Below are 56,093 nucleotides of genomic sequence, written 5' to 3'. Positions count from 1 at the left end.
GATCTGGCTGGCGCATCCCTTAAGGGGCGACGTCTGGCGGTGGTGGAAACGGTGTTCATGCAAGATGTACGGGACGCACCGCTGGCTGCGTTTGAACGTGCGCTGGAGCGGATGCAGGCCGCGGGGGTCATCATCGAGCGGATCGAAGTGGAGGCGGTGCAACAGGCATTGGATTGTGCGGGGCCGCTGATCCCGACCGAGGCATATGGCCTGTGGCGCGATGTGATCGAGGCGAATCCAGAGGCGATGTTCTTAGAGGTGCTGAAACGTTTCCGGTTGGGGGCGGATGTCAGCGGGCCGGACTATGTGGCGGCGTGGGCTGCTTTGGAGGGGGCGCGGTTCGGCTATGATGCGGCGGTGGCGGGCTACGACGCGGTGATCGTGCCGACGGGGGCGAACCTGCCGCCGAATTTGGATCGGCTGAACACAGAAGATGATTACTATCGCACTGAAAACCTGATGACTTTGCGCAACACACGCATTGGCAATCTGTTGGGTCTGAGTGCGCTGACCCTGCCCACGGGCGTGCCAAGCTGTGGCGTGATGCTGATGATGCCACCGGATTGCGAGGAGGCGCTGTTGCGATTGGGTGCTGCGGCAGAGGCAGCATTGGCGTGATGCGGCAGGGCTGATTTTGGGGGCTTTGCCCCCGCCCTGCGGGCACCCCCAGGATATTTAAAGCCAAAAGAAACCAGCGCAGTGCGCGAATGCCACAAGTTGCGGCTTTGGCGTGGTTTTGGTGGACGAGTTGGGGCGGCTTGCGCTATCCTTGGAGAAACGGGGCGATAACGATCCCGATCCGAGGCAGTTGTATGAATTTTCCCGAGCGGTTCTCGAACCTTCCGGCCTATGCGTTTCCGCGTTTGCGGGCGTTATTGGACCATCATACCCCCGGCGGGGACGTGGTGCACATGACCATTGGCGAGCCGAAACATGTGTTTCCGGCTTGGGTTACGGATGTGGTTTCGAAGAACGCTGCGGGGTTCAACTCATATCCGCCGAACGAAGGCACGCCGGAATTGCGCAAGGCATTTTGTGATTGGGTGGCGCGGCGCTATGACGTGACGCTGGACCCCGAGACCAATGTTCTGCCGCTGAACGGCAGCCGCGAAGGGCTGTATAACGTTGCGATGGCGCTGTGCCCCGAGCAGAAGGGCGGACGGCAACCTGTCGTGTTGATGCCGAACCCATTTTATCAGGTCTATATGCTGGCGGCGACATCTGTCGGGGCCGAGCCTGTGTTCGTGAATGCCACTGCAGCTTCGGGACACTTGCCGGATTACACCGGTCTTTCCGTGGATGTGCTGGACCGGACCGTTGCATGTTACATCTGCTCGCCTGCGAACCCGCAGGGGGCGGTTGCGGATCATACCTATTGGTCGGATCTGATCGCACTGGCCGAAAAGCATGATTTCCAGATTTTTGCGGATGAATGTTATTCCGAGATTTACCGCGATGTGCCCCCTGTAGGGGTCATGCAAGCGGCGCGCGATGCGGGCGCAGACCCCGAGCGGGTTGTGGCATTTCATTCGCTGTCAAAGCGGTCGAACCTGCCCGGTTTGCGTTCGGGTTTTGTTGCCGGTGGTCCGGACAGCATTGCACGGATGCGCCAGTTGCGCATGTATACGGGCGCGCCACTGCCTTTGCCGTTGCAGGCTGCGGCAACGGCTGTTTGGGCGGACGAGGCGCATGTGGAAGAGAACCGTGCGCTTTACCGCGAGAAATACGATTTGGCGGACCGTATTCTGGGCAATGTTGCAGGATACAAAAGCCCCGAGGCGGGCTTTTTCCTGTGGCTGCCGGTTGAAGACGGCGAAGCCGCTGCGCTGAGCCTGTGGCAGGCCACGGGCGTTCGGGTTCTGCCGGGCGCGTATCTCAGTCAGGATGACGCCGCGGGTGTGAATCCCGGAAAAGGATATATTCGGGTCGCTCTGGTGGCCCCAAAGCCGGATGTGGAGCGGGGCCTGACGGCCATTCGTGACCACCTTTACGGCGTGCAATAACGAGGGACGAGAGCAATGGCATATCACACACGCGGGCGCGATCCACTGTTGGACACCAACATGGCCGAGGCTATCGAGAAACGGGGCAAAGAACTGATCGGTATTGCTCTGCTCGTGGCCGGTCTGCTGGCCGCGTCGATGATCGCCTCCTATACGCCGGATGATCCCAACTGGATGGTGTCGACCGATGCGCCGGTGCAGAACTGGTTGGGGCGCACGGGTGCGTCGATTGCAGCACCCTTGTTCATGATCGCAGGTTGGGGCGCATGGGGCATTGCTGCTGTATTGCTGGTGTGGGGCGCGCGGTTTGCGCTGCACGCGGGCGACGAGCGGGCCGTGGGCCGGTTGATCTTTGCCCCGATCGTAGTGGCCTGTGGTGCGATCTATGCTGCGACGCTGGAGCCGGATGCGCAATGGCTGCGCACCCATTCGTTCGGTCTGGGCGGGCTTTTTGGCGACACTGTGATGGGCGCGATCCTGACCATCCTGCCGTTGGGGTCCACCTTTGCGATCAAGACGATGTCGTTCGTGATGGGCGTGGGTATCGTGGTGCTGTCGGCCTTTGTTCTGGGCTTTACAGCGACCGAACTGAAGCGGATCGGGCGTTTTATGATGATCGGCCTGATCATGGTTTACGCCTGGATGATGACGTTGTTGGGGCGTGGCGCCAGCGGTGCGGTAAAGGGGGCCCGCCTGATGCAGGCCAAGACCGCCGAGCGGCGCGCGCAAAAGCGGATTGAGGCGGAAGAGAACGCAGCCTTTGAGGCGCAGCAATCCTTTGCCGAGCCGATCGCCCCCCAAGCACCTGCGCATGGGATGTTCCACACTGAAGCCGCGCCCAAAAGCGGGTTGCTGGCGCGGATGCCCGGTCTGGTCAAGCGCCCCGACGCGCAGCCCGACGTCGAGATGCCCGAGCCTGAACTGGTCGAGACATGTAGCACCGCCGATGTGGGCGAAGGCCCCGGAGATGACCGTATCAAGGCCAAGATCGCAGACGTGATCAAAAACCGTGTGCGTCAGGTGCCCGTCCTGCAGGCCGAGAAATCCGCGCCGGTGACGCGCGGCTTTAGTCTGGGACGCCGTCCTGCGCCGCTGGTTCTGAACACCACCCGCACGGCCGTTTTGCCGTCGGAACCACCGCTGACAGCTGCCGCGGCCACAACCCCCGCGCTTCGGGCGGAGCCGCCGTTGACGGCCTCGCGTGCGGTGCCCGACTATTTCGCGAAGCCGGTGACAGCGCCCGTGCGGACGCCTGCTTCGGTCGAGGCACCCGCGCCGCGATCCTATGCCGAACCTGAAGATCTTGGAGATCAGGTGATCGAGCCGGAGGAGGACGACGATGACGGGCTGTCTTTGTACCAGTCCGCACCCCAGCCCCATGCACCGACGATCCCCGTGGCCGAGCCGCGCAAGGTTGTGCAGCAGCCTGTGCGCAAATCCGTGCAGCCCAGCAAGCAGGCACAAGCCGAAGCCCAACCCGCGCTGTCGTTCGAAGACACGCATCCCGGATTTGAACTGCCGCCGCTGAGCCTGCTGGAAAGCCCCGAAACCGTGCAGCGCCTGCACCTGTCTGACGAAGCGCTGGAAGAAAACGCGCGGATGCTGGAAAGCGTGCTGGATGATTACGGCGTCAAAGGCGAGATCGTCAGCGTACGTCCGGGCCCTGTGGTCACCATGTACGAATTGGAACCCGCGCCGGGTCTTAAGGCCAGCCGCGTCATCGGTCTGGCTGATGACATTGCCCGTTCGATGGCGGCGCTGTCGGCGCGTGTGTCGACTGTTCCGGGTCGTTCGGTGATTGGTATCGAATTGCCCAACGAGCACCGCGAAAAGGTGGTGTTGCGTGAAATTCTGGCCAGCCGCGATTTTGGCGACAGCAACATGCGCCTGCCGCTGGCCTTGGGCAAGGACATTGGCGGTGACAGTGTTGTGGCAAACCTTGCCAAGATGCCCCACTTGCTGATCGCTGGGACCACGGGTTCGGGTAAATCGGTGGCGATCAACACGATGATCCTGTCGCTGCTGTACAAGCTGACCCCGCAGGAATGTCGCCTGATCATGATCGACCCCAAGATGCTGGAATTGTCTGTCTATGACGGCATTCCGCACCTTTTGTCCCCTGTTGTGACCGACCCGAAAAAGGCTGTTGTCGCGCTGAAATGGACCGTCGGCGAGATGGAAGAGCGCTATCGCAAGATGTCCAAGATGGGTGTGCGCAACATCGAAGGCTATAACGGGCGCGTCCGCGAGGCGCTGGCCAAAGGCGAGATGTTCAGCCGCACGGTTCAGACGGGTTTTGACGACGACACCGGCGAGCCGATGTTCGAGACAGAAGAGTTCCAGCCTGTCGCGCTGCCCTATATCGTGGTGGTCGTGGACGAGATGGCCGATCTGATGATGGTCGCGGGCAAAGAGATCGAGGCCTGTATCCAGCGTCTGGCGCAGATGGCGCGGGCGTCGGGGATTCACCTGATCATGGCGACGCAGCGGCCTTCGGTCGATGTGATTACCGGCACGATCAAGGCGAACTTTCCCACGCGGATCTCGTTTCAGGTGACGTCGAAGATCGACAGCCGCACAATCCTTGGTGAAATGGGTGCCGAACAACTGCTGGGCATGGGTGACATGCTGTATATGGCAGGCGGTGCCAAGATCACCCGTTGCCACGGTCCATTTGTCAGCGACGAAGAGGTCGAGGAAATCGTCAATCACCTCAAAGCATATGGCGCGCCCGATTACGTCAGCGGCGTGGTCGAAGGTGTCGATGAGGACAAAGAGGGCAGCATCGACGCGGTGCTGGGTCTGGGTGGAAACACCGACGGCGAGGACGCGCTTTATGACACTGCCGTGGCGATTGTCGTTAAGGATCGCAAGTGTTCAACCAGCTATATCCAGCGCAAACTGGCCATCGGATACAACAAGGCTGCGCGTCTGGTCGAGCAGATGGAAGATCAGGGCGTGGTCAGTTCGGCCAACCATGTGGGCAAACGCGAAATTCTGGTGCCGGAGCAATAACCGGAACCCGAGCCGTTCGCGCGGGGTTTGATGGGTAACATCAACCCCGAAGGGCTTGCGACATGAGCGACGAAGTCACGACCATCGTATCTGACCTGCGTGATTTGGCGGGAGCCGAAGACGGCGTAACCGTGGGCGATGTGTCCGATTTTTTCGGCGCACGGGGCGTGGGTCCGCTTATCCTGATTCCCGCTTTGCTAGGGGCTTCGCCCTTGGGCGGTATTCCGACCTTCCCCACGCTTATGGCATTGATTATCGCGATATTCGCGGTGCAGATTTTGATGGGCTATCAAAGCCTTTGGTTGCCGCAAATGGCGAGATCACGCAGCGTTGATGGTCGGGTCAAGCGCGCGGCGGACAAGCTGAAGCCGGCAGCGGGGTGGATCGATTCGCATTTCGGCCATCGCCTTGAACGGTTGGCAGGTGACATTCCGGTCCGTATTGCTGCGGGGGTCATCGTGGGGCTGTGTCTGTTGGTGCCCCCGGCAGAACTGGTGCCCTTTGCCGCATTTGTCCCGCTGGCAGCGATTACCTGTCTTGCGTTGGCCATCATCCTGCGTGACGGCATTCTGATGTTGGTGGGCGGCGCTGCGGCCTGTGCTGCGGCGTGGTTCAGCCTGTCGTTGATCGGCTGAAGGGTCTTGTTATCGCATATCATCCCGCGCGTCCCTATATCGTCTGCAATGAACACTAGAAAATACGAGGCACACCATTATGCTGAGCTTGAAAACTTTCATTCCCGCCTGCGTCATCGCGCTGAGCGTTGCGGGTGCTGCGGCGGCAGACAAACTGTCGCTGAACGAGATTTCGCAGTACCTGAACACACTGCGAACAGCACAGGGCGATTTCACCCAGATTAACGACGACGGGTCGATCAGCACAGGCGAGATTTTTATCAAACGTCCCGGCCGCGTGCGGTTTGAATACAACGCGCCCGAAACTGCACTGGTCGTGGCGGGCGCGGGGGCCGTGGTGATCTACGATTCGAAATCCAACGCCCCGCCCGAGACCTATCCGCTGGCGAAAACGCCGCTCTCGATCATTCTGGCGGACAACGTCAATCTGGGACGGGCGCGGATGGTCACCGGTCATGACTATGACGGCACGGCAACCACAGTAACGGCGCAAGACCCCGAGAATCCCGACTATGGCAATATTCAGCTGAAGTTCACCGGCGATCCGGTGCAATTGCGTCAATGGGTGATCAACGACAGCAGCGGATCCAGCACCACTGTGGTCTTGGGTGACCTGAAGGTGGGGGGGCAACTGGCCAACCGCATGTTCGACACCGGCAGCCCGGGCAAGGCACCGGGCCGCTAAGCCCGGCGCGTCACTTTAGCGGCGCGTGCGGCATCCCGACAGCTGTGTGGCGTACATATTGGCGCGGGCATCCACGTTGCCCGCGACCTGTACCAGCCATGATTTGCTGTTGTAGGAGCCCCGCGCAAAGCCGGTCTGACCCTCGTGATAGGCCAGATACTGGTTGCGCGCATCAGTCAGCGCCACCCTGTTACGCTGGTTGGTCGTGTTCATATACCAACCCATGAAATCGGTCGCATCCTTGATGCGATCGCGGCGGGCACGGTGGCGGCCTGTTTCACGCTGGTATTCTTCCCACGTCGCATCCAGCGCCTGTGCATAGCCATAAGCGCTGCTTTGACGGCCCATGGGAATCACCCCTGCCGCATAGCGAAAGGGCGTGCGGGCGTTGGCGACGAATTTGCTTTCCTGATGGATTGTGGCCATCTGCACATGCACCGGAACGCCCCAACGGCGCTCAGTGGCGCGGAAGGCGCGCAGGTATTCGGGTCGCTGTTGCACGATGACACAGGCATCGTCCAATCCACGTGGTGGTGTTGATTGCCCGCCCCCGCAAGAGGCCAACACCAACAGCACGATCATAGCTCGTAGTGTTCTGCTCATTTTTGTTACTCTGCCTATAGGTTCCACCACATTTAGCGGGCGGATTGTTTTGCAGGTATCCTATCCGATTTTGCCGCGCGGGGAAATCATCTTTGCACATATGGGCGGGGCGCCGCGTTCTGATGCTGTCGCGCCACGCTCGTGATGCAGTTTCGCCACTGTCATAGGTGATGGCACAAACTGTTTCCGCCCTTAATCCGCTGTTTCATGGACAAAACCTGCTTGAAAAAGCTACATTCCCCCGATAGGGGCTGAAACTTATGTTGAGATTACGCGCTAAATATCATCTCGGGCAGGTTGTCCGTCACAAGAAACATCCCTTTCGCGGGGTGGTCTTTGACGTGGACCCACAGTTTTCCAACACTGATGAGTGGTACGAAGCGATTCCCGAAGACAGCCGCCCGCGTAAGGAACAGCCGTTCTATCATCTGCTGGCTGAAAACGATCAAAGCTATTACGTGGCTTATGTGTCCGAACAAAACCTTGTAGCGGACTATTCAGGCGAGCCGGTGGATCACCCCGACATCCCTGATCTGTTCGGTCCGTTCCAGGACGGTGCCTATCCTCTGCACTTCCAATTGAACTAGGGCGTTTTTGTTTTCGGTCGGGCGCGCGGTTTAATCCGTGCACCCGGCCCGTGTCAGTACCCCAATGCGCAGCCGTCTTTGCGCGGGTCGCTTGCTCCTTCCAGAACGCCAGTGTCATGCACTTTGATCGCCTGTGCGCCACCAAGCGCCGAGTCGGGGATTTCTACAGTGTGGCCCATGTCAGCCAATTCCTGACGCACTGCTTCGGAATATCCGCGCTCGACCTGCAAAACGCCCCTGTCCGAGAAGCACCGTGGCGCGTCGATGGCCGCCTGCGGATCCATCCCGAAATCGGTCTGGTTGGTCACAAATCGTGCGTGGCCGGTGGGCTGATATTGTCCGCCCATCACACCAAAGGGCATGACAGGTTTGCCGTTCGACCGGATGATACCCGGAATGATCGTGTGCATCGGGCGTTTGCCGCCTTTTAGCTCGTTCGGGTGTCCTTGGGTCAGTGAAAATCCTGCGCCACGGTTCTGGAACAGAATGCCGAATTTGTCCGAGGCGATGCCCGACCCGAAACCGTGAAAGATTGAATAGATCAGCGACACGATCATGCCGTCGCCATCAACCACAGTGATATAGATGGTGTCTTTGTGAACGGCTTCCGACAGGTGCGTGGCGTTTGCCATCGCACGTTTGGGGTTGATCAGGGCGGCCAGCTTGGCGGCTGTGTCTTCGGACAGCAGGTGGTCGATCCTGGTCATGTGATCGGCGTCCGCCAGAAACCGGTTGCGCGCATCATAGGCCAGCTTGGCGGCTTCGGCTTCGATATGGGCGCGCTGCGCACCAAAGGGGTCCATCGACGCGATGTCAAAATGCTTGAGGATATTCAGCAGCAAAAGGGCCACGGCACCCTGACCGTTTGGCGGATGCTCGACCACTTCGATGTCTTTGTAAGCACCGGCGACCGGTGTGGTGTCGGTGCAGGCCGCATTGGCGAAATCCTGTGCAGTGTGCGCACCGCCCAGTGCTGTCAGCGTGGTAATCATGTCCTCGGCAACCTCGCCGGTATAAAACGCGTCACGCCCGTCTTTGGCGATGCGGCGCAGCACTTCGGCCTGCTTGGGCGCGCGAAAAATCTCGCCGGTTTTGGGAACCTTGCCGTTAACCATATAGGTGTCGCGGGCTGACCCTTGCAGCGCGGTTGCACAGGGGATCCAGTCGGACGCGACGCGCGGGGCGACGGGCACACCGGCTTCGGCATAGTGGATGGTCGGGGCCAGCAGCGTATCAAGGCCCAGTTTGCCGACACGTTCTGACAGGGTGCAGAACGCATCTACGGCACCGGGTATGGTGACCGCATGAGGGCTGCCCAGCGGCACGGTGTCGTGGCCTGCATCACGCAGCATTGCGGCGTCCAGTCCTGCGGGTGCGCGGCCCGATCCATTCAGGGCGTGAACCTTGGTCTCGCCTGGCATTGACCACAGCACGAAACAATCGCCGCCAATGCCTGTCATTTGCGGTTCACAAATACCCAACAGCACCGCGCCCGCAATTGCGGCGTCCATCGCGTTGCCGCCGCGTTTCAGAATGTCGATGGCGGTGGCTGCGGCAAGGGGATGCGACGTTGCGCACATTCCGTTTGTGGCCAGAACGGGCGAACGGCCCGGAAAGTGAAAGTCGCGCATGGATCATCCTTCTAAGTGTCAGTTGTCTGATACCTAGCGGGGCAATGGCCAAAGGCCAAGTCTGTAGAAATATGTGGAATGAAATCCTCGGTGCCGTGCACTGGGTGGGGGCTGTTACACACGACACCGAGGGAAGCTATATGCAGCTACAAGTACATGTTTGCTTGTGGATCAAGGCGAGAATATGGAGCCAATCGGGCGGTTTTAGGGTTTGCGTCAACAGTGGTGTTTTGCGGGCGGGATCGGCCACGCCCGCAAAACGGAATTACCCGATAGCGACGGCCATGCGCAGCGACAAATGATTTACGGACCCGTGCCGCTGGTACGAGACATCCTTTGCCAGATCGCGGATCAGAAACCAGCCAAAGCCGCCCTCGGGTGTATCCATCAGGTCAACGGCCACATTCACGGCCAGCCCAAGCGGGGTACATTCGCCAGGCATTGGCATCCCTTCGTCCGCAATACTGAAGTGCAGCCCGTCGCGCCGGTGTTGGCAGCGCAACCTGATCGGTCCGCTGCGGGCACCCGCCGCATAGGCGTGTTCGCAAATATTGTTCATCGCCTCGGCCAGTACCAGTTCGACCGCCCCAAACTCTTCGATATCAAGCGACAGTGGCGCAAGATTGCGCTTAAGCTGGTCCAGCGCTTGCCGCGCGGCTTGTGGCCCGCTGTCGACGTTTATCCGAACCTCGGGCAGCGAAGCGTGGACGGGGGGGATCGGGCTTTCAGCCAACATTGCCACCTCAGGTCGCCAGCGCGCTGCGCGCATCGTCCAGTGTGGGGTAAAGACTGAACACCGAATCCATGCGTGTTAGCCTGAACACCTTGTCCACGGGAGGTGTCAGCCCCGCCAGCGCCAGCTTGCGTTGTGGGGCCAGATGTTTCATCGCGGCGACAATCGCGCCCAACCCGCTGGAGTCGATAAAGCCAACCGCAGCCAGATCCAGCACGACCAGATCGGGGCCATCGTCAGTTGCGGCCCGCATCGCGTCCTTGAATTCGATCGCCACGGCGGCGTCGATCCGCGTGTCCTTGACCGTTACAATGCGTACTTGGTCTTCTGTTTTACTCGAGAGTTCCATAATAATCCCTCATGTCCTAGGCTCGCGACCATGATTAGGCCGCAAATCTTACCAACCCGTAACCACGGGTAGAACAATCAGAAGGTGAACTATGACTGAAGTGATCATTTCCGGCGCCTCGCGCACACCGATGGGCGGCTTTCAGGGCGCGCTTTCCGGTTTGACGGCCTCCGAACTGGGCGGAGCGGCCATCCGCGCTGCACTGGCCGGTGCAGGCGCGGATACGGTGGACGAAGTTTTGATGGGCTGCGTATTGCCTGCCGGTCAGGGGCAGGCCCCCGCGCGCCAAGCGGGTTTTGCCGCCGGTCTGGGCAAAGAAGTGCCTGCCACCACGCTGAACAAGATGTGCGGATCAGGCATGAAAGCAGCGATGATCGCCTTTGACCAGATCGCGTTGGGTCACACCGGTCTGATGGTTGCGGGCGGCATGGAAAGCATGAGTCAGGCGCCCTATCTGCTGCCGCAAATGCGCGCAGGCGCTCGTCTGGGTCACGGCAAGACAGTTGATCATATGTTTCTGGATGGGCTTGAAGACGCCTATGACAAGGGGCGCCTGATGGGCACCTTTGCCGAAGACTGCGCCGAGGCATTCCAGTTCACCCGGGAAAAACAAGACGAATTTGCGCTGGCGTCGCTGACCCGCGCACTAGAGGCGCAAAGCAGCGGTGCTTTTGCCGATGAAATTGCGGCAATGGACGTCAAATCACGCAAGGGCTCCGTAACCGTCAGTGCGGATGAACAGCCCGCAAACGCCCGCCCCGAGAAAATCCCACAACTTAAACCTGCATTTCGCGAAGGCGGCACTGTCACAGCGGCCAACTCGTCTTCGATTTCGGACGGGGCCGCGGCGCTGGTTCTCTGCTCTGCCGAAACGGCCAAGGCGGGTGGTCTGACCGTGCGTGCCCGTATTCTGGGTCACGCCAGCCACGCGCAGGAACCGGGATTGTTCACCACAGCCCCCGTGCCCGCCGCGCAAAAGCTGCTGGCACGCATCGGTTGGACCAAAGACGACGTGGACCTGTGGGAGGTGAACGAGGCATTTGCCGTCGTACCTCTGGCCTTTATGCATGAAATGGGGCTGAGCCATGACATCGTGAACGTCAACGGTGGTGCCTGTGCTTTGGGCCATCCCATCGGTGCATCTGGCGCGCGCATCATCGTGACGCTGCTGAACGCTCTGGAAAAACGCAACCTCAAGCGGGGCATTGCCGCCATCTGTATCGGCGGCGGCGAAGGCACGGCCATCGCAATCGAGCGCATGTAGAGTTTTCAAGCCCTGAGCAGGTGTAACCGCCGCTCAGGGCTTTGGACGGGACAGCCTTAGCGGGCCGCCCTCAAGTCAGTGATTCAAGTGTCGTTGGACAGCGCACTCTGACACGAGTCTGCAAGTGCACGGTGCGGGTTTTCAGTCCCAAGCGGTGTGGCCCAGCCGGCATCTTCTACGATGCTGCGGCGTTTCCAGTCGTTGGCATCGGCAAGCTCCGCCATCACCACGCCAGACTTTGGATCGTTCTTTGATTTCAAGACGCAGTATGGGGTCAGTGCCAAAGCGACCGCCGCCGTCGAATCTTCGTTGGACATTTCTGTGGCAGAACTACCCGTGACCCATCCGCCCCAGTTAAAGCCGATGATCGACACCGCAATAGCGCCCAGGACCGCGCCAAAAAGCGCGGGTTTCATTCCATCTGGAAGTTTCATTGATATCCGATCTGTTGGAGAAATGCGCGCATGATTGCGCGGCTGAATGTAGTGTAACACAGTTTTCCACCGAGCGGGGACCGTTCTGGGATTTAATGCCTCGGGTGCATTTGACAGATGGAAGGTCACAGGCAATATCGCACAAGAATCCACACATTTCCGACAACAAGGCGCCTCTCATGGTTGATTACAAAACGCTGGACCGAACGCTGCAATCGTTGACCGACGGCGAGGATGATATTATCGCGCTGATGGCCACCGTCGCCTGTGAGGTGCATCATTCCGACGACCGGTTCGATTGGACGGGCTTTTACCGCGTCACGGCCCCCGAGATGTTGAAAATCGGTCCCTATCAAGGCGGTCACGGCTGTTTGCAAATCCCGTTTTCGCGTGGGGTGTGCGGTGCGGCGGCGCGCACGGGGCAGGTGCAACTGGTGCCGGATGTCGAGGCATTTGCCGATCACATTGCCTGTGCCAGCAGCACGCGGTCGGAACTGGTGATCCCTGTTCACGACAGCAACGGCGCGTTGATCGCGGTGTTTGATATCGACAGCGACCAGCCCGATGCGTTCACCCAAACCGATGCGGATGAAATGGGTCGCATTCTGGCGGAGATTTTTGGACGCTGACCGGTGATGCATGAAATTTCATCTTGATTTTTCATGCATGCTAACGCACCGTGAAATTATAAGGTCAATTTTCACCGCGAGTCGTACATGCTGCAATCTTCTCCTGACACTGCCAAAACGCTGGGCGCGGATTTGCGTGCGCTGCGCAAGGCGCGGGGGATCACATTGCAGGAAATGGCGGATGTGCTGGGCCGCTCGGTTGGATGGCTTAGCCAGGTGGAACGCGACCTGTCCGAACCCTCGATCACCGACCTGCGCCACATCGCGGCGCATCTGGGGGTGTCGGTGTCGATGTTGTTCCGCCATGCCGCCGCCCCTGTGAACGAGGCCGGATACATCGTACGCAAGGACGCGCGGCGGCCCATCGGTTCACCCGTCGCCGGACTGGTCGAGGAATTGTTGTCGCCCGACCTGACCGATGACTTTGAAATGGTGCATTCCACCTTTGCGCCGCAGTCCGAAATTGTCGATCTGGTGACGCGCCCCACGCAAGAGGTCGGATATCTGGTCTCGGGTATGCTGGATCTCGAGATTGCAGGCACCCGCTATACCATTCACCCCGGTGACAGCTTCCGCATCCGTGGAGAGCCGTTTCGCTGGATAAATCCCTATAATGGGCCTGCCGTGGCGATCTGGGTTATCGCTCCTCCTGTGTATTGAAGGTGACTTTATGTACAAATCAACTCCGGCCAATCTGACGGGCCGCTGCCTGTGCGGCGGCGTTACGTTCACAGCCACCGCAACAGCCAAAGACCCCGCTGCCTGTCACTGTACCCAGTGCCGCAAGCAGTCGGGCCATATCTGGGCATCCGTTCAGGTGCCGCTGTCGGCCTTTGCGGTAAAGGGTGACGTGCGCTGGTACGCGGCCAGCGACACCGCCAAGCGTGGCTTTTGCCCCACTTGCGGGTCGTCACTGTTCTGGAAAAGCCATGCCGAAGACGAAATCGGCGTGGCGCTGGGCGCGCTTGAGGCCCCGACGCACCTTACCCTGAAACGCCACATCTTTACCCAAGACAAGGGCGATTATTACCAAATCACCCCGCAGCAGGATCAGGATACATGAGCACATTTCCGACCACCGCCCGTGTCGTCATCATCGGCGGTGGCGTCGTCGGCACCTCGGCGCTTTATCATCTGGCCAAGGCAGGCTGGACGGATTGTGTTCTGCTGGAAAAGAACGAACTGACCGCAGGCAGCACATGGCACGCGGCGGGCAACTGTCCCAGCTTCAGTACGTCTTGGGCGGTGATGAACATGCAACGCTATTCGCTGGGTCTTTATGCCGGACTGGCCGAGGCGGTGGATTATCCGATGAATTATCACGTCACCGGATCGGTGCGGCTGGGCCATTCCCGCGAACGGATGCAGGAATTTGAACGCGCCCGCGCGATGGGTCGCTATCAGGGGCTTGATCTGGAAATGATGGCGGTCAGCGACATCAAGGACCGTTATCCGTTCATCGAAACCCATGATCTGGCGGGCGCATTGTGGGATCCTGACGACGGCGATATCGACCCTGCGCAGCTGACGCAGGCACTGGCCAAGGGCGCCCGCACAATGGGTGCGCGCATCGAACGCTTTTGCTCCGCCACCGGCATCAGCCGCGAAGGCGGCGAATGGATTGTTCACACAGATAAGGGCGACATCCGCTGCGAAAAGGTGGTGAACGCGGCCGGATACTACGCCCAGCGTGTCGGTGAATGGTTCAAGCCCTTTGGCGGGCGCACGGTGCCAATGACGGTGATGAGCCACCAGTATTTCCTGACCGAAGAAATCCCGGCTCTGGCCGACTGGACCCGCGAGAATGGTCGCAAAGTGCCGCTGCTGCGCGACGTCGACAGCTCGTATTACCTGCGGCAGGACAAGAACGGCCTGAACCTTGGCCCATACGAGCGTAACTGCCGCGCACATTGGGTCACCCCCGACGACCCGATGCCCGAAGATTTCAGCTTTCAGCTTTATCCCGATGATCTGGAACGGCTGGAATGGTACATCGAGGATGCGATGGCCCGCGTGCCGATCCTTGGCACTGCCGGTGTGGGCCGCGTCATCAACGGCCCCATACCCTATGCCCCCGATGGCCTGCCACTGCTTGGCCCGATGCCCGGCGTGCCCAATGCCTTCGAGGCCTGTGTGTTCACCTTTGGCATCACCCAAGGCGGCGGCGCCGGTAAGGTTCTGGCCGAATGGGTGACCGAGGGCCAGACGGAATGGGACATGTGGTCATGCGACCCGCGCCGCTACACCGACTATACTGATCAGGACTATTGCAACCAAAAGGCGATGGAAACCTACGGCCACGAATACGCCATGCACTTTCCGCACCATTCCTGGCCTGCGGGGCGCGACCGTAAACTGTCGCCCGCCCACGATCAGGTGCTGGCCAAGGGCGGTGTCATGGGCGCCTACAACGGTTGGGAGCGCGCCAACTGGTTCGCACAAGAGGGCGATGACCTAAGCGAAGCCGCCACCCAGACTTGGGAACGCGCAGGCCCGTGGACCGACCGCGTGCGCGAAGAGGTCGAAGCGGTGCGTGACGACGTGGGTGTGCTCGACCTGCCGGGGTTCTCGCGGTTCAATCTGTCGGGCGCTGGGGCTGCCGAATACCTGCGTGGCAAAATCGCCGGTGGCCTGCCCAAAATCGGGCGCATGAACCTTGGCTATTTCCCCGACAGCCGTGGCCGCATCCTGACGGAAATGTCGATCCTGCGCCATGACGAAGACGTGTTCACCCTGATTACGGCAGCAACCGCGCAATGGCACGATCGGGATGTGCTGCGCGACGGGTTGCCGGATGGGCTCGGCCTGACTGACCATACGGGAAAGTATGGAACGCTGATCGTCACCGGACCCAACAGCCGCGCCCTGTTCGCGCGGTTGGAGACCAAGGCCGATCTGACCGCGCCTTGGCTGTCGCATCAAACCGCCACCGTGGCTGGCATTCCCTGTGCCCTTGCGCGTGTATCTTTCGCAGGTGAGTTGGGCTGGGAAATTCACGCGGCCAATGCGGACATCGCGGCGCTGTATCAGGCAGTGACCGGTGCGGGGGCGAAACCCTTTGGCATGTACGCCCTGAACGCCATGCGCATCGAAAAAGGCTATCGCGCGTGGAAGGGCGATCTTAGTACGGATTACACCCTGTTCGAAGGCGGTCTCGACCGTTTTGTCAAACTGGACAAGCCGCAGGATTTTCCCGGCAAGCAGGCGTTGCACAACGAAAAACAACAAGGCTCTGCAAAGCGCTTTGTCACTTTGATTGTCGACGCAGGCGAGTCTGACGCGCCCTATATGTCCACGCTGTGGCACGACGGTAAAATTGTGGGCGAAACCACCAGTGGCGACTGGGGCTATCGTGTCAACGCTTCTATCGCGCTGGGCATGGTGCGTGCCGATCTGGCAGTGGCAGGCACCAAGTTGCAGGTCGATATTTTCGGCGTCAAACACGGCGCTGTGGTGCAGCCGGACCAACCTCTGTGGGATCCGCAAAACAACCGCTTGCGGGCCTGAGGAAATGATTGATACGGCACCCGCCATATCAGCTTGCGCAGGAAAAAGACGATGACGCAAATTACCCTTCTCGACGGCGGCATGGGGCAGGAACTGATCCACCGCGCAGGCGACAGGCCCACGCCGCTGTGGTCTACCCAAGTGATGATTGATCACCCTGGAATGGTGGCAGAGGTCCACCGCGATTTTACCGCAGCGGGGGCCACTATCGCCACCACGAACACCTATGCCATCCACCGCGACCGGTTGGTCGGCACGGATATGGATGACCAGTTCAACACTCTGATCGACCGCGCCCTGACCGAGGCGCGCGACAGCAATGCGCCGCGTCTGGCGGGGGCTATTGGTCCGCTCGTCGCGTCCTACCGCCCCGATCTGCATCCGGACCCCGACACCGCCATCCCGCTCTATGCCGAAGTGGCGGGCCTGCTGGCGCCCACCTGCGATCTGCTGATCTGCGAAACTGTTGCGTCCCTCGACCATGCGCGCAGCGTTCTGGTCGGCGCGAGTCAAGCCGGCAAACCTGTCTGGCTGGCGCTGACTGTCGATGACCGTGACGGCACCAAACTGCGCTCGGGCGAACCGGTGCAGGACATCCTGCCCATCGCCAGCGGCAAGGCGGCTGCCATCCTCATCAATTGTTCGGCACCCGAAGCAATCCCTGCGGCCCTTGCGATCTTGTCTCAAGGCGCGTTGCCCTTTGGCGCTTACGCCAATGGCTTCCAGCGCATCACCGAAGAGTTCCTGCAAACCCGCCCCACCGTTGCTGACCTCCAAGTCCGCCACGACCTGACCCCTGCCACCTACGCCGATCACGTCATGGCTTGGATCGATGCGGGTGCCACCATCGTCGGCGGCTGCTGCGAGGTCGGGCCCGCCCATATCGCTGAAATCGCCCGCCGCCTGATCGCTGCAGGCCACACGCTCGCCAAACCCTGATTTCTTTTGGCCCCATCTATCCCGGGGGTTCGGGGGCTGGCCCCCGATCCACCCGCGCAACCCAGACGGAGACCTCTCATGCCTGATCTTCCAAGCACTGCTCGCGTTGTCATCATCGGTGGCGGGGTTATCGGTTGTTCCGTCGCCTATCACCTGACGCAACTGGGTTGGACCGACGTTATTCTTCTGGAACGCAAACAGCTGACATCGGGCACCACATGGCACGCCGCCGGACTGATCGCGCAACTGCGCGCAACTGCCAATATGACCAAGTTGGCCAAATACTCCCAAGAACTCTATGGCAATCTGGAAGATGAAACAGGCGTGGCCACAGGGTTCAAGCGGGTGGGGTCAATCACTGCCGCGCTGACCGATGAACGTCTCGAAGAACTGCACCGTCAGGCTGCGATGGCCCGCGCATTTGGTGTGGCCGTCGAAGAAATCAGCCCGTCCGAGGTTAAGGCAAAGTACGAGCACCTGAATATCGACGGCGTCACCGGTGGTGTTTACCTGCCGCTCGACGGACAGGGCGATCCGGCGAACATCGCGCTGGCACTGGCCAAGGGCGCGCGGCAGCGTGGGGCGCGCATTCAAGAACGCGCCGCAGTCACCGGCATCACGCGCGCAGGTCGCCGCGTTACTGGCGTTGACTGGCTGGGCGAGGATGGCACCAGCGGTCACATCACCTGCGACGCGGTTGTGAATTGCGCCGGCATGTGGGGCCATCAGGTGGGCCGCATGGCGGGTGTCAACGTACCGCTGCAAGCCTGCGAACATTTCTACATCGTCTCGGAACCCATCGCCGGACTGACCCCGATGCCAGTGCTGCGGGTGCCGGATGAATGCGCCTATTACAAAGAAGATGCGGGCAAAATCATGCTGGGTGCCTTTGAACCGGTCAGCAAACCGTGGGCCGTGAACGGCATCCCTGCCGATTTCGAATTCGATCAGCTGCCCGAGGATTTCGACCACTTCGAGCCGATCCTCGAGGCAGCGGTAAACCGGATGCCGATGCTGGCCGAGGCGGGGATTCACACGTTCTTTAACGGACCCGAAAGTTTCACCCCCGATGATGCCTACCATCTTGGTCTTGCCCCCGAGATGGACAATGTCTGGGTCGCGGCGGGCTTCAACTCGATCGGCATCCAGTCGGCGGGGGGCGCAGGTATGGCGTTGGCCCAGTGGATGGACGCGGGTCAAAAGCCGTTCGATCTGGGCGACGTCGACATTGCGCGGATGCAGCCGTTTCAGGGCAACAAAACCTATCTGGCCGCGCGCGCATCCGAAACGCTTGGCCTGCTTTACGCCGATCATTTTCCTTACCGTCAAAAGGCCACCGCCCGCGGCATCCGGCGCACGCCGTTCCATCACCACCTGCTGGAACAAGGTGCGGTTATGGGCGAACTCGCGGGTTGGGAGCGTGCCAACTGGTTCGCAAACGCACGTCAGGTGCCGGAATACAGCTATAGCTGGAAACGCCAGACTTTCTTTGAAAACATTGCCGTCGAACACCGTGCCGTGCGCGAGAATGTCGGAATTTACGACATGTCGTCCTTTGGCAAGATCCGCGTCGAGGGGCCGGACGCCTGCGCCTTTCTGAACCATATTGGCGGAGGCCAGTACGACGTGCCTGTGGGGCGCATTGTCTACACCCAGTTTCTGAACCCGCGCGGCGGTATCGAGGCGGATGTGACCGTGACCCGCCTGAGCGAAACCGCCTATCTGGTCGTCACCCCCGCCGCCACACGTCTGGCGGACCAGACGTGGATGATGCGCAACAGGGGCGATCATAACGTGGTGCTGACCGATGTGACAGCATCCGAGGCCGTGCTGGCTGTGATGGGCCCCAACGCGCGTACACTGTTGCAGATGGTGTCGCCTGCGGATTTCAGTAATGAAGCCAACCCTTTCGGCACGGCCCAAGAGATCGAGATTGGCATGGCACTGGCCCGCGTTCACCGCGTGACCTATGTGGGCGAACTGGGTTGGGAGGTGTATATCAGCGCCGATATGGCGGGTCATGTGTTTGAAGTATTGCACGCCGCTGGCCAACAGATAGGGGCCAAGCTGTGCGGGATGCACATGATGGACACCTGCCGCATCGAAAAGGGCTTTCGCCACTTCGGTCACGACATCACCGCCGAGGACCATGTGCTGGAAGCGGGTCTTGGGTTTGCGGTCAAGCTGGACAAGCCTGCGTTTATCGGGCGCGACGCGGTGCTGCGGAGAAAGGAAAACGGACTGGAACGGCGTCTTGTGCAGTTCCGCCTGACCGATCCCGAACCGCTGCTCTATCATAACGAGCCGGTGCTGCGCGACGGCAAGATCGTCGGCCATCTCAGTTCGGGGGCGTATGGTCACCACTTTGGCGTGGCGATGGGCATGGGCTATGTCCCCTGCGCGGGGCAAAGCGTGGCCGAGGTGCTGGGCTCGTCCTACGAGGTCGATGTGGCGGGTCGTCGTTACGCGGCCGAGGTGTCGCTGAAACCGTTCTATGATCCGACAGGCGCGCGCACCAAGGTCTGAGCCTCTGGCGCACCCCGATTGCGGGTGCTAGGCAGCGGGCGAACCAGCAGGACAGACCCGATGCGCACACCCCCCGCCCCGAACGTACAGGCCCCCAGTGGCGACACACCGCAGGGTTTGGGCTTTGCGCTTGGCGCCTATATCCTGTGGGGGTTTCTGCCGTTGTACCTGAAGGCCGTCAGCCACATCCCCGCCGCCGAGGTGGTGGCGCACCGGATCATCTGGGCGGTGCCGATCGCGGGCGCATTGCTGATTGCGCTGGGCCGCACCCGTGATTTGCGCACGGCACTGCGCAGCCCGCGCACGTTGGCAATGGGCTGTGTGACGGCGGGGCTGATTACAATCAACTGGGGTATCTACGTCTGGGCCATCGCCGAGAATCGCGCGCTGGATGCGGCACTGGGGTATTACATCAACCCGCTGTTCAGCGTGGCGCTGGGCGCTTTGCTGCTGGGTGAAAAACTGGACAGGTTGCAACTGGCCGCTGTGGGGCTGGCCCTGTGCGCGGTTGTCGTTCTGGCCGCGACGTTGGGGTCGGTGCCTTGGGCTGCCATCGCCATCACGGTCAGCTGGGGATTTTACGCACTGGCCAAGAAACAACTGCCCATTGGCCCCAATCAGGGCTTTCTGCTCGAAGTGTTGATTCTGTTGGTCCCTGCGCTGGCCTATGTCGGCTATCTGAATACCACGGGCCAAAGCCATTTCGCGACGGGCGACGCCCGCGACACTTGGTTGCTGCTGGGGTGCGGTGTGGTCACGGCTGTGCCGCTGATCCTTTATGCAAACGGGGCCAAGCGATTGCGGCTGACCACCATCGGCGTGCTGCAATATGTGGCCCCGACGATGATCTTTCTGGTGGCGGTCTTTGTCTTTCAAGAACCCTTTGGTCAGGCACGGATGATCGCCTTTCCAATGATCTGGGGTGCCTTGGTGCTTTATACTATCTCGATGATCCGACAGATGCGTGGCCGCGGCGCCTAGCTTATCGCCTCGCGGAACGTGGCAAAGTCGGGGTCTTTGGCGATGCGGGCCATCATCGCCTCGCGCAGCGCGCCGATGGTTTTATAGGGGCGCATCACCACCTCGAATTCCTGAATTAGCCCGTCGTCATTCAACGTGATCAGATCAACGCCCACGGCGTCCAGACCTTCGACCTTGCATTGAAATTCCAGCATCCAGTCGCGTCCTTCACTCAGCACACGGCGATAGGTGAAATCGGTAAACACCGCATTCACATGCCGCAGCACCGCTGCCACGGCCGCACGGCCCGTCCACGTTTTCCAATAGGTCGGCGGCATAAACCGGATGTCTTCGGCAAACAGCGGCAGGATTGCGTCATCGTCTTTGGCCAGAACCGCGTCATGGAAAGCTTGGATCGTGGTGTGCATGTGTGGGCCTTTCGTGTCTGTGCTTGAAACTACAGCCTACATCTGGAAAGCAGCGGCATGGAAACTGTTTATACGCCCCCGACCGATCCTTTGGTTTTTTTGCACGACGACGCGGACATTGTTGTGGTGGACAAACCCGCGGGCTTGCTCAGCGTGCCGGGGCGGGGCGACCATCTGGCAGATTGCCTGATCAGTCGCGTGCAGGCGGTGTTTCCCACGGCCTTGGTGGTGCACAGGCTGGACCGTGATACCAGCGGTGTGATGGTTTTTGCCCTGACACCTCACGCGCAACGCACCCTGTCGACCCAGTTTGCCGAACGTAAAACGCAAAAAACCTATGTCGCACTGGTTCAGGGCGTGCCCGAAGTGGACACGGGCACTGTCGATCTGCCGGTGATCGTGGACTGGCCGAACCGTCCGCTGCAAAAGGTCTGCCACGAGACGGGCAAGCCAGCGGTGACTGACTGGCGCGTACTGAAACGGCAGGGGGACACGGCGCGCATGCGTCTGGTGCCGCACACGGGGCGCACGCATCAGCTGCGGGTGCATATGCTGGCGTTGGGGCATCCGATCCTTGGTGATCCGTTCTATGCCCAAGGGGCCGCTGCCGACCACCCGCGCATGATGCTGCACGCCGAGGAGTTGCGTCTGAAGCACCCCGAGAACGGCAAGTCGATCCGCTTTCGCGCCAAAGCGCCTTTCTAGCCGGACGTGTCGACGCTGATCCAGCGTGCGGGCAGAATGTCGGGGTTGGACATGGCCGTATCAGCGAACCACTGCGCGGGGCCCGCCACGATGCTGTCAGGCGTCTCGCCCAGCCATGCGGCCCACCAGCTGAATGATGAATTGGCGATGATATTGTGCTGGCACTGCGACATCAGGCGCAAGTCTTCATAGTCCGCATCCGGTCCGTTAAAGTCGACGACCACTTTTTCAAAGGGCAGCGGCAGGTTTTCCTTGGCCCAAGCGGGATCATCAGAGAACACGAAGACCGTGGGATCATTTTCCATACGCTTCCGAACAGAGGTAAGCGCGGCGTCGTAATAGGCTTGATCGCACAGCGCCATCGCGTTTACCGCAACATAGTCCCCCCGCCGCACATGCAGCGCCACCGATGGGCCGCTGGCAATCCGCGCTGCCATTTCTGTATTCTGCGCAGACATTGGCGTGCGAAAGGCAAAAGCGCTGCGGATGTCCTGCGCGATGGCGGCAAAATACCGCTCGGACTGCCAGTAGCCGTGCAAATAGCTGTCGTCCGACCATTGCGTGAATGCGCGATCATAGCCCAACCCGTTTTCACGCCGGATGCGCGGACGCAACCCCAAGGCCCGCCACGCAGCATAGGCCAAGGGACGTTCATGTTTGGCAGGGGGCAGCGGCGCCTGCGCCAGATCGGGCAGATCAAATACCCGCAGCAGCGAGCCCTCGTCTTTGTGCAACGCCGTACGGTCGTCCAGAACCACGCGCGTGCAATGGTGTTCTGCCAGAGCACGGGCGGCGGCGTATTGGAACATCTGGTTGCCCAAACGTCCGTGCAAACGGGAAAAAATCATGACGCTGCCTTGGTTAACGGTTATCTGTTGGTGTTGAATACGCGCATTCGCGGAACCGGGCCAGATCAAAGAGGCACCCATGACGATCAAGAGCGAACTGACTAAACTGTGGAACATTGCGACAAACCCATCCTACCGCGCCGCACGCGCGCCGTATCGGGCGTTTCGCAAAGCGCACGGAAAGCAGACGCCCGCGCAGTTTGCACAGGTCAAGCAGGGGGATGTGGTGCTGGACGTCGGTGGATATATTGGCGATTGGTCTGACGACATGACCAAACGCTACTCCGTGATGTCCCATGTATTCGAACCCCATCCAGGCTTTGCCACCGCGATGTCAGAACGATTTGCAGACCGCAGTGATGTTCACGTGCACGCCTATGCCATTGGCAGCGCGGACGGCAGTCTTGACCTGTCTGATCAGGACAATGCCTCGTCCGCATTGGTTAGTGACGGGCCGACCGTGCGCGGTACCGTTCGGGCGTTGGGGCCTGTAGTGGATGAATTGGGGCTGACTGAGGTCGCTGTGGTCAAGATGAACATTGAAGGCGGCGAGTATGATCTGTTGCCAGCAATGATCGAAAGCGGGTTCATGCAGCGCATCAATCGTCTGGTGGTGCAGTTTCACAAATACGGCCCCGAAGATGTGGCGCGGCGCGATGTGATCCGCGAGGGGTTGTCGCGCACGCATGTGTGTGAATGGGCCTATCCGTTCGTCTGGGAACAGTGGGCCAGAAAAACGCCGGAGATGACACGGGGCGAAGGATAACCTTCGCCCCATATCCGCATTATTGTTAGGGCTGTGATTACTCGGCAGCCCAGCCCGAGACAGCTTTGACCTCAAGGAAGTCCTCGATGCCCCAGACGCCGCCTTCGCGGCCATTGCCCGATTGTTTCATGCCGCCAAAAGGCGATCCAGCTGCGCGGCTGGTGCCGTTCATCTCGACCATGCCCGAGCGCAACTGCTGTGCCAGACGGTTGGCGCGTGCGCCGTCTTGTGTCTGGACGTAGTTGGTCAGGCCATAGACCGTGTCGTTGGCGATCTCGACAGCTTCCTCTTCGGTGTCGAAGGGAATAATCGACAGCACGGGGCCAAAGATTTCCTCGCGCGAGATGGTCATATCACGGCCCACGTCGGCAAAAACCGTCGGTTTGACGTAAAAACCACGGTTCAGTCCCTCGGGGCGACCGGTGCCACCGGCAACCAGACGGGCGCCTTCGTCGATGCCCTTCTGGATCAGATCCTGAATCTTGTTCCACTGCACTTCGTTGACAACCGGCCCGATGTGGTTGCCCTCTTCCGATGCGGGGCCGACGGTAACCTTGCTGGCCACGGTTGCCGCTTCGTCCACCACACGGTCGTAGATGCCGCGCTGCACCAGCATCCGGCTGGGCGCGTTGCACGACTGGCCGGTGTTGTTCATCATGTGCAAAACGCCGCGTTTCACGGCCTTTTCATCGGCATCTTCAAAGATCAGGTTGGCGCCTTTGCCTCCCAGTTCCAGATGCACGCGCTTCAGCGTATCGGCGGCATTTTTGGAAATCAGCGTGCCTGCGCGGGTCGAGCCGGTAAAGCTGACCATGTCCACATCCTTGTGACCGGACAGGGTGCTGCCAACGCCGGGGCCGTCGCCGTTGACCAGATTGAACACACCAGCGGGAAAGCCTGCTTCGTCCATCAGTTCGGCAAAGATCATCGCGTTCAGCGGGCTTTCTTCGGACGGTTTCAGAACCATCGTGCAGCCTGCGATGGCTGCCGCCCCCACCTTCAGAGTGACTTGGTTCATCGGCCAGTTCCACGGGGTAATCAGGGCTGCAACGCCTACCGCTTCATAAATGATCCGGTCGTTCGGGGCGTGGTCCCCCAGCGGGCGGACAAAGTCGAACTTTTTGGCGGCTTTGATGAAGTTGGACAGGTGCCATGTGCCGGCACCAACCTGAGACGATTTCGACATGGAAATGGGCGCGCCCATCTCGGTGCTCATGGCTTGGGCCAGATCGTCGGCGCGGGCATTGTAGACCTCGACCAGCTTTTCAACCAGCGCGATACGCTCGGCTGCGGGCGTGGCCATCCAACCGGGCAAGGCGGCTTTGGCGGCGGCGACTGCGGCGTCGGCGTCGGCTTGGCCGCCCAGCGAAATGACGGCACAGGGTTCTTCGGTCGAGGGATCGATGACATTGTGGTCACGACCTTCGATCGGTGCGACCCATTTTCCGTTAATGTAGAAGTCACGTTTCTCCAGCATGGCTAAGCCTCCTTGTAGGTGCGGAATTTGGCCGCACTCTTTCACCACAAAACGGGACGCGCAAGTCGGGGGATGCAACCCGACGCAAGCCACACTACATTGTGCAGTAGAATTCATAATAGGAGGACCACCCATGTCCCTGCGTATCAACGACACTATTCCCGACCTGACTGTTGAAACCGACCAAGGCAGCTTTGGCCTGCACGAGTGGATTGGTGACAGCTGGGCCATCCTGTTTTCGCACCCCAAGGATTTCACCCCTGTTTGCACCACCGAGTTCGGCGCAGTGGCGCAACTGTCCGATGAATGGGCCAAGCGCGGCACCAAGGTGATCGGGGTCAGCGTCGATAACGTGGAAGAGCACAAGAAGTGGAAGGGCGATATCGAATCGTCTTCGGGGGCCAAGGCCGGCTTTCCAATCATCGCGGACAGCGGTCTTGAGGTGTCCAAGGCTTTCGACATGCTACCCGCCGAAGCATACATGCCCGACGGTCGCACCCCCAACGACAGCGCCACCGTGCGTGCCGTGTTCATCATCGGCCCCGACAAAAAGCTGAAGTTGTCGATGACATATCCGATGACCGTGGGCCGCAACTTTGCCGAAGTGGTGCGGGCGCTGGACGCGCTGCAAACATCCACAGGTCACGGTGTTGCAACGCCTGCCAACTGGAACGTGGGCGATGATGTGATCATCCCAACATCGGTGTCCAACGAAGACGCCAAGGCCAAGTTCGGTGATTTCGAAACCGTTCTGCCCTATTTGCGCAAGGCACCGCTGCCGAAATAAACTAGCATTGCGGACGTGCCGCCACCGCGCGGCGATACCGCCAGCGATTGATTTCCCGCATCAGCTTGCCGCTGGTGCGGGTTTTCTTCTGGATGGTCGAGCCGCCCAGATCAGCTGTCAGTTCGCGCACGCCGTTGGGTAGGATTGTATGTACGGGCTGGCCGTGTATCCAGTGCATTTGCAGGAATGTGTCCACCGGCCGGTCCAAAACCCCTGTCGCAGCCAGCAGCCGTTCAGCCGCGTTGCGCCCCACAACCTGAAACACCGTTTGCAGGCCGATCACGCGGGGCAGCATTAGCGTACAGGGCCCGTCACTGGCGAGCGTCTGACACGCGTCTTCGCGGGCTTTGGCAGGGATGCGGATAAAACTGTCGGCAGTCGCGTGGGCGTCGATCAATGCCTGGACATGAGCCCAGTGGGTGGCGTCCAGCGCAAGATCATCTTCGGCGATCAGGGCGCAATCCCACCCTTCATCGACAATCCGTTGCCAACAGGCGCGGTGCGATAGAAAACAACCGACTTCGCCCGCGCCGATGGGAAAGGGATAGTGCGGCTGGTGGATGTCCCCGCGCGCCGGCGTCACACCTGCATCGGCCCCGCGCACGGCCTCGATCACCTGCGCCCCGGGCAGCGTTTGCAACAACACTTCGACGTTGGCACGGCGCTGTGTGGCGCTGGACATATGTATAATCAGCGATGGCATGCAGAATGGCTAACGTGAATGACGCGCCCGCACCAGTGGTCAGAGCGGCAACTCGGTGGTTGATTTCAGTTCCTTGAGTACAAATGACGATTGCACTTCGCGCACAAACGGACTGCGCAGCAGGGTGTGGGTCATGAAATGCTCATAGGCTTCAACATCGGCCACGCGCACTTTCATCTGATAATCGGCAGCGCCCGATGTGGCCAGACACTCGACAACCTCAGGATGTCCCGCGATCAGCGTGGCAAAGCCGGACACTGTTGCTTCGGCGTGATCGCGCAGGGTGATGGCCGCCAGAACCGTCAGTTTGCATCCCGCATGCACCGGCGAGAGAAGCGCGACCCGGCACAGAATAGCGCCAGAGGCTTCAAAATCCTGGATTTTGCGCCAAACCGTACTTTGCGCCATGCCGCAGGTCGCGGCAATTTGTGCCAAAGATTGACTGCAATCGCGTTGTAGTTCCCGCAATAATGCCTTTTCGGTAGGGGAAAAATTCATACTAAGTCCGCCATATGGATTTTCGTGTTTATAACGGCTGCACTGTGCGAAAGGGAACCCTTGTCTGTGCGAACCCGAACCGAACCGCTCTTGCAAGGGGGCGTTGGGTTGCCGACATATTTAGAATGACATTCTGAAATCATGGAGTTCCCGACATGGCTGACGTTCCAGCGCACGCACCTCTGTTTAATGAATTGAAACTGGGCTGCATCACTGCGTCCAACCGTATCGTGATGGCCCCGCTGACGCGGTCACGCTCGACGCCCAAGGAAAACACCCAAACCGGTCTGCACACTGTTTATTACACGCAACGCGCTGGCGCAGGGTTGATTGTCTCAGAGGCCACGCAGATCAGCACCGAAGGGCAGGGCTATGTCTGGACTCCGGGCATTTTTAGTGATGCGCAAGTGGACAGTTGGAGGCCGGTGACTTCGGCAGTTCATGCCGCTGGCGGGCATATATTTTGCCAACTATGGCATGTCGGCGCGATCAGTCATAATGTGTTTCACGATGGCGCGGCACCTGTGTCATCCAGCGCATGGACACCCAAAGGTGACGCCTTTGTGGGTGATCGTCACCCCGACGGCCCGATGGTGCCGCACCCCGAAGCGCGTGCGCTCACGCTGGACGAGATTCCGCGCGTTATCGAAGATTACCGCCACGCCGCCAAATGCGCCGACAAGGCAGGCTTTGACGGTGTCGAGTTTCACGCGGCCAATGGCTATCTGATCGACCAGTTTTTGCGGTCGTCTGTGAACAAACGCGATGACAAATATGGCGGGTCGGTCGAGAACCGCGTACGTTTGTTGGTCGAAGCTGTCGATGCGCTGATTGACGTGCTGGGGGCGGATCGCGTTGGCGTGCGTCTGTCGCCGATGGGCGGGGCGGGCGGATCGCAAGATGCCAACCCGATGGAAACCTATGTTGCAGCGGCCAAGGCGTTGTCAGGCAAGGGGCTGGCCTATTTGCACGTTGTCCGTTCGGGCGATCCTGAGAATACAAAGATCGTGGATGCCATGCGCGCGGCTTTCGATGGCCCGTTTATCATAAACGGTGGCTTCAAACCCGAAGAAGCCGCCCAGTGGATCGAAGAGGGACGCGCCGACGCTGTTGCCTTTGGACGGATGTATATTGCCAACCCCGACCTGACCAAACGGATCGCGCTAGACGGCCCCTATAACGAGGCGAACCCCGCCACGTTCTATGGTGGGGGCGCAGAGGGTTATACCGACTATCCGATCTTGAACGGTACGGCCCAAGCGGCCGAGTAATTCCGGTCGCAGATGAAAAAGGGCCCCGGTGGAAACACCGGGGCCTTTTGTATTCTCAAAAGAACAAAGCGCCTTATTCGGCGTCTTCTTCTTTTTTGACTTCTTCGCCGGTTTCCTGATCGACGACTTTCATCGACAGGCGCACCTTGCCACGGTCATCAAAGCCCAACAGCTTCACTTTGACCTCTTGGCCTTCTTTCAGCACATCCGACGGATGGTTCAGACGGCGGTTTTCGATCTGGCTGACGTGGACCAGACCATCGCGCTTGCCAAAGAAGTTCACGAAGGCGCCGAAATCGACGATCTTCACGACGGTGCCGGTATAAACCGCACCTTCTTCGGGTTCGGCCACGATCGACCAGATCATGTCATAGGCTTTCTTGATCGCTTCGCCGTTGGGCGACGCAATCTTGATGATGCCGTCGTCGTTGATGTCGACTTTGGCGCCCGACACTTCAACGATTTCACGGATCACTTTGCCGCCCGAACCGATGACTTCGCGGATTTTGTCTGTCGGAACCTGCATGGTTTCGATGCGCGGTGCGTGAACCGAGAAGTCCGACGCGCCGGTCAGCGCTTTGTTCATCTCGCCCAGAATGTGCATACGGCCCGCTTTGGCCTGCTCCAGAGCTTTTTCCATGATCTCGGGCGTGATGCCTGCGATCTTGATGTCCATCTGCAACGACGTGATGCCGTTTTCGGTACCGGCCACTTTAAAGTCCATGTCGCCCAGGTGGTCTTCGTCACCCAGAATGTCGGACAGGATCGCGTAGGAGCCGTCTTCTTCCAGGATCAGACCCATCGCCACACCGGCCACAGCCGATTTCAGCGGAACGCCCGCGTCCATCATCGACAGCGAACCGCCGCAGACCGATGCCATCGAGCTGGAACCGTTGGATTCAGTGATCTCGGAGACGACGCGGATGGTATAAGGGAAGTCGGTCGATGCGGGCAGAACTGCCTGCAGCGCGCGCCATGCCAGCTTGCCGTGGCCAATTTCGCGACGGCCCGGGCCAGAGACACGACCCACTTCACCCACAGAATAGGGGGGGAAGTTATAGTGCAGCAGGAAGTTGGATTTGAAGTTGCCGTGCAAGGCGTCGATGAACTGTTCGTCATCGCCGGTGCCCAGCGTGGTCACAACCAGACCTTGGGTTTCGCCACGGGTGAACAAGGCCGAACCGTGGGTGCGCGGCAGAAGACCGGTTTCGCACACGATGTCACGGATCTCGTCGGTTTTACGACCGTCGATGCGCTTGCCTGTTTTCACCACGTCACCGCGCAGGATAGACGCTTCCAGCTTCTTCAACGCAGAACCCAGGTTCGGGTCTTCTTTTTGTTCGTCCGACAGGGCCGCCAGAATGGTGTCACGGGCAGCAGCAACAGCCGATGTGCGCTCTTGCTTGTCGCTGATCGCAAAGGCGGCGCGCATTTCTGTCTCGCCAGCGGCTTTGACAGCAGCGGACAATTCGGAATAGTCGGCAGGCTGGAAATCGAACGGCTCTTTTGCAGAGCTTTCAGCCAGTTCGATGATCAGGTCGATGACCGGCTGGATTTGTTCATGTGCGAATTTCACCGCACCCAGCATTTCGGTTTCCGACAGCTCGTAGGCTTCGGATTCAACCATCATCACGGCGTCTTTGGTGCCGGCAACAACCAGATCAAGACGCTGATCGGGGTTCAGGCGCAGGTCTTGCATGTCGTCGACCGTGGGGTTCAGGACGTAATCGCCGCCCTCGAAACCAACGCGGCAAGCCGCGATCGGACCCATAAAGGGCGCACCTGAAATGGTCAGCGCGGCACTGGCGGCGATCATCGCAACCATATCCGGGTCGTTGACCAGATCATGGGACAGAACGGTACACATCACCAGAACTTCGTTTTTAAAGCCGGGGACGAACAGCGGGCGGATCGGACGGTCGATCAAACGCGCGGTCAGGGTTTCTTTCTCGGTGGGGCGGGCCTCACGTTTGAAAAAGCCACCGGGCACTTTGCCCGCAGCATAGTATTTCTCTTGGTAATGGACGGTCAGCGGGAAAAAATCCTGACCGGGTTTTTGTTTTGTGGCAAAGGTTACGTTTGCCATGACCGAAGTCTCGCCCAGCGTGGCGATCACAGACCCGTCCGCCTGACGGGCCACTTTTCCGGTTTCCAGTGTCAGCGTCTCTTCGCCCCACTGCATCGATTTCGTCGTTACGTTAAACATCTACGTTCCTCAGGTTGGCCATATCGGCCATTTGCTTAGGGGCCGTATTGCCCCTGACTCCGGTATCTTCTTTTCGGGCGCTGGAGTCCGGGCGCCGATCTCAGATTGGCGGGGCATACAGTGTTTTGAGCTATATGGAAAGCCTTTGCTGCTATGGCGATGCGGTGCCTGATGCCCTCAAAAGAAACAACCGCGCCCCGAAGTGCAGGGCGCGGTTGCGATGGTTTTGGCGCAGGCGGCGCTTGTTCCGCCTGCGCCGGAAAAACGGTCAGTTGAACTTGACGATTTCACCCGATTTCAGGCGGCGGGCATAAGAGTTCAGCTCGACCCGCACCAGCTTCATCAGGAAGTAAAGCGCAAGGATGTTGACCACGGCCATGGCAAAGATCGCCGCATCCGAGAAGTCGATGACCGGACCAAGACTGGCTGCGGCACCGATGACGATGAAGATGCAGAAGATTACCTTGAACACCAGTTCCGAGGTCTTGCCCTCGCCGAACAGGTAGGTCCACGCTTTCAGCCCATAGTACGACCAAGAGATCATGGTGGAAAAGGCGAACAGGACCACCGCGACCGCTAGAACATAGGGGAACCACGAGATCCCCGAGGCAAAGGCTGCCGACGTCAAGGCGACGCCGCTGGTGTTGCCGATGGTGGCGATGGCTGTGCCCGCTTCGTTCAGCACGTATTGGCCTGTGGCCGGATCAACGATCAACTGCTGCGAAATGGTGATGACCAACGCGGTCATCGTGCAGATCACAACGGTGTCGATCAGCGGCTCCAGCAAGGATACGAACCCTTCGGTGATCGGCTCCTTGGTGCGCACCGCCGAGTGGGCGATGGCCGCAGAACCGACACCTGCTTCGTTCGAGAACGCCGCACGTTTAAAACCTTGGATAAGCGCACCGACAAGACCGCCCGCAACGCCAAGCCCGCTAAACGCGCCTTCGAAAATCTGGCCAAAGGCCCAGCCGATCTTGTCATAGTTCACCAGCAAAATGATCAGCGCCGCACCCACATAGAGAATCCCCATGAACGGCACGACTTTTTCCGTGACGTTGGCGATGGATTTGATCCCACCCACGATCACGGCAAAGACGACCGCTGCAAAGATGATGCCAGTTATCCAACCGGGATACGCCCCGACAATCCCCGAGATTTGCGCGTGCGCCTGATTGGCCTGGAACATATTGCCCCCGCCCAATGCACCCAGAATACAAAAGACCGAGAACATTACAGCCAGGATTTTGCCACCGGGCAGGCCCAGTTCGCTAAACCCCTTCGAGATATAGTACATCGGACCACCCGACACAGTGCCGTCGGGGTATTCGTTACGGTATTTCACGCCCAGCGTACATTCGGTGAATTTGGACGCCATGCCCAAAAGCCCCGCAAGGATCATCCAGAAGGTCGCTCCCGGACCGCCGATGCCGACCGCCACGGCAACACCCGCGATATTCCCAAGGCCGACCGTACCCGACAGCGCCGTGGCCAGGGCCTGAAAGTGGCTGACCTCGCCTGCGTCATTGGGGTCAGAATAGTCGCCTTTGACCAATGCGATGGCATGGCCGAAGAATTTGAACTGAACAAACCCGAAATACAGAGTGAAAACCGTCGCCGCGACCACCAGCCACATCACGATCCAGGGAAAACTGGTGCCGGGAAACGGGGCAAAGATCAGGTTGACGAAAGGACCGGTGAACGCGGCGAAAGCAGCGTTTACCCGCTCGTCCAGGCTGGCGGCCTCTTGTGCCACCGCCGGAGCCGCTGACACGGAGAGGGCAGCCAGAGACAGGGCCGTTTTTTGCAAAATATTCATGAGTGTTCTCCTTAGCTCACGACCGTCACGGGCACATTGGCACCCATAACCAGATTGGCGGTGGAGCTGCCGAAGATGCGTCTGCTCAACCCTTTTTCCGTGGACCGTCCGACGATGATCTGCGACACATTTTGCTTGGCGGCGATTGAATCCAGCGTGTCAGCGACGTTGCCGTGACGCACCAGTCCTTCCGCTTGGATGCCAGCGGCCTCCAGCCGCTCCAGCGCAGGGGTCACCACCCGCTCCAATGCCGTCGAGATTTCTTCTTCGCGACGTTTGTGGCGTTCGGCGTTCTCTTCGGGTGTCTGGAACGAATAGGGCGACCATTCGATCACGTAGACAACCAGCAGTTCAGCGTCTCCGATTAATTTTGCAAGGTTTTCAGCAAAGGTCAGAGCACGGTCACCCGAGCTTTGACCGTCGAGCCCGATCAACAATTTCGTCGTCATAAGGGCATCCTTCTGTCGGTGGTCCGGCGCTATTGCGATTCGGAGGGGACCAGCCCACGTTGAAGTGGCCGATATCACGCCAGGATTGTTTTTTCCGGCCCCTTGGCCGTGAATGATAGCCGCGTAATTCTAAACAAAGTGACCAAATTCGACGCCAACGGCAGGCAAACGACCTAAAACGGTGCATTTCTGCGAGGAATTCGGACTGTTTGTCGCAGGGCGGGCGTGTTTTGATCAGTTGAGAAAAACCGCAGCTACAGAACGCAAAAACGCCCGCCGGTAAGGGCGGGCGTTCTGATCCGGCACGGCCCGAGGGCTGCGTCAGGATGGAAACAAAAACTTAGCGGCGGATGCCCAAGCGTTTGATCAAGTCCTGATAACGCGCTTCTTCCTTGCCTTTCAGGTAGTCCAGCAGCTTGCGGCGCAGGGCAACCATCTTCAACAGACCGCGACGACCGTGGTTGTCTTTTTTGTGGGTCTTGAAGTGTTCGGTCAAGGTGGCGATGCGGCTTGTCAGGATGGCAACCTGTACTTCGGGCGAACCTGTGTCACCTTCGGCGGTTGCGAATTCTTTCATGACGCGTTGCTTTTCTTCAGCAGTAATCGACATCGGGGTCTCCTTTTCAAAAGGTTAAGGTGATGGCGCAAGCCGGGATGTCGTCCAGCAGGGCCCGTGGAGAGTGACGCACCCTTGCAAAAGCGCAGGCGCGATGGGGGCGTATAGGGGGATTCCCCCGCGAAGGCAAAGATTTATTCGCACCGCCTGATTTTCGTGCCTTAAAGGCTGGCGATGCCACTGGTTTGTGCCGCGCTCAGCGGTATCAGAGCGATATCGCCCAATGTCATATCCGCGCCGCCGCTGACGTCTGCCACCGTGATGCCATCCATCAACACATGCATGACATCGGTATTCTCCGGATCCGCGCGCAGCACGATCCGTGGCTCGGGTCCGGCATTGGTGTCGTCCCAAACCAGCACGATACTGTCGTCTGCGCTGTCGAAATCCATGATCTCGACCGACTGGCCCTCTTTGACCCAATCGCCTGTCACAATCGTATCGGCCCCGCTGCCAGCCGTTACCACATCTTCGGACCCCGCCACGATCAGGTCATCGCCGCCGCCGCCGTTCAGGAAATCCCTGTCATTACCGTCGGTGATGGCACCGGTGTTTGCGTCATGGTTCAGGCCGATAACAACGTCGTTCCCCCAGCCGCCAAACAAGGTGTCCTCGCCCGCGCCACCGTCCAGCGTGTCATTGTCCAGCCCGCCGTGCAGCGCGTCGTCGCCATCGTCGCCCGCCAGCAAGTCATCGCCCTGCGCACCGGTCAACGTGTCGTCGCCATCGTTTCCGTGCAGGGTGTCATTGTCGTTGTGGCCAAAAAGCGCATCGTTATCGAACCCGCCCTGCACCAGATCGTGGCCATCGCCGCCGTGCAGCGTGTCGTTGCCCGCACCACCATCCAGCGTATCATCGCCGTCCATGCCGTAAATGTCGTCGTCGCCGTCGTCGCCATGAATGGTGTCGTCACCATCATAGGCGCCGATCTGGTCGTCGCCTTTGGTGCCGACCATGGTTTCGGTGTCATCCACACCAACAAGGATCGAGGCGTCGGTGGTGTCTTCTACAGGGGCCGCGCGACTCGGATCAATATCATCGCCAATACGTGGCGCGTTTTCGGCCAGCGATAAAGGTTCGGGCCCATCGACTTCTGTGTCGTCACCATTTGCGGACATATCCACAAAGGTGACCGCGCCAACGGTCATCAAGCCCATCAATCCCGCCAACCACAGCATGTGCGCGCAAACTTTCTATGAAATACACCACCGGAATAAGGCCACAGTCAGCCTTCGATTTCAAAGCCAAACGAACGCTATGGTTAACGCGGCGACAGCATCGGGTCTGCCGGATGCCACGGTTCGGGCGCTTGGGAGTAGGGCAGGTACAGTGGATGCCGGGGGTGGCCAGCTTTGGACAGGCCCAGATGGAACAGCGGCTGGCCGGTCTGTGCCAGCAATCGTGCCACCTGCGGCCCACGGTCCAGATGTGCGCCGTGCGTGCCCCATGCGGCAATGACCACATTGGCCCATTCGGCGGCCTGCGCGATGGCCGCATCATTCTGCGGTCCCACAGGGTCTGCCGCCGCACGCATTTTGCGCGGGTCGGTGTCGCGCCATGCAAAGATATTGGTCACGCAAAATGCGCCATACCCCAAGGTCCGCGCCCGTCGTTCGCAGCGTTCTACTGTGGGGTCGTTCTGCACCTCGGTCGCAGTGGACGGGTTCAGCATCACGAACGTCACCCGCGCGGCATTATCGTCCCAGATCCGCGTCAGGCTATAGCGGTACTGCTCACAGTCCGAATAGACAGCAGTCGATGGTGCGTCGCCCTTGGTGTGTGTGCGTGTAATCATGTTGCCGTCAGTGATTGAAAACACGCGCCGGATGGACTTCGCCCGCCTTGTACCGGCCCACGGCCACGGCCTTGCCCTCGAAAGACACCCAAACCTCGTCGCCGTATTCCACGTCAGACGGCAGCACCATGCCCGGATTGCCGTTGCGCAGGCGCACGGCACCTTCAGCGGTGGCTTTCAGTTCAGGCAGATCGGCCAGACCTTCCTCGACCGGGCGCAGATGCGCGTCCAGCGCAGGGTCGCCTGCCAACGCCTCGACCTGCTCCAGCGTCAACCCGTCCTCGGCGTCAAACGGCCCCGACCATATGCGGCGCAGCGCGCGCACATGGGCAAAACATCCCATCGCGGCACCCAGATCGCGGGCGATCGACCGCACATAGCCACCTTTGCCGCAGGTCATTTCCAGCGTCACATGATCGGCGTCGGGGCGGTCTGTCATCAGCAGTTCTTCGACCCACAAGGGCCGCGCCGCAATTTCCATTTCCTCACCCTCGCGGGCGCGTTTATAGGCGCGCTGCCCGTCGATCTTTACCGCCGAGAACTGCGGCGGCACCTGCATGATGTCACCGACAAAGGCGCCCAGCGCGTCCTTGATCTGGTCATCAGTGGGCCGCATATCGGACTGCGCGATCACTTCGCCCTCTGCATCGTCGGTGTTGGTGGCCTGTCCCAGCCGCACCGTAAACGTATAAGCCTTGAGCGCATCGGTGATATAGGGAACCGTTTTGGTCGCCTCGCCCAGTGCGATGGCCAGTACGCCGGTGGCATCGGGGTCCAGCGTGCCCGCATGGCCTGCCTTTTTGGCATTCATCGCCCAGCGCACCTTGTTTACCACTGTCGTTGATGTGGGGCCTGCGGGTTTGTCGATGACCAACCAGCCGGAAATATCGCGTCCTTTGGATCTGCGGCCCATGGTGCCCCCTTGCGGATCATCGTGAAAATCAGAGCGTGCGGCCTAGCCGAGCGATCCTGCGCTGTCAATTCGGTGCCGATTCAGGGCGCGTTGCTAGCCACTGTGCCGATGATCGGCCCCAAACGGCGACCCGGATCATGCCGCCCCAGATCGGGTGCATAAAGCCGCGAAACGTTGCCGTCGAAGTACAATGCCTGTGGCAGCTTCAGCACATCGCGGAAAAAGCTGCCAAAGTCGTAAAAGCTGACCAGATTGTTCGAGATCACAAAGACTGCATTGCGGCCATTGGCCGTGGTACCAACCCCGTTGCGCACATACCGCGAGGTGCTGTCGACCAGAAAGCGCGGGTGCAATTCACCATCGATCACCAGCATCGGGCCGGATTGGGTCGCATCGGCGCAGGTCGGTTTCTCGCGGGCAAAGCGCAATGTCTCGATCACTTGCGCGCGTCCCTTGCGCAGGCACAGCACACCATTGGGCAGCAGGCCAAAGTTGCCCGGACCCGCAGAGGAGACCAGACCCATTTCTTGCTGGCCATCCTCAAGATACAGACCCACAGGCGCGCGATCTTCGTGGTACATGCCTGCGTTCATCGCAAAGCCCAGCGTCTTGCCGTCCGTACCCAGCGCCTGATTGATGGCGTTAAAGCTGCCGTAGATGTTGCCGTCGTCGTCCCGCAAAAACAGGCGCAGGTCTTCTTTTGTCAGATCGACCGTGCAAACTGTATAGGAATTGCCCAGATGGCTGTGGTTTTCACAGCTGGCGGCCCAGACCGGCCCACAGGCCAGCCAGACCAGCGCGCCGATCAATGCGGCACGCATCAGTTTTCGGTGTCCCGGCGTACAGCGTCCTGATTCAGCATCCGACGTGTGTCGTCCATCTGGTCAAATGTCTGGTCCAGTTGGAACCGCAAATCGGGCGAATATTTCAGCGCCAGCTTTTTGCCCACGGCGTGCCGCAGCTCGCCCTTGTTGCGGGCCAGCAGCTTCAGCACCTCACCCTGCCCTTCGCCACCCAGGGGCAGCACATAGGCGGTGGCGATTCTCAGGTCGGGGGACGTGCGCACTTCGCCCACCGTGATCGACATGCGGTTCAACTCGGGGTCATGTACGTCACCGCGTGCCAGCACTTCGGACAAAGTGCGGCGGATCAATTCACCAACCCGAAGTTGACGCTGGGACGGACCGGCTCCGTCATGAGACTTGTTCTTGGCCATACACCCCATCTAGGACAGACCAGAGACTTTGCCAAGCCGCACCGCACAAGCTAGACCTGCGACAAACCGCTTATTCAGGGAGTACACGTATGGCCGATACAACAGGAATTGCAGTCACCGGTGCTTCGGGGCGTATGGGGCAAATGCTGATCCGTACCATTGCCGAAACAGACGGCGTGCATCTGGTCAGCGCCATCGAGCGCACAGGCCACGACTGGGTCGGGCAGGACGTTGGGCAGGCGATGGGCGGCCAACCCAACGGCGTTATTGCAACAGATGATGCGGCCAAGGCGATTGCCGCAGCGCAGGTGGTGATTGATTTTACAGCCCCCGAAGCGACTTTGGAATTTTCTGCGCTGTGTGCAAAAGCAGGGGTGGCCCACGTTATTGGCACAACGGGCATGACCGACGCACAAATTGCCGAACTGGAATCCGCTGCGCAAAAATGTGCAATCGTGCGGGCTGGCAACATGAGCCTTGGGGTCAACCTGCTTGTACAACTGACCAGACGTGTCGCCGCCGCACTTGACGAAGATTTCGACATCGAAGTGATCGAGGCACATCATCACCACAAGGTCGACGCGCCTTCGGGCACTGCGCTGATGTTGGGCGAGGCGGCTGCCGAAGGCCGTGGCGTGACGCTGAACGATGTGCGCGACAGCGGGCGTGACGGCATCACTGGCGCACGTAAACGCGGCGACATCGGCTTTAGCGCGATTCGCGGTGGCGATATCGTGGGCGAACATGACGTGATGTTCGCAGGCCCCGGAGAACGGATCGTGCTGCGCCATCTGGCGACGGATCGTCTGGTATTTGCCCGTGGTGCGATTCGGGCAGCGAAATGGACCCAAGGCAAGGCGGCGGGCGCTTATGATATGCTGGATGTGCTGGGTCTGAACGACTGACGCACCTTGGTGCCGGTGTCTGAACAAAGTCTCGGATTTGTGAACCAACTGGCGGTGGCGTCCGTATCTGTTGGTATCAGCAAGGTCATCCGAGATTAAACGATGCCACACAATATTTGTACCTACGCGACACTGGCCGCCATCGTCCTTGCCGTGCCCGCGCAAGCGGATGTGGTCACCTCTCAGTCTGATTTCATCAGGCTGGTCAGCGGCAAAACCCTGACCCGTCCGCTGATCCGGATCGAGGTGCGGGCCGACGGCCGCATCACTGGCACAGGGGCTGCTTGGGAAGTGACCGGCACATGGAACTGGCAGGGCAACTATTTCTGCCGCGACCTGTATTGGGGCGGCGATCCTTTGGGGTACAACTGTCAGGAGGTCCGGTTCGAAGGTGGCCGCATCCGGTTCACATCAGACAAGGGGCGCGGCGACACGGCTGCGTTTCGTCTAAACTGAAGACGCGGCTGCATTGCTGTACATATTTCAGGGGAATCTGTACCGGAAAGGCACAGTGCGTGCGCTGGCCAGCGCACGCCCGATCCTCAGAAATCTATCGCAATACCCTTTTTCTCCCAATCGCCGTAGCGCACGGGTTCAAGCCCGTTGATACGTCCGCCATGTTCTGTGGGCAGGTCCAAAGGTTTCGCAGCCTTGCGACGTTCTTCAGCTTCGGCTAAAGCGCGCTGTGCGGCGGGGGGCAGGTCGGATTTCATGTCATCAGTCATCGTATGGGTGCTTTCCCTGTCTCACCCCTTGATATACGCCCCTTCGGGAACAGAACAACCCGCGAGGGCGCGACATGGCAGACCAAAGCACACAACCGGCAGGCAATCCGCAGGCAGGCATTCCTGCGCGGCGCAGTGCGATTGCGATGCTGGACCAGATTCAGGACGAAGGCCGCCTGATGGCCGAGCTGATCGGCTCGGGCATGCTCGACAGGCTGGACGCACCGGATCGCGCGCGGGCGCAGCGGTTGGCTTCGGACACCCTGCGCGGGCTGGAACGTGCGGATCGCGTGTTGAAGAAACACTTGAACAAAGTGCCTCCGCTGACGGTGCTGAATGCGCTACGGCTGGGCACGGTTGAGCTGTGCAATGGCGGCGCGGCGCATGGGGTGGTGAACGATCTGGTGCAGATCATTGGCCGCCACAAACGCTATGGTCACCTCAAAGGGTTGGTGAACGCCGTGCTGCGCAAGGTCGCCGCGACCGGACCCGAGCAATGGGCCGCCCTGCGGGTGCCGCGCCTGCCGAAATGGCTGCGCAACCCGCTGGCTGATGCATGGGGCGCCGAGGCGATGTTGGCGATGGAAGCTGCCCACTTCGCAGGCGCACCGCTGGATTTGAGCGTGAAGGGCGATGCCGACGCTGTGGCGCAGGCCGTAAACGGCAAAGTTCTGACGACCGGATCGGTGCGTGTGACCGATGCGGGGCAGGTGTCTGCTCTGGCAGGTTTCGAGGCGGGGGATTGGTGGGTGCAAGACGCCGCCGCCGCCATCCCCGCGCGATTGTTGCAGGCGCAATCCGGCACGCGTGTGCTGGACCTGTGCGCGGCACCGGGTGGCAAAACGCTGCAACTGGCCGCGACCGGCGCGGATGTGACAGCGGTGGATATTTCGGACAGTCGCCTTGGCCGGTTGCGCGAAAACCTGACGCGCACCGGGCTGTTTGCCACGGTGCAGGCCGGTGACGTGTTGGACTTGCAGGGCAGTTGGCCCGCAATCCTGCTGGATGCGCCCTGTTCCGCCACGGGTACGATCCGACGGCACCCCGATCTGCCCCACGCCAAGGACGGCAGCGAGTTCGGCGGGCTGATCGACCTTCAGGCACGGATGATCGACCACGCTTGGGGCTTGCTCGAAGCGGGTGGGCGCATGGTTTATTGCACATGCAGCCTGCTGCCTGACGAGGGCGAAGTGCAGGTAATTGAAGCGCTGGAGCGGCACGGCGATATGTCCGTGGACCGTGACGCGCTGGCTGTGCCGGGGATCGACGCGGAATGGGTCACCGCAGAGGGCGGGTTGCGCCTGCGACCTGATTATTGGGCTGACATTGGCGGCATGGACGGCTTTTACATCGCGGTGCTGCGCAAAGAGCGGTGACTCGCGGCCTTGGACGGGCTATCATCTGCTGCAAGCGCCATCAGAGCGCACCGCAAGAGCGCACGAGGCAGCGAGACAGACCCCATGACGGGATATACCCATGTCTGAACCCTTGGGGTTCACCGCGCGAAAAGCGCGCTTCCTGAACCGGCTGCATGCCCGGCTGGCGACGCGTGCGCGGGCGGCAACGGCTTTTGTGTCCTCTCCCGAACCTAAAACCATCGGCAGCTTTGCCCGTGGGCGGCAGTTATCAGCGGGCAATTACCTGTTTGCGGGCCACCTGATTGCGGCCCCTGATGTCGATTTGTGGGATCTGACGGTGCCCGACGCCGCCTTTGCCGATGAATTGCACGGCTTTGCATGGCTGGATGATCTGGCCGCTGTCGGAGACATCGCCACCCGCGAAGCAGCGCAGAAATGGCTGTGGGGTTGGATCGAGCGCTTTGGCAAGGGGTCCGGCGCAGGCTGGACACCCGATCTGACAGGGCGGCGTCTGATCCGTTGGATCAACCATGCGCTGTTCGTGCTGCGTGGGCAGGACAAGGCGCAGAGCGATATGTTCTATCTGTCGCTGGCGCAACAAACGCGATTCTTGTCGAAGCGCTGGCAATCAGCGGCACCCGGCCTGCCACGGTTCGAGGCGCTGACAGGCCTGATTTACGCGGGCCTGTCGCTGGAAGGTATGGAAGCGCTGGCCGAACCTGCGATCAAGGCGCTGGCTCGCGAATGTCAAAGCCAGATTGACGAACAGGGCGGTCTGCCCACCCGTAACCCCGAAGAACTGCTGGATGTTTTCACCCTGCTGACATGGGCCGCCGCGACACTGAGCGAGGCGGGGCGCGAGGCGCCTGCCGCGCATCTGGATGTCATCGAACGTGTGGCCCCGACCCTGCGCACCCTGCGCCATTCTGATGGCGCGCTGGCACGGTTTCACGGTGGCGGACGCGGGCAAGAGGGCTGGTTGGATCACGCACTGGCGGCCAGCGGGATCAAGACCCGCCAACCGGACGGGCTGTCGATGGGCTATGCACGGTTAAGCGCGGGGCGCACCAGCGTGATCGTCGACGCCAGCCCACCCGCCACGGGCAAGGCCAGCCGCAATGCCCATGCCTCGACGCTGGCGTTCGAACTGACCTCGGGGCGTCGTCCGTTGATTGTGAACTGTGGTCCGGGCGGATCGTTCGGATCGGAATGGCGGCGGGCGGGGCGCGCGACGCCGTCGCACAGCACGCTGGTGCTTGACGGCTATTCCAGCGCACGGCTGGGCGATGCGGACCGCGCCAGCGCAAATGAAATTCTGGTGGATGCGCCCGGGTCGGTTCCAATCGAGATGAGTCAGGTCAATGACGGCATCCGGTTTCAGGGCGGTCACGACGGTTTTGTCAGTACGCATGGCCTGACCCACGCGCGCACGCTGGAACTGACCTTTGACGGGCGCGGCATGGCGGGCGAGGATATGTTGCTGGCGCTGGAGGATGTGGACAAGCGCCGCTTTGATCGCGCATTGGATGCGGGCAAACTGCAAGGCGTGCCCTTTGCCATCCGTTTTCACCTGCATCCCGAGGTTGACGCGACCCTTGATTTGGGTGGAGCGGCCATTTCAATGGCACTGAAAAGCGGTGAAATCTGGGTTTTCCGCCATGATGGCAACTATGAATTGCGCCTTGATCCAAGTGTTTACCTTGAAAAAGGCAGATTAAAGCCGCGTGCGACACAACAGATCGTTCTCATGGGGCGCACAATGCAGTATGCCACGCGCATTCGCTGGTCCTTGTCCAAGGCGCAGGAGACTGCCATTGGCATCAGGGATCTGTCCCGAGACGAACTTGATATGGCCGAATAGGCCGCAAAAAGGCTGCTGAATACAATGACCACTGACCTCTATCCCGTGCGCCGTGCGCTGATTTCCGTTTCTGACAAGACCGGTCTTGTGCCATTCGGTCAGGCTTTGGCTGCGCGGGGGGTCGAATTGCTGAGCACTGGCGGCACCGCAGCGGCACTGCGGGCGGCGGGGCTGACGGTGAAGGATGTGGCCGACGTGACCGGCTATCCCGAGATGATGGACGGGCGGGTCAAGACATTGCACCCTGTGGTGCATGGCGGTTTGCTGGCCCTGCGTGACAATGCCGACCACCGCGCGGCGATGGATGCCCACGGGATCGCGGCGATCGATCTGGTGGTGGTGAACCTTTATCCGTTCGAGGAAACCGTGGCCAAGGGCGCGGCTTATGACGAAGTGATCGAGAATATCGACATTGGCGGGCCCGCGATGATCCGGTCTGCTGCAAAGAACCACGGGTTCGTCAACATCGTGGTGGACGTCGAGGATTATGACGTGGTGCTGGCCGAACTTGAGGCCAACGACGGCCAGACCAGCTATGCCCTGCGGCAACGGCTGGCACAGACAGCTTACGGTCGCACAGCGGCCTATGACACGGCGGTCAGCACATGGATGGCCGCCCACGTGGACGGCACCCCGCGCCGCCGCAGCTTTGCCGGAACATTGGCCCAAGGTTTGCGTTACGGCGAGAATCCGCATCAGGCGGCTGCCTTCTATACCGATGGCAGCGCGCGTGCGGGTGTGGCCACGGCGCAGCAACATCAGGGCAAGGAGCTGTCCTATAACAACATCAACGACACCGACGCGGCGTTCGAACTGGTCAGCGAATTTGATCCGGTCCAAGGGCCCGCCTGTGCGATCATCAAACACGCCAACCCCTGCGGTGTGTCGCGTGGTACGACGTTGAAAGAGGCGTATAGCCGTGCGTTCGATTGCGACCGTACCAGCGCGTTCGGCGGCATCATCGCCCTGAACCAGCCGCTGGACGCCGACACGGCGCGCGAGATCACCGGTATCTTTACCGAAGTTGTTATCGCGCCCGGTGCCAGCGAAGAGGCAATGGATATTTTTAGCCAAAAGAAGAACTTGCGTTTGCTGACCACCGATGGTCTGGCATCGGCGGGTGCTGCGGCGTTGGCCGTACGGCAGGTGTCGGGTGGTTTCCTTGTGCAGGACAAAGATGTGGGCCGGATTACCCGCGCGGATCTGAAGGTTGTGACCAAGCGCGCCCCGTCCGAGCAAGAGTTGAACGATCTTCTGTTTGCATGGACCGTGGCGAAACACGTCAAATCCAACGCCATCATCTACGTCAAGGACGGGGCGACAGTGGGCGTCGGCGCAGGCCAGATGAGCCGCGTGGACAGCACGCGCATCGCCGCGCGCAAGGCGCAGGACATGGCCGAAGCGCTGGGCCTGTCGCAGCCGCTGACCCAAGGGTCGGTTGTTGCGTCCGACGCGTTCTTTCCCTTTGCCGACGGTCTGATCACCGCTGCCGAAGCGGGTGCCACTGCAATCATCCAACCGGGCGGGTCGATGCGCGATGACGAAGTCATTGCCGCAGCGGACGAGGCCGGTCTGGCGATGGTGCTGACCGGCATGCGCCACTTCCGGCACTAAGCAGATGCGTCTGGTTGCCATATCGGCGCTGATCGCCCTGATACTGGATCAGGCCAGTAAATATGCCGTGGTGCACAGCATGCAGTTGTGGCGGGTGCGCGAGATTGATGTGCTGCCACCGCTGCTGAACTTTCGCTATGGCGAAAACCGGGGCATCAACTTTGGGCTGATGGATGGTGACGGTGAGATGGGGCGCTGGATTCTTGTGGTTCTGGCGCTGCTGATCTGCTCTGCCGTGTTGTGGTGGTTGCGCGGGGCGCAGCAACGGCCCGTGGTGTTTGTCAGCGCGGGCCTGTTGGTTGGCGGCGCGCTGGGTAACGTCGTGGACCGTGTGATATACGGCTATGTTTTGGATTTTCTGAATATGTCTTGCTGTGGTATCAGCAACCCGTTTGTGTTCAATGTCGGTGATATCTTCATATTTGCGGGTGCAATCGGGCTGGTGTTTTTCGCGCAGGACAAAAAGCGGGCGTGACATTGCCCTGCCTGCTGCGATAGTCAGTGTGAAAGGGCCTGTTTGGGCAATTGGTGGGAGAAGGCAATGCGCCTGATACGCGGACTGATGGCATTGACGGTAGCGCTGGCTTTGGGAGCCTGCGCCAACACGGGTTTGCGCGATCTGCGTGGCACATCCGATGGGCCGGATGAATTCATCGTGACCCCGGCCAAGCCTTTGGAAGAACCCGATAGCTATACCGCGCTGCCCGCGCCGACCCCCGGTCAGGCGAATCTGGTTGATCTGCGCCCGCTTGAGGAAAGCGTTGACAAGCTGGGTGGCCGCCGTGGATCGCCCACCGCTGCCGTGCCTGCAAGCGACGGTGCTGTGGTCAACCACGCCAGCCGCTTCGGGCGCGCCGCAGACATCCGTGCCACGCTGGCCGCCGAAGACGAGACGTTCCGCAAACGTCGTGGCCGTTTGACGCAATATCGCATCGTGCCGGTGGACCGTTACAATCAGGCGTATAAGCGGCAGGCCATCGACCCGCACAAGGTGTCTTCGGCCTATCGCCGTGTGGGTGTTCCGACGCCTTCGTCGCCCCCGGTCGACACGCGATTCCGCGACTAGGTCACAAAGGCGGCACCGCGCTTGAACGTTGCGGCGGCATGACCATCTGACATCTAACAGCGACCGATATAGGATACCGGATGACCCATCTGCGCGCCGTCATGGCATTTATCGCAGCCCTGTTGCCAATGGCAGTGTGGGCGGCAAGTGAAGCAAACGAGAACGTCACCACATTCGAGTTGGACAACGGTATGCAGGTCGTGGTGGTCGAAGACCACCGTGCCCCTGTCGTCACCCATATGGTCTGGTACAAAGCCGGTTCAGCGGACGAGCCTAAGGGATCTTCCGGCGTGGCGCATTTTCTGGAACACTTGTTGTTCAAGGCCACTGACAACATGGCGTCGGGAGAGTTGTCAGCGACAGTGGCCGCCAATGGCGGGCGCGACAACGCCTTTACCAGCTACGATTACACTGCCTATTACCAGCGCGTGGCGGCTGACCGTCTGGGTCTGATGATGAAGATGGAAGCGGACCGGATGGAAAATCTTCGTCTGACGCCCGAGAACATCGAAACAGAGCGTGACGTGATTATCGAAGAGCGCAACCAGCGCACCGAGAACAATCCCCGCGCACTGTTCGGCGAACAGATGAACGCGGCACAATATCTGAACCACCGCTACGGCGTTCCGGTGATCGGCTGGATGCACGAAATGCAGGCGCTGGATCTGGATGATGCGTTGGGGTTCTACGATATCTACTATTCGCCCAACAACGCGATCCTTGTGGTGGCGGGCGACGTGAATCCCGCCGAGGTCCGGCAACTGGCCGAAACCCGTTATGGTGTGATTCCCGCCGAACCGAACCTGCCCGAACGTCTGCGCACCAAAGAGCCACCCCAAACCGCTGAACGCCGCGTGATCTTTCGCGATGCGCGGGTGGCACAGCCCTATGTCAGCCGGTCCTATCTGGCGCCCGAGCGTGACGCCGGTGCGCAGGAAGAGGCTGCGGCGCTGACCATTCTGGCTGAAATTCTGGGCGGGGGGACCACTTCCTATCTGGCCGAGAAATTGCAGTTTGACACGCAGGTGGCCGTTTATTCCGGTGCGTTCTACAGAGGCACGTCGCTGGATGATACAACCTTTGACGTCGTCGTGTTGCCAAGCTCCGGTGTCAGCCTGCAAGAGGCCGAGGATGCGATGGATGCGGCACTGGCCAGTTTTATGGCTGAAGGTGTCGATGCCGAACAACTTGAGCGGATCAAGCTGCAACTGCGCGCGCAACAAATCTATGCCCGCGACGATGCCGACGGTGTCGCCAACCGCTATGGTGCGGCGCTGGCGTCGGGGCTGACAGTCGAAGACGTGCAGGCGTGGCCTGATGCGCTGCAAGCTGTGACGGAAGAGGACATTCTGGCCACCGCTGCCAAAGTGCTGCGCATCGAAGGGTCGGTCACCGGATGGCTGGCGAAACCCGCGGAGGCAGGCCAATGAAATATATCCTTGCGTTGATGATGACCGTGGTGCTGGCGCTGCCTGCCCGTGCCGATGTCGAGATCACCGAAGTTGTCAGCCCGGGCGGTATCACTGCGTGGCTGGTGCAAGAGCCGTCGATCCCGTTTGTTGCGATGGATCTGCGGTTTCGCGGTGGCGCGTCACTGGATGCGCCGGGCAAACGGGGTGCGGTCAATCTGATGACGGGCCTGTTGGAAGAGGGTGCCGGCCAGATGGATGCGCGCGCTTTTGCCCGTGCGACCGAAGGGCTGGCGGCTTCGTTCGGGTATGATGTGGGCGACGATTCGCTGGCAGTGTCCGCACGCTTTCTGACCGAGAACCGCGATGCGGCGGTGGATTTGCTGCGGGCGTCATTGCTGGAGCCAAGTTTTGCCCCCGAAGCGCTTGAGCGGGTGCGCCAGCAGGTGCTGACGGGGCTGGCGTCGGACGACAAAAGCCCAGATGAACTGGCAAGCCGTGCTTTTGACAAGTTGGCTTATGGCGAACATCCCTATAGTACGTCGTTCAGTGGCACTGTGGAGAGCGTAAGTGCGCTGACCCGCGACGATCTGGTGGCCGCGCACAAGGCGGTTTTGGCCAAGGACCGGCTGTATGTCGGTGTGGTGGGTGACATCACGCCGGAAGAGCTGGGGCCGCTGCTGGACAAGCTGCTGGGCGACCTGCCAGAGACGGGTGCGCCGTTGCCAGACATGGCAGAAGTGGACATTCCGGCGGGCGTGACTGTGATCGATTTCGACACGCCGCAATCCGTGGCGTTGTTTGGTCAGCGCGGGATGGCGCAGGAAGATCCTGATTTCTTTGCGGCCACTGTGCTGAACCAGATTCTTGGGGGCGGGTCGTTTGAAAGCCGTTTGATGACCGAGGTGCGCGAAAAGCGAGGGCTGACCTATGGGGTTTATTCCTATCTGGTGCCACGGGACTATGCGGCGGTGTATTTGGGCCGTGTGGCTTCGGCCAATGACCGGATCGGCGAGGCGATCGCCGTGATCCGCGACGAGTGGGCCAAAGCGGCCAGCGAGGGCGTGACCGAAGACGAGTTGCGCGACGCCAAAACCTATCTGACCGGTGCCTATCCCTTGCGGTTTGATGGCAATGCGCCGATTGCCCGGATCATGGTTGGGATGCAGATGTTGGGCCTGCCGATCGACTATATCGCCACGCGCAACGATAAGGTTGAAGCGGTGACAATGGACGATGTGAAACGTGTGGCAGAGGAGTTGCTGGACCCTGACGGTTTGCAGTTTGTCGTGGTCGGCAAGCCCGAGGGGCTGGAGACTGGCCCGCTGCCCGAGTGACATGTGACGGGTCGTTCGATATTTGCGCCCGCCACTGGCGGGCGCTTTTTTATTGAGGCTCTGCCTCGAACTCCGGCTTATTCGCCGTAGGGAATCCAGATGTTTTTGACCTCTGTGGCGGCGGTTAGCGTGTCGCGGATGGTGGGCAGGCTGGTGTCGATCCATGTGCGTTTGAGGTTGCTGGCCGAGCCCTTGCGGATGGTCTCCGACAGGGCGGGGTCCGAGAAGGACCAGACCGCGTCGATGTCCATGTGGCGGGCCATCGTGTCAGCCAGTGCGTCATGCGGGCCTGTCAGGATGTTGACCACGCCTGCGGGCACGTCCGAAGTGTCGAGGATCTGGTAGAAATCGGTGGCGGCCAGCGGGAAGGGTTGCGACGCGCCAAGGATGATGCGGTTGCCCATCGCGATGGCGGGGGCCATCAGTGACACCAGACCCAGCAGCGGGTGTGCGTCAGGACAAAGCGCCGCGATCACGCCGGTCGGTTCCTTCATCGCCAGTGCCACGCCACGGATCGGCACGCCATGCGCCTGACCATCATATTTGTCGGCCCATGCGGCGGCGGTGAACAGCGCGTCGATGCTGTCCTTCACCTCTTGCGCGCTGGTGCGGCCGCCTTGGAGGGTGTTCAGGCGGGCTTCGAATTCATCGGCACGTGCGTACAGATTTTCGCCAATGTAGTACAGGATCTGGGCGCGCAGGTGGCCCGTGGATCTGGCCCAGCCTTTGGCGGCCTGGGCTGCCTCGACGGCGTTGCGCACGTCCTTGCGGTTTGATTGCGATGCGTGCCCCAGCAGGGTGCCGTTCCTGGCGTAGACAGGCGCGGAATAGCCGCCATCGGGGCGCGTCTGTTTGCCGCCGATATACAGCTTGGCGGTGCGGTCGATGCCGTCCGACGGGCCTTTGTCGCCTTCGAAGGGTGCGATTTGTGGCAGGGTTTTGCCCGTGGTTCTGGGTTTGGTATAGGCGGAGAGCCCTTCCCAGCCGCCTTCACGGCCAAAGCCGCTTTCGCGGACGCCGCCAAAGCCTGCGGCTGCGTCGAACAGGTTGGTGGCGTTGGTCCAGACCACGCCTGCGGCCAGTTTCGAGGCCACGTCCAGCGCTAGGTTGATGTTCTCGGTCCACAGGGTTGCGGCCAGCCCGTAGCGGGTGTTGTTGGCCAGTTCGACGGCTTCCGCAGGGGTGCGGAAGGTGGTGGCGACCAGCACGGGGCCAAAGATTTCCTCTTGCATCAGCGGGTGCGCGGTATCGAGGCCGGTGATCAGCGTGGGCGGGTAAAAGCAGCCCTGCGCAGGCATGTCGCCTGCGGTCTGGTGCATGTCGCCATCGCTGTTGGCGGCGACCATGTCGGTGATGGTTTCCAGCTGGGCGGGATCGACGATGGCCCCCACGTCGATGCTTTTGTCCAGCGGGTTGCCGATGCGCAGTTTGTCCATACGGGCGCGCAGCTTGGCGTAAAACCGTTCAGCCACGGGTTCGTGCACCAACAGGCGCGAACCGGCGCAGCAGACCTGACCCTGATTGAACCAGATGGCGTCGACCAGCCCTTCAATGGCGGAATCCAGATCGGCGTCGTCAAAGACGATGTAGGGGGATTTTCCGCCCAGTTCCAAGGTCAGTTCCTTGTCGGTGCCTGCTGTCGCTTCGCGGATGCGGCGGCCCACGGCGGTTGATCCGGTAAAGGCGATTTTGTCGACGGGTGCGTTTACGATCATTTCGCCCACGGCGCCGTCGCCGGTGACGATGTTGACCACACCCGCAGGCAGACCCGCCTGTCGGCAGATGTCGGCAAACAAAAGTGCTGTCAGCGAGGTGTATTCCGCAGGTTTCAGCACCACGGTGTTTCCCATCGCCAGTGCGGGCGCGATTTTCCATGCCAGCATCAGCAGCGGAAAGTTCCACGGGATGATCTGGCCGCAAACGCCCAAGGCCACGCGGTCGGGCAGCGCGTCCTGCATCAGTTGGGCCATGCCTGCGTGGTAGTAGAAGTGCCGCTGCGCCAGCGGGATATCGATGTCGCGGCTTTCGCGGATCGGTTTGCCGTTGTCGAGGGTTTCAAGCACGGCGAACAGACGGCTGTGTTTTTGCAGCAGCCGCGCGAGGGCATAGAGATAACGCGCACGACCCGGACCGCCGAGCTTTTCCCATTTCGGCTGGGCCTTGCGCGCGGCGGATACGGCGCTGTCCACGTCCTGTTGGCTGGCTTGGGTCAGGCTTGCCAGAACCTCGCCCGTGGCGGGGTTGCGGCTGTCGAAACCGCCTGTGTGTCTGGTAAAGCTGCCGTCGATGAAGTGGCCAAAACGGCCGCCTTGATCGACAAGCCATGTCAGGGCTTCTGCGGCGGATTCGGGGGCGGGGCCATAGTCCATCGTCTGAAAAATCTCTTTCACGGTCATGATGTTATCCCATCGGATGGCGGTGAGCGGCAGAATAGTTGCCGGTGACATGGTGTTCCAGCTGGCGTTCGATGTCGCCCAGCAGGGATGATGCGCCAAAGCGGAACAGGTCGGGTTGCAGCCAGCGTGCGCCCAGCTCTTCCTTGATCAGGGCAAGGTAGGTGATCGCGTCCTTGGCCTTGGAAATGCCGCCTGCGGGTTTGTAGCCGATGTGGATGCCAGTGGCCGCGTGATAGTCGCGGATGGCGCGGATCATGGTCAGGCTGACGGGCAGGGTGGCGTTTACGCTTTCCTTGCCGGTGGATGTCTTGATGAAATCGGCGCCGCCCATCATGCAGATCAGTGAGGCGCGCGCCACGTTGCGCAATGTGCCCAGCTCGCCCGTGGCAAGGATCGCTTTGACGTGGGCATCGCCGCAGGCGCTGCGCATTTCGCGCATCTCGTCATAAAGCGCCTGCCAGTTGCCTTCCAGAACGTGACGGCGCGAGATGACGATGTCGATCTCGGAGGCACCGGCGGCGACGCTGCGGCGGATTTCCTCGATGCGCAGATCGAAAGGCGACAGGCCTGCGGGAAAGCCGGTGGACACTGCCGCCACGGGAATGCCCGAACCCTGCAGTGCGGCCACGGCGGTTTCGACCATTTCGTGATAGACGCAGACGGCACCGGTGGTGATGCCCTGCATGTCCAGCGCCGCCAGTACCTGTGCGCTGACCGGATGCCGTGCCTTGGCGCACAGGCGGCGGACACGTGCGGCGGTGTCGTCGCCCGACAAGGTGGTCAGGTCGATGCAGGTAATGGCCTTGAGCAGCCAAGCCGCCTGATAGTCCTTTTTGACCGACCGGCGCGCGGGCAGGGTCGCTGCGCGGCGTTCGATTGCCGAGGTGTTAGCCTGCACCGAGCGGACCCAGTTCATGTCCAGATCCACCCCCGGATTTCGGGTCAGGGTCAGTTGCGGCAGGTGTGCATCCTGCGATGTGGTGGCGGGTTGAAGCATGGGGTCACCTTCAAGGGAACAAGGTCTGAAAACTGGCATGGGCGGCGCCCAAGCGCAAGGTGGGGCACGGCGTCACCTTCTGCGTAAAAACTGCACAAACAGGGCGCGGGGCCTGTGCAAATGTTTTGGCATCCCAAGGGCAGAAAATGGCAAGAGAGGCAGATCATATGAAAACGGCAATCATGCGTGGCGTGCCGCTGGCGATGCAACACGATGGCTGGTGGCTGGGCGGGATCGACCAGCCGCCGCAGCGCAGGCGGACAGGCCAGCGGGGCGATCGTGCCGGACCGGTCCGGCTGGCGCTGTTGGTGGCGCTGATCGCGCTGTCGGATGCTTTGGTCTGGCAGGTGTCGGCGGGGGTGTCGCTGGCAGTGTTCTGCGCGATCCTTGGCGGTGTGGCGATCTGGCTGGCGGATGTGCCAGCGCGGGTTGCGTGGCAGGCGGGCGGCGGTGTGGCGCTGGCGGTGTTGCCGCTGGTCGAGCTGGTTCAACCGCTGTCGGTGGTGATCTGCATGGTCGGGCTGTCGCTGGTTGTGGTGTTTGTGGCGGGCATACGGCGCGGGGCACTGACGCGCAGTGCGCTGCGTCTGTGGTGGGTGGGGCCCACTGCGACGGTGCGCGACGGCGTGCAGGCAGCACGGCAATTGGTCGAGGCGAATCCCGCAGGCTGGGATTTGGGGCGGTTGTTCAAGGCGTGGGGTGTGCCAGTGGTTTTGGGCGGGGTGTTTGCCCTGCTGTTGGTCGGGGCCAATCCGGTTCTGGACAGATGGTGGCAGAACCTGAGCGACGTGCGCCTGCCAGAGGTGGACCTGTGGCGTGCGTTGTTCTGGGCCATGATAGTGCTGCTGGTCTGGCCCTGCATGGTGGTTGCGCGTTTGCGCGGGCAACTGACCCCAGCGCCCGCGCGCCAGACCGTGCGCCGCGTCGGTATGATCAACGCAGGCTCGGTTGCGCGGTCACTGGTGCTGTTCAACGCGATGTTCGCGGTGCAGACGGTGATGGATATTGTGCTGCTGTATGGCGATGCGGGCCTGCCTGATGGTATGAGCCACGCCACCTATGCACATCGCGGTGCTTATCCGCTGTTGCTGACCGCACTGCTGGCGGGGCTGTTTGCCGTGCTCGCCCGCCCCTTTGCCGAGGAAAAGCCGATGTTGCGCGTTTTGCTTCTGGTGTGGTTGGGGCAGACGCTGGCGTTGGTGCTGGCGTCGGTGGTCCGACTGGATACCTATGTAGATGTGTACGGGCTGACGCGGCTGCGGCTGGCAGCATTGATCTGGATGGGCATGGTGGCCGCAGGTTTGGGCGTGGTCGTCTGGCAGGTGGCTGCGCGCAAGCATAACGGCTGGATGCTGGTGCGCTCGGGCGGTATTGGCGCGGTCACGCTGTATGTTTGCGCCTTTATCAGCTTTGACGGAATCATAGCGCGGTACAATCTAAGCCGTCCTGTGGTGGAGGATGCGTGGTATATCTGTCGCGAATTGGGCGAGGGCGCTTTGCCTGCCATCGCCACCTATGACGTCCGGACAGGTGGCAATCTGTGCGTCCGGACCTCTTCCGGCAGCAGGCCCTATCTGTTTCGCCCCGACGACTGGCGGGAATGGGGCTTTCGCAACGCGCGTCTGCGCCGTAGTTTGCAGGCCATCGAAACGAAGCGGTTGAACCCATGAGCGCCACCACCATTCTGATCGTCGACGACGATGCGCAAATCCGCGATGTGTTGCGTATCGCGCTGGAACAGGCGGGGTTTGGGACACAAACCGCAGGTGACGGGGCAGAAGGGTTGGCCAAGGCCCGCTCGGGTCGGTTTGACCTGATCGTTCTGGACATCGGCCTGCCCGAGATGGACGGGCTGGCGATGTGCCGCGCATTGCGTATGACAGATCAGACGCCGGTGCTGTTCCTGACCGCGCGCGAGGACGAGATCGACCGCGTTCTGGCGTTCGAACTGGGCGGAGATGATTATGTGACCAAGCCGTTCTCGCCGCGCGAACTGGTCGCTCGCGTGCGTGCCATCCTGCGCCGCAGCACTGCCGCTCAACAGGACAAGACGCGCAGGCGCGGTATTTTGGAGGTGGATGCGGGACGCCATTACTGCGCCATCGCGGGCACGGTTGTGGCACTGACCGGCCGTGAAATGGCACTGCTGGATCATTTGATGCAACGCCCCGAACAAGTGGCCCCCCGCCCCGCGCTGACCGATGCGATGTATGGGACCAACATTCACGTCAGCGACCGGACCGTGGACAGCCACCTGCGCAACCTGCGGGCCAAGCTGGCAGATGCGGGCTGTGCCGACGCGATCGAAACGGTACACGGCGTCGGTGTCCGGATGGGCCTATGTCGCGGATAAAGGCGAAATGGCGGCCGCCGCTGGCCTTTGTCATTGGCGGCACATTGGCGGCGGTGCTGTGCCTGCCGTTGATCGGGATTGTGTGGTTCCGGTTGGCGGGCAATATTCTGGGCTGGGGCGAAACCGGCTGGCTGATCGGCTGGATGGCCGTTGTGTCAACTGTCGTTCTGGCGTTTTTGCTTTGGCGGCTGGTGTTGCGGCCCGTAGCAAAGCTGACCGACTATGCCCAAGCGGTGCGTGAAGGACGCACGGACACCGCGCCGCCGGTGCATTTTGGCACGCCCGAATTCGGAGCGTTGGGGGCAAGTGTGATCGCGATGGGCGACACGCTGCAATCACGCGCCTCAAGTTTGCGTGCCTATGCCGATCACGTCACGCACGAGCTGAAATCGCCCCTGACCAGCCTGCGCGGCGCGGCGGAGTTGCTGCAATCGGACTTGCCGGCGCAGGATCAGACCAAGCTGATCCACACGATCGAGACCTCGGCAGCGCGGATGCAAGCATTGCTGATCCAGTTGCAGCGACACGCCGCCGCCAGCCAGAGCAGCGGACCGGGGCAAACACTGGTGCAGGCTTTGCCCGCAATGGTGGGGGGTGTGCAGATTGTCGTCTTGCAGGGGGGCACCGTGCCCTTGTCGTTGGGTGACCTGACAGTGGTGATCGACCAGATGGCGCAGAATGCGGCTGCCCACGGGGCCTCGCGGCTGCTGTTACAACTGCGCGGGGATGCGTTGCACATCGCGGATGACGGCACAGGCATTGGCACAGGCAACGCAGGGCGCATTTTCGATCCATTCTTTACCACCCGCCGCGAAGATGGCGGCACGGGGATGGGGCTGACCATTGTGCAAACTTTGCTGTCTGCACATGGCGCAAGAATCGCGTTGGACGACCAGACCATGAACGGCGGTGCGGCTTTCGTGATCTTTTTCGACTGAAAAGCAGTCAGCAGGCCAGCTTGTTGCGAGTGGTTCGCAAAAAGCTTGACTTGTTGCGAATGATTCTCATATTGAGTGTCTATGACACAGAACCCATACAGATTGAGTCCTATGACACAGAACCCTGACAGATTTTACCTGTCCCGCCGCGCCGCCTTGGGTGGTTTTGCCGCTTTGGCTGCCAGCACTCTGGCCCCACCCGCATTTGCCGCCGCACCGCTGAACGTGGTCGCCACCACTGGTATGATCGCGGATGTAACACGCGAAATCGGGGGCGATGCAGTTGTGGTCAAGGCTCTGATGGGGCCGGGAGTTGATCCCCACTCTTACCGGCAGACCCGCAGCGACATCGTCGCCATGAGCCGCGCTGACACGACGCTGTGGCATGGCCTGTACCTAGAAGCGCAGATGGAAGATTTCTTTCACGATCTGGGGCGGAAACGTCAGGTCTTTGCCGTGGCCGAGGCGCTGCCCAAGGATCTGTTGCTAAGCCATGCGGACTATGAAAACCGCTATGATCCGCACGTCTGGATGGCACCTGAGCTGTTCGCAGGTGTGGTGGTCGAAATAGGGCGTGTTCTGGGCGTTGTGCGCCCCGAACTGGCCGATATGTTCGCCGCAAATGCACAGGCCTATGTCGCGCGTTTGAACGCACTGGATGATTATGCCCGCATCACGCTGGAACAGGTGCCGCCCGCGCAACGGGTGCTGCTGACGGCCCATGACGCATTTGGCTATTTCGGGCGGGCCTATGGGTTCGAGGTGATTGGCATTCAGGGTATTTCCACCGAAAGCGAAGCAGGGCTGCACCGTGTCAGTGCCTTGGTCGACATGATTGTGTCGCGCGGGCTGGGTGCGGTTTTTGTCGAAAGCTCGGTGTCCGACCGCAACATGCGCGCACTGGTTGAAGGCGCGGGTGCGCGTGGCCATGATGTACGCGTCGGTGGCGAATTGTACAGCGACGCGATGGGGCAGGACGGCACCTATGAGGGGACGTATATCGGCATGATCGACCACAACGTGACAACCATTGCCCGCGCATTGGGCGCGGATGTGTCTGCGAGCGGGATGTCTGGCAAACTGAACCGCGGAGCCTGAGCCGTGAGCATCGAACTTGCACGGGACAATGGCGCGCCAACCGATGCGGAGCGCCGGACAGCAAGCCCCTTGGCGGTGCGCGGGCTGACGGTTTCATACGGGCAAAAGCCCGCTGTTTTCTCGGTGGATATGACCGTTCGGGCGGGGCATATGACCGCGATCATCGGGCCGAACGGAGCCGGAAAATCGACCCTGCTCAAGGCCGCTTTGGGCATTATGAAGCCGTTGGCGGGTACGGTCACTGTGCTGGGCCAGCCGTTGGCTTGGCAGCGCGATCACATCGCCTATGTGCCGCAGCGTGCCAGTGTGGACTGGGATTTCCCGACGCGCGTGATCGACGTGGTTCTGATGGGCATGTACGGTCAGTTGGGTCTGCTGGGCCGTGTCCGTGCCAAGCACCGGGGCCTGGCGATGGACTGTCTGGATCGTGTGGGCATGACGGACTTTGCAACGCGCCAGATCGGGCAATTGTCGGGCGGTCAGCAGCAGCGTGTGTTTCTGGCCCGCGCGCTGGCGCAGGGTGCGGATCTGTATTTGCTGGACGAGCCATTTGCCGGTGTCGATGCGGCGACCGAGCAGGCGATTATCAAAGTGCTGAAGGCGCTGCGGGACGCGGGCAAGACGGTGGTGGCGGTACATCACGATCTGAGCACCGTGCGGGAATACTTTGACGATGTGTTCCTGATCAACACGCAGGCCGTGGCCGAAGGGCCGGTCGAAACCACCTTTACACAGGAAAACCTGCAAACCGCCTATGGCGGGCGGCTGGCGGGCGCGCAAATGGACGCGCTGGCGGATACTTTGGTAGAGCCCGCTGTGGGGGGCGCGCCGCGATGATCTGGGAGGCGCTGTTTCTGGGCCTTGGGTATAATGCCACGCTGGTGACACTGGGTGCGTGCATTCTGGGTATTGCCGGTGGCTTCGGCGGATCGTTCCTGTTTTTGCGCAAGCGCGCGCTGGTCAGTGATGCGGTCAGCCATGCGACTTTGCCCGGCGTCGGTCTGGCCTTTGTGCTGATGGTCGGTTTGGGCGGTGACGG

General features: G+C 60.6%; 55 protein-coding genes (2 of these 55 cut by a window edge). 33 read left to right on the top strand and 22 right to left on the bottom strand.

What is annotated here, in order from left to right:
• The 5 genes from SULPSESMR1_RS14610 to SULPSESMR1_RS14590 all read left to right on the top strand — a co-directional run.
• On the top strand, positions 1-618 hold the end of the coding sequence (locus SULPSESMR1_RS14610; protein ID WP_089421485.1) for an amidase. The gene continues 711 nt to the left of window position 1, outside the view; 618 of the gene's 1,329 nt are visible here — the last part of the coding sequence; its start codon lies beyond the left edge, outside the window; the stop codon is at positions 616-618.
• A gap of 194 nt (positions 619-812) precedes the next feature.
• Positions 813-2,003, top strand: coding sequence for an aminotransferase class I/II-fold pyridoxal phosphate-dependent enzyme (locus tag SULPSESMR1_RS14605; RefSeq protein WP_089421484.1), 1,191 nt, complete (start codon positions 813-815; stop codon positions 2,001-2,003).
• Positions 2,004-2,018: 15 nt separating this feature from the next.
• Positions 2,019-5,018 carry a DNA translocase FtsK gene (locus SULPSESMR1_RS14600; RefSeq protein WP_089421483.1) on the top strand — a complete coding sequence of 1,000 codons (3,000 nt, stop codon included), beginning with the start codon at positions 2,019-2,021 and terminating at the stop codon, positions 5,016-5,018.
• Between the two features lie 62 nt (positions 5,019-5,080).
• Entirely contained in the window at positions 5,081-5,653 is a 573-nt protein-coding gene (locus tag SULPSESMR1_RS14595; protein ID WP_089421482.1) for an exopolysaccharide biosynthesis protein, read from the top strand.
• 79 nt (positions 5,654-5,732) lie between these two features.
• Positions 5,733-6,338 (top strand): LolA family protein, encoded by a 606-nt coding sequence (locus SULPSESMR1_RS14590; protein WP_089421481.1) that lies wholly within the window; start codon positions 5,733-5,735, stop codon positions 6,336-6,338.
• Positions 6,339-6,353: 15 nt separating this feature from the next.
• On the opposite strand, the gene SULPSESMR1_RS14585 is transcribed toward SULPSESMR1_RS14590, so the two are convergent.
• On the bottom strand, positions 6,354-6,941 hold the full coding sequence (locus SULPSESMR1_RS14585; protein WP_089421480.1) for a lytic transglycosylase: 588 nt from the start codon (positions 6,939-6,941) through the stop codon (positions 6,354-6,356).
• Between the two features lie 260 nt (positions 6,942-7,201).
• On the opposite strand from SULPSESMR1_RS14585, the gene hspQ reads away from it, so the two are divergent.
• On the top strand, positions 7,202-7,528 hold the full coding sequence (gene hspQ / locus SULPSESMR1_RS14580) for a heat shock protein HspQ (RefSeq protein WP_089421479.1): 327 nt from the start codon (positions 7,202-7,204) through the stop codon (positions 7,526-7,528).
• 53 nt (positions 7,529-7,581) lie between these two features.
• Here hspQ and ggt read toward each other — a convergent pair whose 3' ends face one another.
• From ggt to SULPSESMR1_RS14565, 3 genes are all read right to left on the bottom strand, one after another.
• Positions 7,582-9,159, bottom strand: a complete 1,578-nt coding sequence (gene ggt, locus SULPSESMR1_RS14575; RefSeq protein ID WP_089421478.1) for a gamma-glutamyltransferase — start codon at positions 9,157-9,159, stop codon at positions 7,582-7,584.
• A 265-nt stretch (positions 9,160-9,424) separates the two neighbouring features.
• A complete protein-coding gene (locus tag SULPSESMR1_RS14570) occupies positions 9,425-9,895 on the bottom strand; it encodes an ATP-binding protein (protein ID WP_089421477.1) in 471 nt (156 codons plus the stop codon).
• Positions 9,896-9,902: 7 nt separating this feature from the next.
• Positions 9,903-10,241, bottom strand: coding sequence for an STAS domain-containing protein (locus tag SULPSESMR1_RS14565; RefSeq protein ID WP_089421476.1), 339 nt, complete (start codon positions 10,239-10,241; stop codon positions 9,903-9,905).
• Positions 10,242-10,332: 91 nt separating this feature from the next.
• On the opposite strand from SULPSESMR1_RS14565, the gene SULPSESMR1_RS14560 reads away from it, so the two are divergent.
• A complete protein-coding gene (locus SULPSESMR1_RS14560) occupies positions 10,333-11,505 on the top strand; it encodes a thiolase family protein (RefSeq protein WP_089421475.1) in 1,173 nt (390 codons plus the stop codon).
• Positions 11,506-11,588: 83 nt separating this feature from the next.
• Here SULPSESMR1_RS14560 and SULPSESMR1_RS14555 read toward each other — a convergent pair whose 3' ends face one another.
• Positions 11,589-11,939 (bottom strand): hypothetical protein, encoded by a 351-nt coding sequence (locus SULPSESMR1_RS14555; RefSeq protein ID WP_089421474.1) that lies wholly within the window; start codon positions 11,937-11,939, stop codon positions 11,589-11,591.
• A gap of 179 nt (positions 11,940-12,118) precedes the next feature.
• Between SULPSESMR1_RS14555 and SULPSESMR1_RS14550 the strand changes: the two genes are divergently transcribed.
• The 7 genes from SULPSESMR1_RS14550 to rarD all read left to right on the top strand — a co-directional run bounded on the left by SULPSESMR1_RS14550 (position 12,119) and on the right by rarD (position 20,521).
• Positions 12,119-12,568: a GAF domain-containing protein gene (locus tag SULPSESMR1_RS14550; RefSeq protein ID WP_240311401.1), complete on the top strand. Its 450-nt coding sequence runs from the start codon at positions 12,119-12,121 to the stop codon at positions 12,566-12,568.
• A gap of 87 nt (positions 12,569-12,655) precedes the next feature.
• Positions 12,656-13,228 carry a helix-turn-helix domain-containing protein gene (locus SULPSESMR1_RS14545; RefSeq protein ID WP_089421472.1) on the top strand — a complete coding sequence of 191 codons (573 nt, stop codon included), beginning with the start codon at positions 12,656-12,658 and terminating at the stop codon, positions 13,226-13,228.
• A gap of 10 nt (positions 13,229-13,238) precedes the next feature.
• Positions 13,239-13,631, top strand: coding sequence for a GFA family protein (locus SULPSESMR1_RS14540; RefSeq protein ID WP_089421471.1), 393 nt, complete (start codon positions 13,239-13,241; stop codon positions 13,629-13,631).
• The gene (locus SULPSESMR1_RS14535) at positions 13,628-16,075 is read left to right on the top strand and encodes a GcvT family protein (RefSeq protein WP_089421470.1); all 2,448 of its coding nucleotides are present in this window, start codon (positions 13,628-13,630) and stop codon (positions 16,073-16,075) included. The genes SULPSESMR1_RS14540 and SULPSESMR1_RS14535 overlap by 4 nt, the downstream gene beginning before the upstream one ends.
• Before the next feature lie 51 nt (positions 16,076-16,126).
• Positions 16,127-17,014: a homocysteine S-methyltransferase family protein gene (locus SULPSESMR1_RS14530; protein ID WP_089421469.1), complete on the top strand. Its 888-nt coding sequence runs from the start codon at positions 16,127-16,129 to the stop codon at positions 17,012-17,014.
• A gap of 78 nt (positions 17,015-17,092) precedes the next feature.
• Positions 17,093-19,540, top strand: a complete 2,448-nt coding sequence (locus SULPSESMR1_RS14525; RefSeq protein ID WP_089421468.1) for a GcvT family protein — start codon at positions 17,093-17,095, stop codon at positions 19,538-19,540.
• A 60-nt stretch (positions 19,541-19,600) separates the two neighbouring features.
• Positions 19,601-20,521 carry an EamA family transporter RarD gene (gene rarD, locus SULPSESMR1_RS14520; RefSeq protein ID WP_089421467.1) on the top strand — a complete coding sequence of 307 codons (921 nt, stop codon included), beginning with the start codon at positions 19,601-19,603 and terminating at the stop codon, positions 20,519-20,521.
• Here rarD and SULPSESMR1_RS14515 read toward each other — a convergent pair.
• Complete coding sequence (locus SULPSESMR1_RS14515) at positions 20,518-20,928, bottom strand: nuclear transport factor 2 family protein (RefSeq protein ID WP_089421466.1); 411 nt, start codon at positions 20,926-20,928, stop codon at positions 20,518-20,520. The genes rarD and SULPSESMR1_RS14515 overlap by 4 nt on opposite strands.
• A 57-nt stretch (positions 20,929-20,985) precedes the next feature.
• Here SULPSESMR1_RS14515 and SULPSESMR1_RS14510 point away from each other — a divergent pair, with 57 nt between their 5' ends.
• Positions 20,986-21,633 carry an RluA family pseudouridine synthase gene (locus tag SULPSESMR1_RS14510; RefSeq protein ID WP_089421465.1) on the top strand — a complete coding sequence of 216 codons (648 nt, stop codon included), beginning with the start codon at positions 20,986-20,988 and terminating at the stop codon, positions 21,631-21,633.
• On the opposite strand, the gene SULPSESMR1_RS14505 is transcribed toward SULPSESMR1_RS14510, so the two are convergent.
• Entirely contained in the window at positions 21,630-22,481 is an 852-nt protein-coding gene (locus tag SULPSESMR1_RS14505; protein WP_089422344.1) for an alpha-1,2-fucosyltransferase, read from the bottom strand. The genes SULPSESMR1_RS14510 and SULPSESMR1_RS14505 overlap by 4 nt on opposite strands.
• A gap of 79 nt (positions 22,482-22,560) precedes the next feature.
• Here SULPSESMR1_RS14505 and SULPSESMR1_RS14500 point away from each other — a divergent pair, with 79 nt between their 5' ends.
• Positions 22,561-23,247, top strand: a complete 687-nt coding sequence (locus SULPSESMR1_RS14500) for an FkbM family methyltransferase (protein ID WP_089421464.1) — start codon at positions 22,561-22,563, stop codon at positions 23,245-23,247.
• Positions 23,248-23,284: 37 nt separating this feature from the next.
• On the opposite strand, the gene SULPSESMR1_RS14495 is transcribed toward SULPSESMR1_RS14500, so the two are convergent.
• A complete protein-coding gene (locus SULPSESMR1_RS14495; RefSeq protein WP_089421463.1) occupies positions 23,285-24,724 on the bottom strand; it encodes an aldehyde dehydrogenase family protein in 1,440 nt (479 codons plus the stop codon).
• A 133-nt stretch (positions 24,725-24,857) separates the two neighbouring features.
• Between SULPSESMR1_RS14495 and SULPSESMR1_RS14490 the strand changes: the two genes are divergently transcribed.
• Positions 24,858-25,511 (top strand): peroxiredoxin, encoded by a 654-nt coding sequence (locus SULPSESMR1_RS14490; protein ID WP_089421462.1) that lies wholly within the window; start codon positions 24,858-24,860, stop codon positions 25,509-25,511.
• Position 25,512: 1 nt separating this feature from the next.
• Here SULPSESMR1_RS14490 and SULPSESMR1_RS14485 read toward each other — a convergent pair whose 3' ends face one another.
• Together SULPSESMR1_RS14485 and SULPSESMR1_RS14480 are read right to left on the bottom strand one after the other, a co-directional pair.
• Positions 25,513-26,193 carry a glycosyltransferase family 25 protein gene (locus SULPSESMR1_RS14485; protein WP_349813519.1) on the bottom strand — a complete coding sequence of 227 codons (681 nt, stop codon included), beginning with the start codon at positions 26,191-26,193 and terminating at the stop codon, positions 25,513-25,515.
• Between the two features lie 60 nt (positions 26,194-26,253).
• Complete coding sequence (locus tag SULPSESMR1_RS14480) at positions 26,254-26,649, bottom strand: Lrp/AsnC family transcriptional regulator (RefSeq protein WP_240311402.1); 396 nt, start codon at positions 26,647-26,649, stop codon at positions 26,254-26,256.
• Between the two features lie 218 nt (positions 26,650-26,867).
• Between SULPSESMR1_RS14480 and SULPSESMR1_RS14475 the strand changes: the two genes are divergently transcribed.
• Positions 26,868-27,983 (top strand): alkene reductase, encoded by a 1,116-nt coding sequence (locus tag SULPSESMR1_RS14475; RefSeq protein WP_089421459.1) that lies wholly within the window; start codon positions 26,868-26,870, stop codon positions 27,981-27,983.
• Between the two features lie 73 nt (positions 27,984-28,056).
• Here SULPSESMR1_RS14475 and pnp read toward each other — a convergent pair whose 3' ends face one another.
• The 9 genes from pnp to rbfA form a co-directional block, all read right to left on the bottom strand.
• Entirely contained in the window at positions 28,057-30,189 is a 2,133-nt protein-coding gene (gene pnp, locus SULPSESMR1_RS14470; RefSeq protein ID WP_089421458.1) for a polyribonucleotide nucleotidyltransferase, read from the bottom strand.
• Positions 30,190-30,457: 268 nt separating this feature from the next.
• On the bottom strand, positions 30,458-32,008 hold the full coding sequence (locus tag SULPSESMR1_RS14465) for an alanine/glycine:cation symporter family protein (RefSeq protein WP_089421457.1): 1,551 nt from the start codon (positions 32,006-32,008) through the stop codon (positions 30,458-30,460).
• Positions 32,009-32,019: 11 nt separating this feature from the next.
• Entirely contained in the window at positions 32,020-32,457 is a 438-nt protein-coding gene (locus SULPSESMR1_RS14460) for a universal stress protein (RefSeq protein ID WP_089421456.1), read from the bottom strand.
• A gap of 340 nt (positions 32,458-32,797) precedes the next feature.
• Positions 32,798-33,067 carry a 30S ribosomal protein S15 gene (rpsO, locus tag SULPSESMR1_RS14455; protein ID WP_089421455.1) on the bottom strand — a complete coding sequence of 90 codons (270 nt, stop codon included), beginning with the start codon at positions 33,065-33,067 and terminating at the stop codon, positions 32,798-32,800.
• A 167-nt stretch (positions 33,068-33,234) separates the two neighbouring features.
• A complete protein-coding gene (locus SULPSESMR1_RS14450; RefSeq protein WP_240311403.1) occupies positions 33,235-34,230 on the bottom strand; it encodes a calcium-binding protein in 996 nt (331 codons plus the stop codon).
• Between the two features lie 104 nt (positions 34,231-34,334).
• Entirely contained in the window at positions 34,335-34,868 is a 534-nt protein-coding gene (locus SULPSESMR1_RS14445; RefSeq protein WP_089421453.1) for a DUF1643 domain-containing protein, read from the bottom strand.
• A gap of 7 nt (positions 34,869-34,875) precedes the next feature.
• Positions 34,876-35,781 (bottom strand): tRNA pseudouridine(55) synthase TruB, encoded by a 906-nt coding sequence (truB, locus tag SULPSESMR1_RS14440; protein ID WP_089421452.1) that lies wholly within the window; start codon positions 35,779-35,781, stop codon positions 34,876-34,878.
• A gap of 80 nt (positions 35,782-35,861) precedes the next feature.
• Positions 35,862-36,602 carry a phosphodiester glycosidase family protein gene (locus SULPSESMR1_RS14435; RefSeq protein WP_089421451.1) on the bottom strand — a complete coding sequence of 247 codons (741 nt, stop codon included), beginning with the start codon at positions 36,600-36,602 and terminating at the stop codon, positions 35,862-35,864.
• Entirely contained in the window at positions 36,602-36,997 is a 396-nt protein-coding gene (gene rbfA, locus SULPSESMR1_RS14430; protein ID WP_089421450.1) for a 30S ribosome-binding factor RbfA, read from the bottom strand. Before rbfA ends, SULPSESMR1_RS14435 begins: the two co-directional genes overlap by 1 nt.
• Positions 36,998-37,086: 89 nt before the next feature.
• Between rbfA and dapB the strand changes: the two genes are divergently transcribed.
• Both dapB and SULPSESMR1_RS14420 read left to right on the top strand, forming a co-directional pair.
• Entirely contained in the window at positions 37,087-37,902 is an 816-nt protein-coding gene (gene dapB / locus SULPSESMR1_RS14425) for a 4-hydroxy-tetrahydrodipicolinate reductase (protein WP_089421449.1), read from the top strand.
• Between the two features lie 102 nt (positions 37,903-38,004).
• The gene (locus SULPSESMR1_RS14420) at positions 38,005-38,358 is read left to right on the top strand and encodes a dihydrodipicolinate reductase (protein ID WP_089421448.1); all 354 of its coding nucleotides are present in this window, start codon (positions 38,005-38,007) and stop codon (positions 38,356-38,358) included.
• A gap of 86 nt (positions 38,359-38,444) precedes the next feature.
• Here SULPSESMR1_RS14420 and SULPSESMR1_RS14415 read toward each other — a convergent pair whose 3' ends face one another.
• A complete protein-coding gene (locus SULPSESMR1_RS14415) occupies positions 38,445-38,627 on the bottom strand; it encodes a DUF1674 domain-containing protein (RefSeq protein ID WP_089421447.1) in 183 nt (60 codons plus the stop codon).
• Positions 38,628-38,701: 74 nt separating this feature from the next.
• On the opposite strand from SULPSESMR1_RS14415, the gene SULPSESMR1_RS14410 reads away from it, so the two are divergent.
• The 7 genes from SULPSESMR1_RS14410 (at position 38,702) to SULPSESMR1_RS14380 (ending at position 47,272) form a co-directional block, all read left to right on the top strand.
• Positions 38,702-40,003: an RsmB/NOP family class I SAM-dependent RNA methyltransferase gene (locus SULPSESMR1_RS14410; protein WP_089421446.1), complete on the top strand. Its 1,302-nt coding sequence runs from the start codon at positions 38,702-38,704 to the stop codon at positions 40,001-40,003.
• Positions 40,004-40,103: 100 nt separating this feature from the next.
• Positions 40,104-41,846, top strand: coding sequence for a heparinase II/III family protein (locus SULPSESMR1_RS14405; RefSeq protein WP_089421445.1), 1,743 nt, complete (start codon positions 40,104-40,106; stop codon positions 41,844-41,846).
• Between the two features lie 24 nt (positions 41,847-41,870).
• Positions 41,871-43,460 carry a bifunctional phosphoribosylaminoimidazolecarboxamide formyltransferase/IMP cyclohydrolase gene (purH, locus tag SULPSESMR1_RS14400; RefSeq protein ID WP_089421444.1) on the top strand — a complete coding sequence of 530 codons (1,590 nt, stop codon included), beginning with the start codon at positions 41,871-41,873 and terminating at the stop codon, positions 43,458-43,460.
• A 4-nt stretch (positions 43,461-43,464) separates the two neighbouring features.
• The gene (lspA, locus tag SULPSESMR1_RS14395; RefSeq protein WP_089421443.1) at positions 43,465-43,935 is read left to right on the top strand and encodes a signal peptidase II; all 471 of its coding nucleotides are present in this window, start codon (positions 43,465-43,467) and stop codon (positions 43,933-43,935) included.
• 66 nt (positions 43,936-44,001) lie between these two features.
• Positions 44,002-44,526 carry a DUF3035 domain-containing protein gene (locus SULPSESMR1_RS14390; RefSeq protein ID WP_089421442.1) on the top strand — a complete coding sequence of 175 codons (525 nt, stop codon included), beginning with the start codon at positions 44,002-44,004 and terminating at the stop codon, positions 44,524-44,526.
• Between the two features lie 128 nt (positions 44,527-44,654).
• On the top strand, positions 44,655-45,956 hold the full coding sequence (locus SULPSESMR1_RS14385; RefSeq protein ID WP_240311473.1) for a M16 family metallopeptidase: 1,302 nt from the start codon (positions 44,655-44,657) through the stop codon (positions 45,954-45,956).
• The gene (locus SULPSESMR1_RS14380) at positions 45,953-47,272 is read left to right on the top strand and encodes a M16 family metallopeptidase (RefSeq protein WP_089421440.1); all 1,320 of its coding nucleotides are present in this window, start codon (positions 45,953-45,955) and stop codon (positions 47,270-47,272) included. Before SULPSESMR1_RS14385 ends, SULPSESMR1_RS14380 begins: the two co-directional genes overlap by 4 nt.
• A gap of 77 nt (positions 47,273-47,349) precedes the next feature.
• On the opposite strand, the gene SULPSESMR1_RS14375 is transcribed toward SULPSESMR1_RS14380, so the two are convergent.
• Positions 47,350-49,668, bottom strand: a complete 2,319-nt coding sequence (locus SULPSESMR1_RS14375) for an aldehyde dehydrogenase family protein (RefSeq protein ID WP_089421439.1) — start codon at positions 49,666-49,668, stop codon at positions 47,350-47,352.
• 4 nt (positions 49,669-49,672) lie between these two features.
• Positions 49,673-50,665, bottom strand: a complete 993-nt coding sequence (gene deoC, locus SULPSESMR1_RS14370) for a deoxyribose-phosphate aldolase (RefSeq protein WP_089421438.1) — start codon at positions 50,663-50,665, stop codon at positions 49,673-49,675.
• A gap of 167 nt (positions 50,666-50,832) precedes the next feature.
• Here deoC and SULPSESMR1_RS14365 point away from each other — a divergent pair, with 167 nt between their 5' ends.
• The 6 genes from SULPSESMR1_RS14365 to SULPSESMR1_RS14340 form a co-directional block, all read left to right on the top strand.
• On the top strand, positions 50,833-52,335 hold the full coding sequence (locus SULPSESMR1_RS14365) for a DUF4153 domain-containing protein (RefSeq protein WP_157729026.1): 1,503 nt from the start codon (positions 50,833-50,835) through the stop codon (positions 52,333-52,335).
• Complete coding sequence (locus SULPSESMR1_RS14360) at positions 52,332-53,018, top strand: response regulator transcription factor (protein WP_089421436.1); 687 nt, start codon at positions 52,332-52,334, stop codon at positions 53,016-53,018. Before SULPSESMR1_RS14365 ends, SULPSESMR1_RS14360 begins: the two co-directional genes overlap by 4 nt.
• Positions 53,006-53,956: an ATP-binding protein gene (locus SULPSESMR1_RS14355; protein WP_089421435.1), complete on the top strand. Its 951-nt coding sequence runs from the start codon at positions 53,006-53,008 to the stop codon at positions 53,954-53,956. The genes SULPSESMR1_RS14360 and SULPSESMR1_RS14355 overlap by 13 nt, the downstream gene beginning before the upstream one ends.
• 111 nt (positions 53,957-54,067) lie before the next feature.
• Positions 54,068-55,054 carry a metal ABC transporter solute-binding protein, Zn/Mn family gene (locus tag SULPSESMR1_RS14350; RefSeq protein WP_089421434.1) on the top strand — a complete coding sequence of 329 codons (987 nt, stop codon included), beginning with the start codon at positions 54,068-54,070 and terminating at the stop codon, positions 55,052-55,054.
• A 3-nt stretch (positions 55,055-55,057) separates the two neighbouring features.
• Positions 55,058-55,891, top strand: a complete 834-nt coding sequence (locus SULPSESMR1_RS14345; RefSeq protein WP_198362802.1) for a metal ABC transporter ATP-binding protein — start codon at positions 55,058-55,060, stop codon at positions 55,889-55,891.
• A protein-coding gene (locus SULPSESMR1_RS14340) for a metal ABC transporter permease (RefSeq protein WP_089421433.1) crosses the window boundary here: on the top strand, positions 55,888-56,093 show its 5' end (the start). It continues 1,000 nt past the right edge of the window; 206 of the gene's 1,206 nt are visible here — the first part of the coding sequence; its start codon is at positions 55,888-55,890; its stop codon lies off the right edge, out of view. The genes SULPSESMR1_RS14345 and SULPSESMR1_RS14340 overlap by 4 nt, the downstream gene beginning before the upstream one ends.

Origin of the sequence: Pseudosulfitobacter pseudonitzschiae, from assembly GCF_002222635.1 — a bacterium.
Lineage (GTDB): Bacteria > Pseudomonadota > Alphaproteobacteria > Rhodobacterales > Rhodobacteraceae > Pseudosulfitobacter > Pseudosulfitobacter pseudonitzschiae_A.
The sequence above is the reverse complement of the archived record's forward strand: the minus strand, read 5'-3'. Positions and strand labels throughout refer to the sequence as shown.

Bases quoted from the DNA above. Each gene is read 5' to 3' on its own strand.
- SULPSESMR1_RS14605 (WP_089421484.1), top strand. From the start codon at position 813: ATGAATTTTCCCGAGCGGTTCTCGAACCTTCCGGCCTATGCGTTTCCG.
- SULPSESMR1_RS14600 (WP_089421483.1), top strand. From the start codon at position 2,019: ATGGCATATCACACACGCGGGCGCGATCCACTGTTGGACACCAACATG.
- SULPSESMR1_RS14595 (WP_089421482.1), top strand. From the start codon at position 5,081: ATGAGCGACGAAGTCACGACCATCGTATCTGACCTGCGTGATTTGGCG.
- SULPSESMR1_RS14590 (WP_089421481.1), top strand. From the start codon at position 5,733: ATGCTGAGCTTGAAAACTTTCATTCCCGCCTGCGTCATCGCGCTGAGC.
- SULPSESMR1_RS14585 (WP_089421480.1), bottom strand. From the start codon at position 6,941: ATGAGCAGAACACTACGAGCTATGATCGTGCTGTTGGTGTTGGCCTCT.
- hspQ (WP_089421479.1), top strand. From the start codon at position 7,202: ATGTTGAGATTACGCGCTAAATATCATCTCGGGCAGGTTGTCCGTCAC.
- ggt (WP_089421478.1), bottom strand. From the start codon at position 9,159: ATGCGCGACTTTCACTTTCCGGGCCGTTCGCCCGTTCTGGCCACAAAC.
- SULPSESMR1_RS14570 (WP_089421477.1), bottom strand. From the start codon at position 9,895: ATGTTGGCTGAAAGCCCGATCCCCCCCGTCCACGCTTCGCTGCCCGAG.
- SULPSESMR1_RS14565 (WP_089421476.1), bottom strand. From the start codon at position 10,241: ATGGAACTCTCGAGTAAAACAGAAGACCAAGTACGCATTGTAACGGTC.
- SULPSESMR1_RS14560 (WP_089421475.1), top strand. From the start codon at position 10,333: ATGACTGAAGTGATCATTTCCGGCGCCTCGCGCACACCGATGGGCGGC.
- SULPSESMR1_RS14555 (WP_089421474.1), bottom strand. From the start codon at position 11,939: ATGAAACTTCCAGATGGAATGAAACCCGCGCTTTTTGGCGCGGTCCTG.
- SULPSESMR1_RS14550 (WP_240311401.1), top strand. From the start codon at position 12,119: ATGGTTGATTACAAAACGCTGGACCGAACGCTGCAATCGTTGACCGAC.
- SULPSESMR1_RS14545 (WP_089421472.1), top strand. From the start codon at position 12,656: ATGCTGCAATCTTCTCCTGACACTGCCAAAACGCTGGGCGCGGATTTG.
- SULPSESMR1_RS14540 (WP_089421471.1), top strand. From the start codon at position 13,239: ATGTACAAATCAACTCCGGCCAATCTGACGGGCCGCTGCCTGTGCGGC.
- SULPSESMR1_RS14535 (WP_089421470.1), top strand. From the start codon at position 13,628: ATGAGCACATTTCCGACCACCGCCCGTGTCGTCATCATCGGCGGTGGC.
- SULPSESMR1_RS14530 (WP_089421469.1), top strand. From the start codon at position 16,127: ATGACGCAAATTACCCTTCTCGACGGCGGCATGGGGCAGGAACTGATC.
- SULPSESMR1_RS14525 (WP_089421468.1), top strand. From the start codon at position 17,093: ATGCCTGATCTTCCAAGCACTGCTCGCGTTGTCATCATCGGTGGCGGG.
- rarD (WP_089421467.1), top strand. From the start codon at position 19,601: ATGCGCACACCCCCCGCCCCGAACGTACAGGCCCCCAGTGGCGACACA.
- SULPSESMR1_RS14515 (WP_089421466.1), bottom strand. From the start codon at position 20,928: ATGCACACCACGATCCAAGCTTTCCATGACGCGGTTCTGGCCAAAGAC.
- SULPSESMR1_RS14510 (WP_089421465.1), top strand. From the start codon at position 20,986: ATGGAAACTGTTTATACGCCCCCGACCGATCCTTTGGTTTTTTTGCAC.
- SULPSESMR1_RS14505 (WP_089422344.1), bottom strand. From the start codon at position 22,481: ATGATTTTTTCCCGTTTGCACGGACGTTTGGGCAACCAGATGTTCCAA.
- SULPSESMR1_RS14500 (WP_089421464.1), top strand. From the start codon at position 22,561: ATGACGATCAAGAGCGAACTGACTAAACTGTGGAACATTGCGACAAAC.
- SULPSESMR1_RS14495 (WP_089421463.1), bottom strand. From the start codon at position 24,724: ATGCTGGAGAAACGTGACTTCTACATTAACGGAAAATGGGTCGCACCG.
- SULPSESMR1_RS14490 (WP_089421462.1), top strand. From the start codon at position 24,858: ATGTCCCTGCGTATCAACGACACTATTCCCGACCTGACTGTTGAAACC.
- SULPSESMR1_RS14485 (WP_349813519.1), bottom strand. From the start codon at position 26,193: ATGTCCAGCGCCACACAGCGCCGTGCCAACGTCGAAGTGTTGTTGCAA.
- SULPSESMR1_RS14475 (WP_089421459.1), top strand. From the start codon at position 26,868: ATGGCTGACGTTCCAGCGCACGCACCTCTGTTTAATGAATTGAAACTG.
- pnp (WP_089421458.1), bottom strand. From the start codon at position 30,189: ATGTTTAACGTAACGACGAAATCGATGCAGTGGGGCGAAGAGACGCTG.
- SULPSESMR1_RS14465 (WP_089421457.1), bottom strand. From the start codon at position 32,008: ATGAATATTTTGCAAAAAACGGCCCTGTCTCTGGCTGCCCTCTCCGTG.
- SULPSESMR1_RS14460 (WP_089421456.1), bottom strand. From the start codon at position 32,457: ATGACGACGAAATTGTTGATCGGGCTCGACGGTCAAAGCTCGGGTGAC.
- rpsO (WP_089421455.1), bottom strand. From the start codon at position 33,067: ATGTCGATTACTGCTGAAGAAAAGCAACGCGTCATGAAAGAATTCGCA.
- SULPSESMR1_RS14450 (WP_240311403.1), bottom strand. From the start codon at position 34,230: ATGGGCTTGATGACCGTTGGCGCGGTCACCTTTGTGGATATGTCCGCA.
- SULPSESMR1_RS14445 (WP_089421453.1), bottom strand. From the start codon at position 34,868: ATGATTACACGCACACACACCAAGGGCGACGCACCATCGACTGCTGTC.
- truB (WP_089421452.1), bottom strand. From the start codon at position 35,781: ATGGGCCGCAGATCCAAAGGACGCGATATTTCCGGCTGGTTGGTCATC.
- SULPSESMR1_RS14435 (WP_089421451.1), bottom strand. From the start codon at position 36,602: ATGCGTGCCGCATTGATCGGCGCGCTGGTCTGGCTGGCCTGTGGGCCG.
- rbfA (WP_089421450.1), bottom strand. From the start codon at position 36,997: ATGGCCAAGAACAAGTCTCATGACGGAGCCGGTCCGTCCCAGCGTCAA.
- dapB (WP_089421449.1), top strand. From the start codon at position 37,087: ATGGCCGATACAACAGGAATTGCAGTCACCGGTGCTTCGGGGCGTATG.
- SULPSESMR1_RS14420 (WP_089421448.1), top strand. From the start codon at position 38,005: ATGCCACACAATATTTGTACCTACGCGACACTGGCCGCCATCGTCCTT.
- SULPSESMR1_RS14415 (WP_089421447.1), bottom strand. From the start codon at position 38,627: ATGACTGATGACATGAAATCCGACCTGCCCCCCGCCGCACAGCGCGCT.
- SULPSESMR1_RS14410 (WP_089421446.1), top strand. From the start codon at position 38,702: ATGGCAGACCAAAGCACACAACCGGCAGGCAATCCGCAGGCAGGCATT.
- SULPSESMR1_RS14405 (WP_089421445.1), top strand. From the start codon at position 40,104: ATGTCTGAACCCTTGGGGTTCACCGCGCGAAAAGCGCGCTTCCTGAAC.
- purH (WP_089421444.1), top strand. From the start codon at position 41,871: ATGACCACTGACCTCTATCCCGTGCGCCGTGCGCTGATTTCCGTTTCT.
- lspA (WP_089421443.1), top strand. From the start codon at position 43,465: ATGCGTCTGGTTGCCATATCGGCGCTGATCGCCCTGATACTGGATCAG.
- SULPSESMR1_RS14390 (WP_089421442.1), top strand. From the start codon at position 44,002: ATGCGCCTGATACGCGGACTGATGGCATTGACGGTAGCGCTGGCTTTG.
- SULPSESMR1_RS14385 (WP_240311473.1), top strand. From the start codon at position 44,655: ATGGCAGTGTGGGCGGCAAGTGAAGCAAACGAGAACGTCACCACATTC.
- SULPSESMR1_RS14380 (WP_089421440.1), top strand. From the start codon at position 45,953: ATGAAATATATCCTTGCGTTGATGATGACCGTGGTGCTGGCGCTGCCT.
- SULPSESMR1_RS14375 (WP_089421439.1), bottom strand. From the start codon at position 49,668: ATGACCGTGAAAGAGATTTTTCAGACGATGGACTATGGCCCCGCCCCC.
- deoC (WP_089421438.1), bottom strand. From the start codon at position 50,665: ATGCTTCAACCCGCCACCACATCGCAGGATGCACACCTGCCGCAACTG.
- SULPSESMR1_RS14365 (WP_157729026.1), top strand. From the start codon at position 50,833: ATGAAAACGGCAATCATGCGTGGCGTGCCGCTGGCGATGCAACACGAT.
- SULPSESMR1_RS14360 (WP_089421436.1), top strand. From the start codon at position 52,332: ATGAGCGCCACCACCATTCTGATCGTCGACGACGATGCGCAAATCCGC.
- SULPSESMR1_RS14355 (WP_089421435.1), top strand. From the start codon at position 53,006: ATGTCGCGGATAAAGGCGAAATGGCGGCCGCCGCTGGCCTTTGTCATT.
- SULPSESMR1_RS14350 (WP_089421434.1), top strand. From the start codon at position 54,068: ATGACACAGAACCCTGACAGATTTTACCTGTCCCGCCGCGCCGCCTTG.